Annotated in this window: 51 protein-coding genes (2 of these 51 cut by a window edge); 7 read left to right on the forward strand and 44 right to left on the reverse strand. The window is 40.4% G+C overall.

Annotated elements, in window-relative coordinates; genetic code table 11:
- On the reverse strand, window positions 1-461 hold the 5' portion of the coding sequence (locus tag LCM11_RS08065; protein ID WP_224893733.1) for a DUF1861 family protein. Its footprint begins 457 nt before the window's first position; the window shows 461 of its 918 coding nt (coding positions 1-461); the start codon lies at window positions 459-461; the stop codon falls past the left edge of the window.
- Entirely contained in the window at window positions 461-1,549 is a 1,089-nt protein-coding gene (locus LCM11_RS08070; protein ID WP_224893734.1) for a glycoside hydrolase family 130 protein, read from the reverse strand. The genes LCM11_RS08065 and LCM11_RS08070 overlap by 1 nt, the downstream gene beginning before the upstream one ends.
- A 284-nt stretch (window positions 1,550-1,833) precedes the next feature.
- Between LCM11_RS08070 and LCM11_RS08075 the strand changes: the two genes are divergently transcribed.
- Window positions 1,834-2,874, forward strand: coding sequence for a substrate-binding domain-containing protein (locus LCM11_RS08075; protein ID WP_224893735.1), 1,041 nt, complete (start codon window positions 1,834-1,836; stop codon window positions 2,872-2,874).
- A gap of 277 nt (window positions 2,875-3,151) precedes the next feature.
- Here LCM11_RS08075 and LCM11_RS08080 read toward each other — a convergent pair whose 3' ends face one another.
- The 4 genes from LCM11_RS08080 to LCM11_RS08095 form a co-directional block, all read right to left on the reverse strand.
- Window positions 3,152-4,240, reverse strand: coding sequence for an NAD(P)-binding protein (locus tag LCM11_RS08080; RefSeq protein WP_224893736.1), 1,089 nt, complete (start codon window positions 4,238-4,240; stop codon window positions 3,152-3,154).
- A 167-nt stretch (window positions 4,241-4,407) separates the two neighbouring features.
- The gene (locus LCM11_RS08085) at window positions 4,408-4,887 is read right to left on the reverse strand and encodes a hypothetical protein (protein WP_224893737.1); all 480 of its coding nucleotides are present in this window, start codon (window positions 4,885-4,887) and stop codon (window positions 4,408-4,410) included.
- A gap of 118 nt (window positions 4,888-5,005) precedes the next feature.
- Window positions 5,006-5,557, reverse strand: a complete 552-nt coding sequence (locus LCM11_RS08090; protein WP_224893738.1) for a GNAT family N-acetyltransferase — start codon at window positions 5,555-5,557, stop codon at window positions 5,006-5,008.
- A 685-nt stretch (window positions 5,558-6,242) separates the two neighbouring features.
- Complete coding sequence (locus LCM11_RS08095) at window positions 6,243-6,479, reverse strand: hypothetical protein (RefSeq protein ID WP_224893739.1); 237 nt, start codon at window positions 6,477-6,479, stop codon at window positions 6,243-6,245.
- Window positions 6,480-6,658: 179 nt separating this feature from the next.
- Here LCM11_RS08095 and LCM11_RS08100 point away from each other — a divergent pair, with 179 nt between their 5' ends.
- Complete coding sequence (locus tag LCM11_RS08100) at window positions 6,659-7,153, forward strand: GNAT family N-acetyltransferase (protein ID WP_224893740.1); 495 nt, start codon at window positions 6,659-6,661, stop codon at window positions 7,151-7,153.
- Window positions 7,154-7,225: 72 nt separating this feature from the next.
- Here the strand turns inward: LCM11_RS08100 and LCM11_RS08105 are convergent, their stop codons facing one another.
- The 8 genes from LCM11_RS08105 to LCM11_RS08140 form a co-directional block, all read right to left on the reverse strand.
- Entirely contained in the window at window positions 7,226-7,489 is a 264-nt protein-coding gene (locus tag LCM11_RS08105) for a hypothetical protein (RefSeq protein WP_224893741.1), read from the reverse strand.
- Between the two features lie 375 nt (window positions 7,490-7,864).
- Window positions 7,865-13,528, reverse strand: a complete 5,664-nt coding sequence (locus LCM11_RS08110) for a GH32 C-terminal domain-containing protein (RefSeq protein ID WP_224893833.1) — start codon at window positions 13,526-13,528, stop codon at window positions 7,865-7,867.
- A 106-nt stretch (window positions 13,529-13,634) separates the two neighbouring features.
- Entirely contained in the window at window positions 13,635-14,237 is a 603-nt protein-coding gene (locus LCM11_RS08115; RefSeq protein ID WP_224893742.1) for a YesL family protein, read from the reverse strand.
- Between the two features lie 12 nt (window positions 14,238-14,249).
- Window positions 14,250-15,725, reverse strand: coding sequence for a glycoside hydrolase family 32 protein (locus LCM11_RS08120; protein ID WP_224893743.1), 1,476 nt, complete (start codon window positions 15,723-15,725; stop codon window positions 14,250-14,252).
- A gap of 87 nt (window positions 15,726-15,812) precedes the next feature.
- Complete coding sequence (locus LCM11_RS08125; RefSeq protein ID WP_224893744.1) at window positions 15,813-16,667, reverse strand: carbohydrate ABC transporter permease; 855 nt, start codon at window positions 16,665-16,667, stop codon at window positions 15,813-15,815.
- A gap of 5 nt (window positions 16,668-16,672) precedes the next feature.
- A complete protein-coding gene (locus LCM11_RS08130) occupies window positions 16,673-17,656 on the reverse strand; it encodes a carbohydrate ABC transporter permease (RefSeq protein ID WP_224893745.1) in 984 nt (327 codons plus the stop codon).
- A gap of 94 nt (window positions 17,657-17,750) precedes the next feature.
- Window positions 17,751-19,103, reverse strand: coding sequence for an ABC transporter substrate-binding protein (locus tag LCM11_RS08135; RefSeq protein WP_224893746.1), 1,353 nt, complete (start codon window positions 19,101-19,103; stop codon window positions 17,751-17,753).
- 105 nt (window positions 19,104-19,208) lie between these two features.
- A complete protein-coding gene (locus LCM11_RS08140) occupies window positions 19,209-20,204 on the reverse strand; it encodes a LacI family DNA-binding transcriptional regulator (RefSeq protein WP_224893747.1) in 996 nt (331 codons plus the stop codon).
- A gap of 341 nt (window positions 20,205-20,545) precedes the next feature.
- On the opposite strand from LCM11_RS08140, the gene LCM11_RS08145 reads away from it, so the two are divergent.
- On the forward strand, window positions 20,546-21,061 hold the full coding sequence (locus LCM11_RS08145; protein WP_224893748.1) for a hypothetical protein: 516 nt from the start codon (window positions 20,546-20,548) through the stop codon (window positions 21,059-21,061).
- Between the two features lie 177 nt (window positions 21,062-21,238).
- Here the strand turns inward: LCM11_RS08145 and LCM11_RS08150 are convergent, their stop codons facing one another.
- The 6 genes from LCM11_RS08150 to LCM11_RS08175 all read right to left on the reverse strand — a co-directional run bounded on the left by LCM11_RS08150 (window position 21,239) and on the right by LCM11_RS08175 (window position 28,203).
- Window positions 21,239-21,820 carry a type 1 glutamine amidotransferase family protein gene (locus LCM11_RS08150; RefSeq protein WP_224893749.1) on the reverse strand — a complete coding sequence of 194 codons (582 nt, stop codon included), beginning with the start codon at window positions 21,818-21,820 and terminating at the stop codon, window positions 21,239-21,241.
- Between the two features lie 466 nt (window positions 21,821-22,286).
- Window positions 22,287-24,383, reverse strand: coding sequence for an FTR1 family protein (locus tag LCM11_RS08155; protein WP_224893750.1), 2,097 nt, complete (start codon window positions 24,381-24,383; stop codon window positions 22,287-22,289).
- A 303-nt stretch (window positions 24,384-24,686) separates the two neighbouring features.
- Window positions 24,687-25,967: a TRAP transporter large permease gene (locus LCM11_RS08160; protein WP_224893751.1), complete on the reverse strand. Its 1,281-nt coding sequence runs from the start codon at window positions 25,965-25,967 to the stop codon at window positions 24,687-24,689.
- Entirely contained in the window at window positions 25,964-26,458 is a 495-nt protein-coding gene (locus LCM11_RS08165; protein WP_224893752.1) for a TRAP transporter small permease, read from the reverse strand. Before LCM11_RS08165 ends, LCM11_RS08160 begins: the two co-directional genes overlap by 4 nt.
- Window positions 26,459-26,515: 57 nt before the next feature.
- Window positions 26,516-27,538, reverse strand: a complete 1,023-nt coding sequence (locus tag LCM11_RS08170) for a DctP family TRAP transporter solute-binding subunit (RefSeq protein WP_224893753.1) — start codon at window positions 27,536-27,538, stop codon at window positions 26,516-26,518.
- An 11-nt stretch (window positions 27,539-27,549) separates the two neighbouring features.
- Window positions 27,550-28,203: a GntR family transcriptional regulator gene (locus tag LCM11_RS08175; RefSeq protein WP_224893754.1), complete on the reverse strand. Its 654-nt coding sequence runs from the start codon at window positions 28,201-28,203 to the stop codon at window positions 27,550-27,552.
- A gap of 261 nt (window positions 28,204-28,464) precedes the next feature.
- Here LCM11_RS08175 and LCM11_RS08180 point away from each other — a divergent pair, with 261 nt between their 5' ends.
- Window positions 28,465-28,731, forward strand: a complete 267-nt coding sequence (locus LCM11_RS08180; protein ID WP_224893755.1) for a hypothetical protein — start codon at window positions 28,465-28,467, stop codon at window positions 28,729-28,731.
- Window positions 28,732-28,904: 173 nt separating this feature from the next.
- On the opposite strand, the gene LCM11_RS08185 is transcribed toward LCM11_RS08180, so the two are convergent.
- From LCM11_RS08185 to xylE, 3 genes are all read right to left on the reverse strand, one after another.
- On the reverse strand, window positions 28,905-29,357 hold the full coding sequence (locus LCM11_RS08185; protein ID WP_224893756.1) for an RDD family protein: 453 nt from the start codon (window positions 29,355-29,357) through the stop codon (window positions 28,905-28,907).
- A 363-nt stretch (window positions 29,358-29,720) separates the two neighbouring features.
- Window positions 29,721-31,049 (reverse strand): xylose isomerase, encoded by a 1,329-nt coding sequence (gene xylA, locus LCM11_RS08190; RefSeq protein WP_224893757.1) that lies wholly within the window; start codon window positions 31,047-31,049, stop codon window positions 29,721-29,723.
- A 128-nt stretch (window positions 31,050-31,177) separates the two neighbouring features.
- Window positions 31,178-32,596: a D-xylose transporter XylE gene (gene xylE / locus LCM11_RS08195; RefSeq protein WP_224893758.1), complete on the reverse strand. Its 1,419-nt coding sequence runs from the start codon at window positions 32,594-32,596 to the stop codon at window positions 31,178-31,180.
- 402 nt (window positions 32,597-32,998) lie between these two features.
- Between xylE and LCM11_RS08200 the strand changes: the two genes are divergently transcribed.
- Both LCM11_RS08200 and LCM11_RS08205 read left to right on the forward strand, forming a co-directional pair.
- The gene (locus LCM11_RS08200; protein WP_224893759.1) at window positions 32,999-33,259 is read left to right on the forward strand and encodes a helix-turn-helix domain-containing protein; all 261 of its coding nucleotides are present in this window, start codon (window positions 32,999-33,001) and stop codon (window positions 33,257-33,259) included.
- Between the two features lie 123 nt (window positions 33,260-33,382).
- Entirely contained in the window at window positions 33,383-33,568 is a 186-nt protein-coding gene (locus LCM11_RS08205) for a hypothetical protein (protein WP_224893760.1), read from the forward strand.
- A gap of 938 nt (window positions 33,569-34,506) precedes the next feature.
- Here LCM11_RS08205 and LCM11_RS08210 read toward each other — a convergent pair.
- Both LCM11_RS08210 and LCM11_RS08215 read right to left on the reverse strand, forming a co-directional pair.
- Window positions 34,507-34,893 (reverse strand): hypothetical protein, encoded by a 387-nt coding sequence (locus LCM11_RS08210; protein WP_224893761.1) that lies wholly within the window; start codon window positions 34,891-34,893, stop codon window positions 34,507-34,509.
- A 120-nt stretch (window positions 34,894-35,013) separates the two neighbouring features.
- A complete protein-coding gene (locus LCM11_RS08215) occupies window positions 35,014-35,454 on the reverse strand; it encodes a plasmid pRiA4b ORF-3 family protein (RefSeq protein WP_224893762.1) in 441 nt (146 codons plus the stop codon).
- Between the two features lie 261 nt (window positions 35,455-35,715).
- On the opposite strand from LCM11_RS08215, the gene LCM11_RS08220 reads away from it, so the two are divergent.
- Window positions 35,716-35,955, forward strand: coding sequence for a hypothetical protein (locus LCM11_RS08220; RefSeq protein WP_224893763.1), 240 nt, complete (start codon window positions 35,716-35,718; stop codon window positions 35,953-35,955).
- A 188-nt stretch (window positions 35,956-36,143) separates the two neighbouring features.
- Here the strand turns inward: LCM11_RS08220 and LCM11_RS08225 are convergent, their stop codons facing one another.
- From LCM11_RS08225 to LCM11_RS08315, 19 genes are all read right to left on the reverse strand, one after another.
- Window positions 36,144-36,728 (reverse strand): hypothetical protein, encoded by a 585-nt coding sequence (locus tag LCM11_RS08225; protein ID WP_224893764.1) that lies wholly within the window; start codon window positions 36,726-36,728, stop codon window positions 36,144-36,146.
- A 167-nt stretch (window positions 36,729-36,895) separates the two neighbouring features.
- A complete protein-coding gene (locus LCM11_RS08230; protein WP_224893765.1) occupies window positions 36,896-38,101 on the reverse strand; it encodes a hypothetical protein in 1,206 nt (401 codons plus the stop codon).
- Window positions 38,102-38,177: 76 nt separating this feature from the next.
- The gene (locus LCM11_RS08235) at window positions 38,178-39,326 is read right to left on the reverse strand and encodes a hypothetical protein (protein WP_224893766.1); all 1,149 of its coding nucleotides are present in this window, start codon (window positions 39,324-39,326) and stop codon (window positions 38,178-38,180) included.
- A gap of 404 nt (window positions 39,327-39,730) precedes the next feature.
- The gene (locus tag LCM11_RS08240; protein ID WP_224893767.1) at window positions 39,731-40,246 is read right to left on the reverse strand and encodes a hypothetical protein; all 516 of its coding nucleotides are present in this window, start codon (window positions 40,244-40,246) and stop codon (window positions 39,731-39,733) included.
- Between the two features lie 228 nt (window positions 40,247-40,474).
- Window positions 40,475-40,750, reverse strand: coding sequence for a hypothetical protein (locus LCM11_RS08245; RefSeq protein WP_224893768.1), 276 nt, complete (start codon window positions 40,748-40,750; stop codon window positions 40,475-40,477).
- 335 nt (window positions 40,751-41,085) lie between these two features.
- The gene (locus LCM11_RS08250) at window positions 41,086-42,090 is read right to left on the reverse strand and encodes an LPXTG cell wall anchor domain-containing protein (protein ID WP_224893769.1); all 1,005 of its coding nucleotides are present in this window, start codon (window positions 42,088-42,090) and stop codon (window positions 41,086-41,088) included.
- A gap of 457 nt (window positions 42,091-42,547) precedes the next feature.
- Entirely contained in the window at window positions 42,548-42,745 is a 198-nt protein-coding gene (locus LCM11_RS08255) for a hypothetical protein (RefSeq protein ID WP_224893770.1), read from the reverse strand.
- 104 nt (window positions 42,746-42,849) lie between these two features.
- On the reverse strand, window positions 42,850-43,329 hold the full coding sequence (locus LCM11_RS08260; RefSeq protein WP_224893771.1) for a hypothetical protein: 480 nt from the start codon (window positions 43,327-43,329) through the stop codon (window positions 42,850-42,852).
- Between the two features lie 173 nt (window positions 43,330-43,502).
- Window positions 43,503-45,506: an acyltransferase family protein gene (locus LCM11_RS08265; protein WP_224893772.1), complete on the reverse strand. Its 2,004-nt coding sequence runs from the start codon at window positions 45,504-45,506 to the stop codon at window positions 43,503-43,505.
- A 321-nt stretch (window positions 45,507-45,827) separates the two neighbouring features.
- Window positions 45,828-47,468 (reverse strand): amidohydrolase, encoded by a 1,641-nt coding sequence (locus tag LCM11_RS08270; protein ID WP_224893773.1) that lies wholly within the window; start codon window positions 47,466-47,468, stop codon window positions 45,828-45,830.
- Window positions 47,469-47,512: 44 nt separating this feature from the next.
- Window positions 47,513-48,940 carry a sodium:solute symporter family protein gene (locus LCM11_RS08275; RefSeq protein ID WP_224893774.1) on the reverse strand — a complete coding sequence of 476 codons (1,428 nt, stop codon included), beginning with the start codon at window positions 48,938-48,940 and terminating at the stop codon, window positions 47,513-47,515.
- A 366-nt stretch (window positions 48,941-49,306) separates the two neighbouring features.
- Window positions 49,307-50,029 (reverse strand): GntR family transcriptional regulator, encoded by a 723-nt coding sequence (locus LCM11_RS08280; protein WP_224893775.1) that lies wholly within the window; start codon window positions 50,027-50,029, stop codon window positions 49,307-49,309.
- Between the two features lie 187 nt (window positions 50,030-50,216).
- The gene (locus tag LCM11_RS08285) at window positions 50,217-51,248 is read right to left on the reverse strand and encodes a GDP-mannose 4,6-dehydratase (protein WP_224893776.1); all 1,032 of its coding nucleotides are present in this window, start codon (window positions 51,246-51,248) and stop codon (window positions 50,217-50,219) included.
- Complete coding sequence (locus LCM11_RS08290; protein WP_224893777.1) at window positions 51,223-52,596, reverse strand: UDP-glucose dehydrogenase family protein; 1,374 nt, start codon at window positions 52,594-52,596, stop codon at window positions 51,223-51,225. The genes LCM11_RS08285 and LCM11_RS08290 overlap by 26 nt, the downstream gene beginning before the upstream one ends.
- A 52-nt stretch (window positions 52,597-52,648) precedes the next feature.
- Window positions 52,649-53,695, reverse strand: coding sequence for a dTDP-glucose 4,6-dehydratase (gene rfbB, locus LCM11_RS08295; RefSeq protein ID WP_224893778.1), 1,047 nt, complete (start codon window positions 53,693-53,695; stop codon window positions 52,649-52,651).
- The gene (rfbA, locus tag LCM11_RS08300; RefSeq protein ID WP_224893779.1) at window positions 53,695-54,588 is read right to left on the reverse strand and encodes a glucose-1-phosphate thymidylyltransferase RfbA; all 894 of its coding nucleotides are present in this window, start codon (window positions 54,586-54,588) and stop codon (window positions 53,695-53,697) included. Before rfbA ends, rfbB begins: the two co-directional genes overlap by 1 nt.
- An 80-nt stretch (window positions 54,589-54,668) precedes the next feature.
- Complete coding sequence (locus LCM11_RS08305; protein WP_224893780.1) at window positions 54,669-55,943, reverse strand: lipopolysaccharide biosynthesis protein; 1,275 nt, start codon at window positions 55,941-55,943, stop codon at window positions 54,669-54,671.
- A gap of 33 nt (window positions 55,944-55,976) precedes the next feature.
- Window positions 55,977-57,110, reverse strand: a complete 1,134-nt coding sequence (gene rffA, locus LCM11_RS08310) for a dTDP-4-amino-4,6-dideoxygalactose transaminase (protein WP_224893781.1) — start codon at window positions 57,108-57,110, stop codon at window positions 55,977-55,979.
- 4 nt (window positions 57,111-57,114) lie between these two features.
- On the reverse strand, window positions 57,115-57,671 hold the 3' portion of the coding sequence (locus LCM11_RS08315; RefSeq protein WP_224893834.1) for a formyltransferase family protein. The gene runs 322 nt beyond the window's last position; the window shows 557 of its 879 coding nt (coding positions 323-879); its start codon lies off the right edge, out of view — the gene reads right to left on this strand; it ends in the stop codon at window positions 57,115-57,117.

Below are 57,671 nucleotides of genomic sequence, written 5' to 3' on the forward strand. Positions count from 1 at the left end.
AAAACTCCAATTTGATGGTCTTCTAATTGCAAGAGGCGAATGTCCTTCATGCCCTCTGGCCCTTCGGCAAAAAGCCGAAGATTGTTGATCGAATCTCCTTTATAGAAGACGGTTTTCCAAGTCAAAGCTCCTTCGTTAGTCGGATGGGGAGAAATCTTAACTCCACCGAACACGAGCTGGCCATGAATGTTACTAACAAAAGGATCTTGCAGGTTATAACTAGCGGTATTTTTACGCGGAGACCAAACATCATTTTCTCTAACAAAAAAGATTACATCGGAATCCTCCGTGAGGCGCCCTTCAACTCTCGCTGCAATCACCCATTCCCCTTCATCAAGAAAAGGGGCGGTAATGTTATATACATCACGTTCACCGACTCCAGTAAACAGAATCCTATCACTATCCAAAACTTTAGGGTGCTTTCTATACTCAGTTAACAGGTTAGAAACCGTATAAATCATTAAATCCCCCCACTCTCAGGAACTTTTTCATACGTCAATTCAGCTAACAGTTCTTTTAAACTTATTTCAGCGAGTGCCATCGATGTATCAGCCACTCCATAATAAATGCGGATTCTGTCATCCTGTAATGTTACTCCACAGGTGAAAACCACCTGATCAAAAAAGCCATTAACTTCATAGTCCGCTTTCGGTTCTAAAATTGGTTTATCGGTTTTTGCTAAAACTTTTGCTGGGTTATCAAGATCAAGTAGCACTGCCCCGAGACAGTAACGATCTTCAGTATCCGCCGCATGATAAATTTCAAGCCAACCTTTATCGGTTTTAAAAGGCACAGCTCCTCCCCCAATTCTCCCGCTGTCCCAGCTACCCTCCCGTAAACCAAGCAAGTGTTTGTGATTTCCCCAGTGAAGCAGGTTGTCTGATTCTGCGATCCAGATTTCTGGACGGCCAATCCCTTTAGGAACCGGACGATGCAAGGCGTAATATTTACCGTTTATCTGTTCCGGGAAAATAGCGACATCTTTATTTTCAGGATGGAGAATGAGTCCATGCCTTTCATAAGAATTAAAATCTTTTGTAGAAATTAATCCAACACCCACTCCCTTTTCGGATACAGCGCTGTATTGAATGTAATATGTATCTTCGATTTGAGTTACTCTTGGATCCTCGATCCCCCAAGCTTCTAACTCAGCTTCTGGATAGAGAAAAGGCTGTTCATCTACGGTGAAATTCTGTCCATCTTTACTTCTAGCCAATCGTATATAAGATAATGACGTTAAAAATGCCGTTTCTTCCTTTTGACGAAGACGAACCGTCCGTGGGTCCGAGAAATCGTACGCGGGGTTCTTTCGATCCAGTTCGATTAGCTTCAATGTATTTTCGTTATTAGAAAAATCAATAATAGGTGCTTTTACTATATTGTTATTTTGACTTAAGGGACGCTCAGCTACTCTAAGCAGCATGAGTGTCTCCCCTTTATACTCTGCTATCCCTGCGTTAAACACTCCGATAACTTCATGGCTCTCATGATAGGGTGAGACATCATCCGGTGTTATAATCGGGTTATCTTTAAACCTGTTAACTTCCATACCATTCAAGACCTCCTCATTAAATTGTTTTTTGTAAGCCCTTTCATAAGGATCAAAAAATAAAAAATACATGCTTTTGTCACATTACAAAAACTGAATTAATCCAAATAAGTAACCTTACAAACAATTATAACTTCATTCTATGTAAAGTCAATGTCATTTAAAGTTTTTTATGAAAAACTCATAAACATTGAATTAATCAAGTGATTTAAGTATATTAAAAGTAACGTTACAATTTATTGTTAATACAAGATATTTGAAATAGACAGAGAGGTTGACTAAATATGGCGAAGAAAGTGACCATGCAGGACATCGCAGATCATCTGAACATATCGAAGAATTCCGTGTCTCAGGCGCTGTCAGGTAAACCAGGCGTGAGTGAAGAAACGAGAAGTCTTGTCCATAAAGTAGCTAAAGAAAAAGGTTATCGATACAGTCGTTCTTCACAACCCTCACTACCCAATGAGCAGAAAACAGGTAACATTGCTTTAATTGCGTCTGAATTTGCTTTCTCTATGAAGAGTTTTTTCGGGGAAATATATTTAAGTGTAGAAGAAGAAGTAAACAATCGAAACAAAAACTTATTAATTCAATCCATCAACAAGCAATCCAAAGAGAAACTAAAACTTCCTTCTTTTATCGAAAATGGACAAGTGGACGGCATACTTATACTCTCTCACATTAGTAATGAGTATATTAACAAGGTGATCGACACAGGTATTCCCACTGTCTTAATTGATCACCATCACCCCAGCATTCAAGCAGATGCAATCCTGACGAACAACAGATTTGGCGCATACAACGCTATCAAGCATTTAATAGAATTAGGGCATGAGAAGATTGCATTTATTGGAGATGTGGAATACTCACCAAGTTATCAAGAGAGGTTAGAAGGTTATATGCTAGCATGCAAGGAATACGGAATCAAAACCAAGAAAGAATTTCTATTCACAGATGCACCCGAGAATGCCAATGTCATCAACCATTATATTTCTCAATTAGAACATCAACCTACAGCATGGTTCTGCGTCAATGATGGCCTCGGTTACCATGTCAACTCAGGACTGCAAATTTACGGTATTAAAGTCCCTGAGGAAGCTTCTGTATGTAGTTTTGATAACGGGCAATTAGCTCAGTTGTCGACACCAGGCATTACTTCCATGGATATTAATTTTAAAGCTTTCGGTCAAAGTGCCGTTAAAAAGTTATTTTGGAGAATGGAAAACAAAGACGAGCCATATCAGGAGATTTTGCTGCCGGCAAAGCTGGTCAAAAGAGAATCAACAGCTTGTAATAAATTTGGAGAGACTATACAGGAAAAATAACCCTTAAAACTACTGGCGAAAAGGCAGACTAACTTAAAAATACTATTGCCCCCTATAGTAATATACTTTACCGCTGAAGCCTATAATGATCGAGCATCTTCTAAGGCGCTTGAGAAGCTCACGCCACGATTATAAATGCGCTATAGAGGATACTGTGAATGTTGATAAGAAACATAATGAATTTGGCATAATAATTTGAGCCATTTTTTATACAAAAGAGCCTGACCTCCTATAATATGGAGTCAGGCTCTTTCATTCTTTAAAAGGAAAGTATTCGTTATTTCGACGTAAAAGGCTTCAACAAGTGGCTGAGCCCTTTCAAAACACTCAAGTTCGAGTCGGTGACCATTTTCCTCACCATCGAATTGTGAAGAGATTTAGTCACTAAATCCATTTGATGATTGCTCAGGCTTTCAATCGCTCTGCGGAGTACAAGGGAATCATCATAATCCTCATAGAGCGGTTTACATAGCTCTTCATAATCCCCAAGCCCGCATATGTCCTGAGCTGCGTAAATGCCGCTAAGAATAGACCCCGTCTGCCCAAATCCTAAGAATGGAGTTGTCGCTCCAAAACAGTTGCCAACAAAGAACGTGTTGCCGATTCGAGGATAATAACACTTTCCTACCATGTAATCGGTGATCGTAAATTCTTTTTCAATTATAATTTCCTGGTTTAAAGTACGGGAGGCTTGCTTCACCATTACGTTCCAAAACTCATTTCTTTTTTGTAACCACTCATCTTCATATTGCGGATAGACGATGACGAGAGTCGCTTCTGTTTCGGAGTGAGGCAGCAAGTAACCCATACCTTTTGGAGCAAAATCGTTATTGAACCAGGTATGTACCTCATTACGGACGAAGTCCCCTTTGACGATAGCACCGGCAAAAGCAGAAGCTAATGCTATGTCATATGTTTGAATTTGCTGTATATCCTGCGGATCGCCTGTGGATAATACCACATGGGTATATTCTTTTGAGAGGTCTTCATAAGTCGCATTGCTGTCATAATGGATTTTGCTATGAACCAGCTGTTGGGCTAATTGTTTCTCATAGGATTCCTCATATTCGCCCCGCATATTGATAAAACCGATATTTCCTTCTACATAGGCAGATTCGTTTTCGGAATGGACATATATTTTCTGTACATTATTGGTAGGCTTTAAGTCGATACCATATGTTTCCGAAAAGAATTTCACCGAGTCCTTGATGGGTGTGTGAAGAATAGGCGTTATTAATTGCGCAATGTCATAGCGAAAACCTATTTCATTTTGATGTTCAAAAATATCAGCAGAATGCCCATGTTTCTCTAATGTCACGGCACATGAAAGACCGGCAAGTCCTGCTCCGATAATCGCGATTTTCACAAGGCGCTCCCCCTTTTCTTTATAGTGTGCGTAAGGAGGCCCGTTTTATTCCTGCCGTCGTGTCCTGCCAGCCTGTTCCATTGGCATACTTAACGATAGCCACGCTTACTGTGCAGCTATCGCCCGATAGTTTAAGATTTAAATTCAAGGTCTATATTCATGAAAGTTTATTTAGAATCTACATGTAACGAAAATGCAAAACTGACCTTCCCATGCTCCCAATTAGCAAGAATCTCATAAATTACTTTACCATCTTCCTGTGGAATGACCACCTCTTCGTAACTACGTTTCACTTCATTTTTTTCGGGGTCCCATATTTTCACTTTATAACTCTTGGGTTCTTCATCGAAATAAAGATTAACTTTTGAATCGGGAGTAACTATAACGCTTTGTTGCTCCTTCACTAACACGGGGGGAGCTGCAGAAGCAGCATGCTTGCTGGTAGAGGTCCCATCTTTCTTCGTATAACTCCAATTATAAGTGCCACGCACCGGTTTAACGGTAGTATCACCCACCTCGATTCTTAAGTCAGGTGGTGTTTTAGAAGAAATTTCTGAAGAGTTTGTTGTGTTATCTTCTTCATTCAAGCACCCTGACAACACTAGAGGAATAATTAGAAGGAACGTGGAAATAAATATTCGACTCACTATTAACCTCCTTTTAGTAATGAGACGATTGTTCTAAGGAAAAGTTTTGATATTCAAAAGAGGCAATTGTATAGCAGAAGCCTCCAAATCGAGACATTTTCGCATGCAAAAGAAGGTATCAGCTTTGAATAAAATCCCACTCTCTTCGTAATATCCCCATTTTCACAGCATCAAAATAATGACCATTTACGTTCCTGGCTTCTCTAATTCTCGCCTCTTCTTTCATCCCTAACTTTTCAGCAACTTTAATCATTCTTCTATTTCCTGAACAAGTAGACATTCCCAGGCGATGTAATCTCGTATTTTGGAAAATATGATCAGTCCAAAGAGCATAGGCCTCACTGCCGTAGCCGCCATTCCAATAATTCTTATCATATATAACAATACCTGTCTCTAACCAATCCGTATTTTTATCTACCCAATAAGAACCAACATAGCCAATCGCTTTACCATTTACTAATATAACTAAAGAAGCAGGTAGACCAGGGTGAATTTCTTGTGCCCAATGACTTCTGTATTCCGCCTTCGATATTTTTTCTTCACTTATGTATGGTCCATTCCATTTTTTAGCTTCTTGTTCTTCATCCTCATATTTCCAGAAATATAACTCATCTATATCACGTTCTGCTGCTTCCTTTAAAAGAACTTGATTACCTTTAATTTGGACCAAATCATACCCTCCATGTGAACTTTTTCTCCTCAAATACTACCCCTATTTTAAACTTCGAGACATTATCAAAAGTCTACTACAATTAAAGATCATTTAGAATTGCGGGATTTCTTCTTTAGGGAAAATGGTACAAACCAATAACCTATAATCACTCCCGCTATTACAGTTCCTATTAAATGATTGCTGTATATACCATCATGGTTAATAAAGCTTAGTAATAGAGAGATTATAGACATTAATGCAGCCATGCCTATCGCGTATAACAACCGTTTTTTATAACTCATGCGTCCCCTCCGAACATTAGTTTTGAGACCCTCCCAGAAATAGTGCTCTATATTATTCCAATTCAAAGCATCTTGAACAGTACATAATCTGTTCGGTACCCCAGCTTTTTAAGAAAGACCATCCATTTAGCTTTTTCGGTGTAGTAATAATGGCTATCTTCTCATCTTTTTCCACTTCTCTTCTACAATTACTGCAAGTAAACTTATCGCCAATAATAATTGTTCACCCTCTTGTTAAAAATAATTTCACAGGAGAAACTATACAAATTGTAAATTAATCCTATTTAATAAAAAAGTGACTACTCGTATGGAGGGGCTATTTGAAAGGGTAACGTCAAAAGCTTGAAGCCATTTATAAGAATTATTCATTAGGTACTTATTAAATAAAAAGTCTATGGGGGTTATATGAATAATACAATACCAGATGTTATTAGAAGAATAATAGCAAGTCCTGTATTCACATAGCCTATAACACTTTCTCCTTCTTTAATCGAAATAAACTCATAAGTGATGACGATTAAAGCTAACAGAAATAAAAAAAGATCGGTGCTACTATTCCAATTAGCCACTTTAGTTGCTAAGTAGAATGCCATCAGGATAATTAACAAAATTCTTAAGGATTTTTTAGCTATTTTCAATGCAATCACCTACCGAATAGCTTATTGCAACCCCCGCTATTTTTTAATAAGAAATAAAGGTTAACGCGTTGAAGAGTAGTCCCCCATTAAAAACTTCTTTCTCATTTACAGTCCAAGTTTTGTTTGAATTTTCCCCAAAGTTTATAATGAATTTAAATCACAAAAATGGAGGGAGAATTATGGGGACCGAAACACTGCATTCATCCATATCGCTAGTTGAGTATAAGGATACATATAAGGATCAATTATCCGATTATTATATTCCCGAAGAACAATTATATTTCACAAGTCTACCATTGGACAAAATTTATAATCCAAGTGTGACGAAGAATTCTACTCATGTTTTAATACTGTATCATAATGAACCAGTAGGATATTTTGCACTGGAGGATGGAGAGAAAGTTAAGCGTTATAGTGATAACCCAAAAGCTAGAGTATTAACATCATTCTCGATTAACTCGAAGTTTCAAGGAAATGGGCTGGCTAAAGAAGGCTTGAGATTACTCCCCTCTTTTGTAAGAGAAGTTCTTCCAAACATTAATGAAGTCGTTCTTGGGGTTAATAAAAGAAATAATGCAGCCATAAACCTGTACTTAAAAACAGGATTTGTTGATCAAAACCACATTTATGAAGGAACTAAAGGCCCTCAACACGTTTTGCATTTAAATATCTAATGAGAAGGGAGCTTTATGCTCTCTTTTTTCATTATGCCTTTAATTTAAGAGAAGACAAATACACCTGCCCACCTAGTATTTAATATTTTCCATTTTATAAAGAGCAAAGACCACTGTAGAAAGACCAACTACAGAAAGTATAATTCCAGTTACTAAAATAATAAGGGTGTTTGTTTTAACTTTAGATTCATAAGTCGATGCAGCGTAATCAGATCCTGCCACCAGGGTATTTGTTAAGCTCGTCCCAAGATCATGGCTAAAGAAGATAAAGATAAGTCCAATAATTCCTAGTAAAGAACCTAACATGAGTAAACCTTTTAAGCTATTATCCCTCATAATCTCTCCCCTTATTGACCGATGAATCTGCAAGCACCCTAAGTTCTTTTGAATAATATATTCCCTTAGACCTACATAACAAACCACATTTGGATTAAATTTCCATTCATAATAAAATTTAAGGTTAAAAAAACCTATATATAGAACAAGAAACTTACCTATCCCTTTCATATAAATTTTTCACCAATAAAGCATATGCTCCTTTTGAACAAATGCCCCCCGTTTTAGAACTGAATACGTGACAGCCTCTTGTCCCGGTTTCTTTAACATTACGCACTGAGTCTCAGCCATATTTACAGGTGATAAAATGCACTTTACAAGATAATGCTTGCTCAAAAAAAGGTTCTGTCCCCGTCTGGAACAGAACCTTTTCCTTTAATTCAAGTATTTCTCAATAACACTGCGAACTTCTTTGCCTGTCGCATGTTTGTTCACTTTCTTCATCACATACCCCTGGACTTTTCCTGCGTCGGAAGGTTGTTGGGCTCCTGTTTCCTCAATCGCATGCTTCACATAAAAGTGAAGCTGGATTGAACTGAGCGTGTAATCTTTTTTCTTCAAGGTCAATTTCTTCTCAAGAAAGTCTATCATTTCGTTCTTGATGAAAGTCAATGTCTCTCCTTTCCCTTCTATACTTTCTTCTGCATCCTGATAAAGTTCAATCTTCTCATCAAGGTCTTTTCCAGTTTGCAGTTCCATCGCCTTCAGCTGCACGAGCAGTTTCTCCTCTTCACTCAAGGCGACGGGGACGTTGACGTCATCTACATTGATATGCCCCCATCCTCCTTCTGCTTTGTCTGTTATGCGAATCAAGAGGTTTTCTCCCACATACTCAGAAGCATCCCATTCGACACGACGGTATGTTTCCTGGTTTCTTCCTGTCGCTTGCTTCAGTACTTTCCCGTCCGAGGTACGGATCAGGGAGACAGATAGTTGATCGATGTTATGGCCACCGCCAATCAAAAAGTCAATCTTACCATTTCCGCCAAGTTCAAAAATCTGTGATTCTAAGATCCCTGTGGCTGCGTCGCCACCGCTTGAATCAAGGAATCCCCAAAGGTGGTGACGCTCAGGGTCTATCTGGTCTTCGGCCTGGTCAAACGGGCCGCCCCAGCCCCAATCGTCCTTCGCTGTGACATGCGCATCCGAGAAGGCATCTCCTTCTACGATGTTCCAGCTCGTTAAGTCACCGGTTTGGAAACTATGGTTTTCAAGCTCGCCATGTGGTGGGACCGTTTCAGTTTCTTTTTCATACACAGGGTCAGTCTCTCCGAAAGCTCCGTTCATTGTCCAGACATCCATGGACACAATCTCTGGGTCGCCTCCCTCACTCCAAAGCTCTATGCCAAGCGAATCATACCTTGTCGGATAGACGCGGGAAGTGATGCTCTTCTGTCCATTGGCATATGCTTCAACCATCGAACGATCCAAATAAAGATGCAGCTGCCAACGGTCGCCGTTCAATTTCAGTTCTCCCCCTTGGACGCCTTTACTCACATCCGGGTCCAAGCTGGATTGATTCCGGTCAATCGCAAACGTTTCCTCCGTGGAATCATAATATACGAGCGTTTCTTCTTCGCCATTTTCACTTTGACGTACTTTAATACCCACTTTATCCGCTTGTTTCGGATCGACGTCTAAGATGATTTCTAGCATGTCGCCTTCCACATCCTGAATCAACTCATTCGCTTCTTTCATTCCTTTGTTTTCAAAGGATACAAGTGACTCCTCTCTTAAAGATTCCAGTTCCTCTATTGGCTGCAATCCGAGATCGTTATTGTCTCTCAAGGAAAGTTCCAGAGGCAGTCCAGCATTGTGCGCCCAGCCTGCATCATAATGTTCTTGCTCGCTTCGTTTGTCTTGGGCAATGCTGAATAAAATCGGCGTTCCGTCTTCATCGACCATGCCGCTTGGCCCAGTGAAATGCTCGCCATAGTCGAACATTTTCGGTTCTTCATGATCTGGAACAAACTCTAAGTTTTCCTTATCCCACGTGCCCACCCAATAGAAGGTGTATTTGACATTATGCGGGCTGTATCCATCGAACCATGGGTTGATAAAGAACGCATATTTTTCTTCTCCGGATTCATCTTTTCCGAGCGGGAGAAAGACGGGTAGTTCCCATACATCACCCGTTTTTGGATAGGCTTCTGAATCTCCGGTAAAGAAAGGTTTCTCGTAGGTCCAGTTTTCCAAATCCTTCGAAGAATATAACAGCGCTGTTCCACCCACTTGATCAATTCCTGATCCCATCAGCTGATACCATGTGTCTCCATCTTTCCAAACGAATGGATCACGGAACTGTCCATACATCACTTCGCCCTCTTCTGCTGGAAGGTTTTCTTCCTGTACCGTTACGGGCTCATCAAGCATGCGCCATTCCTTCAATTCAGGATCGCTTGGGTCCTCACTAACGGCAAGCCCCGTCATTTGATTCGGGAATTTGCTGTCATCCCCTGCCGTGAAGAATAAGACCGGTTCCCCGTTCTCATCGAGCGTCGCACTGCCGGACCATACCCCGTCTGGAGCCACCGTGCCCGCGTCAGGTGCAAGGGCCGTAGGAAGCTCTTCCCAATGCACCATATCCTCACTAACCGCATGTCCCCAATGAATATGGTGCCAATACGGTCCTTGTGGGTTCTTTTGATAGAAAATGTGATATTTCCCCTTATAATAGATCGGTGCGTGCGGTTCGTTCATCCAATGTTCCGGAGGCATGAAATGATATTGTGGTCGATATTGGTCGCCGTCATAACGCGTGCGGTCCCAGTCCATGGATGGTTCAGGGAGCGATTGACCCTCAAAGCTCTCTACCATTGACTGATACTCTTGCTGAATCTCTTCCGCCGTCTTCGCCTCATTTGCTATTTTCACTTCATCCATCAAACCATTAAACATATTCGCCTCAAACACGCCATTAATTACTGCCGCCTGATTGTGTTTCCCAATTAGCAGGTCTTCACTGGACGTTGTTATCCTTCCATTTGGGGTTTCTGTCTGGCCGACGAGCTCTCCATTCAAGTAAAGTTTCATCGATTGGTCATTCCGATCGAAAGTAGCGGCCACATGGGACCACTGATCCTTTTCCAATCTTTGTTCAGGAGTAGTGGAAACCTCTTGCCACTCGCCGTTAATGCCTGCCTGGAAGGAAAGTTTCCCGTGACGGCCCATTCCTAAAATAAACCCTTCCCCTTTTGACTTATCATGCTGGTTAACGATCGCGGATATTTGATTAAGATCTCCCCACTCATACGCTCGTGGAGCTACCCATCCTTCTATCGTAACGGCATTTTCGGGCTGGACAAATTGTTCGTCCGCATGCGTCACCCACGTGGAATACCCATCAAATAACAAAGCATTCCCTACCAAACCAGGCTTCCACAACGGATCAGAGGATGCTTTATACTCCGCGTTATTAAACACGTACTGCACAGGGTCGAACTCTCCACTGACTTCCTCTTTCGTAACTTTTCCTTCTTGTTCATCAAATGACCAATGAGCAAGCGGACCGGTTTGCTTCACTTGGAAGTCGTCTACATTGATATGTCCCCATCCTTCTGTAGAGTTGTCTACAACTTTCAAATACACTTCTTCACCTACATACTTTGAAGCATCCCAAACGACTTTCGAATATTCTTCGGAGTCGTTCCATTCGGTATTGGTTGCCTTCAACAATTCTTTATTATCTTCCGCCCGTACAAGGGCTACATACAAGTCATCAGGGTCGTTTCCACCACCAATTAAATAAGAAATCGTCCCTGTTCCAGATAAAATAAACGAAGAGGAACGCAGGACTCCGGTTTGACCATCGCCACCTTCTTTAGCGCCCCAAAGATGGTAGTTACCTTCATGGTTAAACGGGCCTCCCCAGCCCCAATCCGTATCATTGGTTACCTCAGCCGGACTGAAAGCATCTCCCTCCATGACGGTCCACCCTGTTAAATCACCCGTTTCAAAGCCACCATTCTCAAGATCATCTCTAATCGGCTCTCCTTCTGAATACACCTGAAAATCATCGACGTTAATATGACCGAATCCATCATTATGGTAATCCACGACTTTCAAGTAAAGCGTCTCACCAAGGTAGGCACTGGCATCCCAGGAGACGCGCCGGTATTTCTCGTCATTTGCCCCTGTTGCTTTGAAGAGTTCTTTCCCGTCTGACGCTCGGACAAGAGCTACATACAAGCGCTCCTTATCCTGCCCACCTCCGATCAAGAATTCAACCTGCCCTTTTCCGCTTAATTGAAAAAGATCCGATTGAAGCGTTCCTGTCCGGAAATCGGAATCACTCACATTCTCGGAAAAACCCCAAAGATGGTACTTCCCTTCCTGTTCAAAAGGTTTGCCGTCCCAATACATTTCTGTTTGAGAAACGCCATGGGTGAAGGCACTTCCGCTCGCCGTCCATCCTGTTAAATCGCCGGTTTCGAAGTTCCCATTTTCCAAGGTATTCGGAACGTCTTCAGGTGTCGTCCTTTTCATAGGTTCCACGTTCGCCTTGTTCAAATCCGTAACCTTCAATTGACTAAGATACACCTCTCCTCCAGTACTGAACATTTCCAGCGTGGAAGGCGACTCGTCTCTGAATATCTGGTCGGTCAGAACAGTCGTCCCTTCATTCCCGAACACTTCTACAGACGACCGATCCAGAAGAATTCTCATTTGAACTTTCCCGTCCTCCACTTTCATCGGCGCTTCGTGGACGGCTGCAAACTCAGGTGAGAAGTCACTCTCCCCTGATGAAGTCCGGTCCACTGCGATCTTCTCCTCATCTGTGTGGTAAACAATCGTCGTCGATTGATCGTTTTCGTTCGTCAATGTAAACCCAAAAGAATCCGCAGAGGACTGAGTGATATCAAAAGATGCGGTTATTTCTAGCAAGTCATTAACAGAATCTCCGATCTTTTGACTTCCTTCTTTCACGACTTCATTTTTTCGCTCTACGGTTTCTCCTCTCAGCTGGTCAAATTCAGCTACAGGCTGTTGTTGGAGCTGGTAGGTTCCATCTTCTGTTGTACGAAGATTCAATTCCCGCGGAATGGACATCGCTCCTCGGAAGTCTTCCGTCGGTATGTCCTGCCCATACTGCCAATTATTCATCCAGCCAAGCATAATCGTCCGTTCTTCCTCTTTCGGCAGGTTATTCCACGTTACTCCAGCATACATATCTGCCCCATAATCTAAAGGAAGCGGCTTCATTTCTGTTGTAAAAGATTCACCATTAAAATCTCCCACCACATACTCCATACCAGAACCCCCGGCAGAAGAACCTTCACTTACACTCATCGTGAGCGCCCACTTCTTTTCATTTCCATCTCCATCAACGGACAGTTCTACAAGATCCGGGCACTCCCAAACCCCTTTCGCATCTGCCGGACGTTCGAATGTGTCAGTATGCTGCCAATCTTTCAGGTTATCAGATTGGTAGAATTCGATGCTCTGCCCCGCGGACACGACCATGTTCCATTGACCAGTTCCTTCATGCCAGAATACTTTTGGATCTCTAAAAACGTCCGAATCTTCGGGCATTTCCATGACTGGATTTCCTTCATACTTTGTCCAGGTTCGTCCTTTATCATTGCTGTATGCAAGGCTCTGGGTTTGGTGTCCGGCTTTTTCATGAGTGAAGACAGCGACCATAGGTGCTTGATCACCCGTTTGAAACCCTGCGGTATTCTGTTTATCTACGACTACGCTCCCTGACCAGATATATCCTTTTTCATCCGGATACAACGCGATAGGGAGTTCCTCCCAGTTGATTAAATCCTTACTGACCGCATGGCCCCAGTACATCGGCCCCCATTGATTTCCCGTTGGGTTATGCTGATAAAATAAGTGATATTCCCCGTCATAATAGACCAATCCATTCGGGTCATTCATCCAATTTTCAGCTGGTGAATAATGAAATTGTGACCGGTATGGATCAAGTGAAGTTCCTTGGCTCTCCTCTCCCCCCTGCTCAGCCATTGGATAAGACGGAAACAAAGTCAGAATTAACAGAGCAATCGTCAAAACGGTGGTGGACCGACGGATCACATGTCTCAATTAATCTTCCTCCTTTTAAAATTGTAAGCGCTACCAAAAAAGCGCACTAATTTTTTAATCACATGTAAAAAGAAAACCCGTCTGTTCTTGCATCCAGTCAGACGGGCTTGTGAGCTTCTTGTGGAAAAGGAAATAAAAGAACGGTTAACAGTAGAATGATATTGACGGAATACAACGGCAGGATGCCGGGTATGAATCGAATACACAAGAGAAGCAGAATAAATCCAGCCATAAAAGAAAGCAGTCGCCCAGGGTAAAGCAACAGAAGATGAAGGGCGTTTTTTAAAGCTTCTTTTGCCTTCATTCCATGACTGAGAGGGTTGAACGTTAAGATAGCCGTCATCAGCACCCCTCCCCCGAGAAACATGGTACCGCTGAAGAATAGATAGAACCATATTCCTGTGAACTGAAGACTTGTATAGATGTTGAGCCCTAAAAGAATCAGTACCACACACGTACTTAGGAACACTACATTCGCAGAAAGGAAGGAGCGTTTATAGATGTTCCAATAAAACGCTACCGGAGGAGGACGCCTATCTGCCATCCACTCTCTCAATAAGGCTACACAGGCGGCAGAAGCAGGAAAGATACCGAAAACCCCGCCACCCATTAGTGTAAAAGCGATCCACAATACATTTAAAATCGCAAGCCGCATCAACCAGTCACTGACAAGATAGATGAGGTTTCCCGTACCTTTCATCTTCATCCTCCTTTACGCGTTTGGATTCCAGATCGATCTCGTTTCGAAAATCGTCGATTCATGTACTTCTACCGTCCCGCGGACAGCTTCCATCTTTAACTTTGCTTCATGATTCGCTGCCGGTAAGTATAAATTCGTCATGCTTATTTCTCCATCCCCAAGAAAGAGTTCGACCGAGGAACGGTCACAGACGATCTTGAGATGGAAGGACGAAACATCACGATTCAAAGGCGCCTGAGAAGTGCAGACATATTCCTTTGAGAAATCAAACTCCGCCCTGTCCCTTTGAACGGATATCACCTTTTCTTCACGATCAATTTTAACCCTTAGACCTGCGTCCTGCTTTCCAAATAACCGAGCTTCAAACTCCCCTCCTTTTTCAACTTCTACATTTAATTCCCATATGAAAGGAGAAGAGGGCTGGGATAGCTCGATAGACTGCTGTTCTTTAAGGAAGCAACGCTTATGCTCGCTTCGTTTTTCTATCAATCTTGTAAGCTCTGAGATAGGCTTTTGGATCAGGCGTTCCTGACCTTCCACCATAGTTAACGTCAATTCCCTTGGGAGCGTCATTGCACTTCTCCATGGATCGGTTGGCACATCATTGGCGTATTGCCAATTGCTCATCCAGGCAAGAATCACCCTTCTCCCCGGAACATCAGAAAAGGACTGGGACGCATAAAAATCTTTCCCGTAGTCAAGCCAGCGCACCGTTTCCTTCGGCTGATGAGGAACAAAATGCTTGCCGTCAAAGGCCCCGATAAAATACTGTGTGCCAGATCCACCTGAAGGAGCGCCTGCATCAATCCCTATCGGCATCACCCATTTCTTTTCTCCGGATGTTTCATTCGTGAGAGGGAACAGATCAGGGCATTCCCAAACACCTTCTTGTGCGCCCCACCCTTCTCCGAATTCACTAGCATAGATCCACTGCTTCAAATCAGGCGAAGTGTAGAATTGAACTTTTCTCCCTGCAGCAAGCACCATTACCCACTTCTCTGTATCTTCATGCCAGAAAACTTTCGGATCACGGAAGTCCTTGATGCCAGGGTTTTGAATAACCGGATTTTTGTCATATTTCACCCATGTCCGTCCACGGTCTCTACTGTAGGCGATGCTCTGCCTTTGTAAATCTCCATCTGCGTGGGTAAAGACAGCAACAAGGCCTGGCTTTCCATCGAAAAAACCACTTGTATCCTTGTGGTCTACCACAGCACTCCCTGAAAAAATCATGCCAAGATCATCTGGAAAGAGGGCTACAGGAAGATGTTCCCACACGATTAGATCCTTACTGACTGCATGGCCCCAATGCATCGGACCCCACTGTTTACTATCTGGATGATATTGATAAAAGAGATGATATTCCCCTTCAAAGTACACCAGTCCATTGGGATCATTCATCCACATTTTTTCGGGGGTAAAATGGATGTGAGGACGATACCTCTCCTGATAATACCCATCCGTCATCAACATCTGGTTTTGAATCATAGATTATGGCACTCCTTCCAACAATATTGAAGCTCTCCTATCAGGCGAAGTTTCTCTTTTATCGCGTGACATTTAAGTGAAAATCAATTAGTTTTTTGAACCTGTGTGTGTTAACCCTTGTACGTAATATCTTTGCAGGAAAGCAAAAATCAACAGCATGGGCACAGTGGCAATCGTTAAAGCAGCCATCACTTGCCCCCACTTGATTGGTGGTTCGTTCATGAAATACTGCAGTCCAATCTGGATGGTACGCATACTCTCATCCGAAGCTACAACAAGCGGCCATAGGAAGTCATTCCAGTGGTTAATAAATAGCACAATCGCTACAGTAGCGAACACTGGTTTAGACAGCGGGACAATGATCCGGAAGAAGATTCCGATTTGAGAACACCCATCAATCTTGGCTGCTTCCTCCAATTCCTTAGGAAAGTCGAGAAAAAACTGGCGGAATAGAAAGATAGCAAACGCATTGGCGATAAACGGTACAATCAAACCCGTGTACGTATTCACCCACCCAAGGTCATACACCAGAACGTAGAGAGGTAAAAAGATACTTTCCGGCGGGATGATCAGGGTAGCGATAATGACGCCAAGCCAGAAACCAGCCAGTGGAAAGCGAAACCGTGCCAGGGCATAACCAGCCATTGAATTGACAATAAGCCCAAAGACAATGATGCCGGTTGTATAAATCAAGCTGTTTAAAATGTACTTCATAAGGTCTACACGTTGAAAAGCCGCGATATAATTGTGGAAGTATCCCCCTTCTACTTCACTGGGAGCCGGGGGCAGAAAGGCTTTCAGTGATTTCATATCCCTGAAAATCTGAAACTCATCTTTCAACGATGAAACAAGCATCCATACCAAGGGAAAGAGAAAGATAAATGTGAGTAAAATCAAAGATACATATAAGACGACTCTCTGAATCTTTTTCTTTCTTTTCATAGCTTTTACCCCCTCTCCTCACGAATGAGCACACGCTGAATAATGGTTATGGTAAGGACAATCAGTGTAAATACGACGGCCATGGCTGAGGCATAACCCACATCTCGATAGTTGAATCCTGTTTCATAGATGTGATAGACCAGAGACTTGGTAGACCCAAGCGGTCCTCCCTGTGTCATGATCATCGGCTGCACAAGTAGTTTAAAGGCAGCAATACTGATCGTAATAAAAATGAACAAGGCAATGTTTTTTAAACCTGGCAGCGTCACATGTAAAAACTTCTGCCAATTGCTTGCTCCGTCAATATCTGCCGCTTCATATAAATGGTTCGGAATGTTTTGAAGGCCTGCCAGGAAGATCATCATCTGGAAACCGGCTCCTTGCCAGACAGACATGACAATGATGGAATTCATGGCCTGATCAGGGCTTGTAAGAAATGGTTGTGGAGAAATCCCTATAAGTCCGAGCAGCTGGTTGATTAAACCTTCGTTTGGATTGTACATAAACGTCCAGAGAATCGAGACTACAACCAAAGACATGACGACAGGCGAGAAAAAGGCCGTTCGAAAAAATACGCGGAACTTTAATTTCTTATTAATGAGCAAGGCAAGTCCTAACGCGACCGCCAGCTGAACAGGAACGACGATGACAGAAAAGTAAACGGTATTCCAAAAGGCCTGGCGGAATTGAGCATCCTGCCATATATAAGTAAAATTCTCGAAGCCGATAAATGAAATATCATCCGGTTTTAAGATATAGAAATCTGTAAAGCTATAATAGAAAGCAGCTCCCATCGGATACAAAAGGAATACACCCAGAAGAATTAAGGCAGGGGCTAGAAAGAAGTAACCTGTCATCGCTTCTTGAAATGCCTGTGACCTTCTTCTTTTCTTCCTCTTTGGCGGCACCTTTTTGATCGGTGGTTCAGATGGATCCTTATAATGAACATGATCGGGCAGTTGTTTCGCAGAAGAACTATTCCCTTTCATATTTATTCACCCTCTCTTTCAAAGCCGTGTACGGCCAGTCTATAAAAATCAGAGGGAGCCTGCAGCAACTCACAGGCCCCGACCAACCCTCGTACTACTCTTCAAAGCGTTTCAATTCACGCTCGACACGCTGGACCTGCTGTTCCACCACACTCTCTACATCTTCTCCTAGAGCAGCGGCGTGGAAGGATTGAGCAAACGCATCGGTCAATACTGGATAAGCAGGTGTAGCCGGACGGGCATGGGCCGTTTCAAGGACTTGTTCCTTCATAACGCTCCATGGAAGCTCATTGAATTTCTCCATGTTGTCGAAGGCAGACTTCTGAGCTGGAGGCATACCTGTCGCTTTCGAGATTTTGACGGTAGCTTCTTCATTCGTCATCCACTTCATAAGCTCGACAGCTGCTTCAGGATTTTCTGTATTATTTGTGACAGCATAAGCCATGCTTCCGGATGGAGACACTTTTTCATCTTTGAAAGGGTACGGCATCATCCCCCAGTTCAAGCCTGCGTCTTCAGCTGAAACGGCAATCCATGGACCGCCTAAAGCAAGAGCTGCATTTCCTTCTTCAAACTGCATTTCACCAGGACTGTCTGTCACAACACCTTCAGCAAATAGTTCTTTCACATAGTTTAAAGCTTCAATGGTTTCAGGACTATTTAAATAGCCATCCACTTTTGTACCGTCCTCGGAAATCAACGCGCCTCCATTAGACCAGGCAAGCGGTGCTCCCATAAACGTCAGCCATTCACCAACACCGTAGTTCATAAACAAGTTCAGTCCATAACGGTCTTCGTTCGTCAGCTTCTTAGAGTTCTCCATCAATTCATCCCACGTCCAGGCTTCTTCGATAGAATCAGCCGGCTCAATCCCTGCTTCATCCAACAAGTCTTTGTTGTAATAAAGCATGACGGATGCTTCCATTGCTCCTAAGGAATATAATTTGTCGTTGTATGTGCCCTGTTGGATAATCGAATCTACATATTGGCTTTTCGTTTCTTCGTCAACATAATCATCAATCGGCTGAATCACTCCAGCTTCAGCAAAGCTCGAGACATAAGGGCCATCGACTGCCATCACATCCGGCAGGTTACCTGCTACAAGAGCAGCATTGATACTGTCACTGTAAGCACTTGCTCCGTCATCTATGATGACTTCTGCGTTCACATGAATGTCATCGTGCTCTTTGTTGAATGCATCAATCAATTCAATGTACGCGTTTGTCTCGTCTTCACCCGTTTGATGAATCCAGAAATCAAGCATGACATCTTCATCCCCTGTAGCTTCCACACTTGTTTCAACGGCCCCGGTCTCCACCGTGTCACTTGTTGCATTCTCCCCTGAACTGCCACTATCTTCTTCTGAATTAGCTGAACTGTCACTCGAACAAGCCGCAAGCATCAACATTACAAGAATTCCCGCCACCAAATACGATAGTTTTTTCATCCTCCGTACCTCCCATTTCATAATTGAACGCAAACAGCTACCCACTCACTCCATATAAACGTTTACGTAATCGTTTACTTTATGGTGAAAAAGAGAAGGCTCTCTTTAAAAAGAACCTCTCTGTACCAACTCTGAATCGAGCATGACTTCTGTGTATTTCTCTTCAGACCCATTTATTCTCTTAAGCAGCTGCTCAACGGCTACTTTCCCAATCTCAAACGCCGGCTGCCTGACGACAGATAAAGGAGGTGAAGTGATCTTCATCCAATCATAATCGTCATATCCTATGATGCCGATTTCCTCAGGAATCTTAACCTGACGTTCCTTAAGGTAAAAAACAGCTCCCATCGTCATAACATTATTTGCCACAAACAAAGCAGATACTTCTGCTTCATGAAGCTCTCTCGCTAATTGATAGCCTTGTTCAAATGTGGCAGGCCCTTCTTTAATAAACTCTTTCCTTACAGGAACCCCTTTTTCTTCCAGGGCTTGTTTATACCCTTTTAAGCGTTCATCACTAGTCGTAATTCCAAGGGTCCCTGTAATAAAGCCAATCCGATCGTATCCTTTGTTAAGGAGAGCCGTGACAGCTTCATAGGACCCTCGTAGGTTATCAGCTACAACGATATCCCCTTCGATACCACTCGGATGACGGTCAATATAAACAACGGGGTAGTCACCTTTTAATTCCTTCTTATAGGCTGAGTCTTTTCCGTTTACAGGCGCCATGACCAATCCGTCAATCAATTGCGTATTAAAAACACGAATTTGATCTTTCTCGGTTACTTCATCTTCATTGGAATTACTAAGTATTAAGTTATACCCGTTATCCTTCAACACCCTTTCAATTCCATTCGCAATGCTCATGAAAAAGAAATTGGATGTATCTTCTGCAACTAGCGGAACCAATAGTCCAATCGTATTCGATTTACGGCTTCGGAGACTCCTTGCGATTCGGTTTGGCTGGTAATTCAGATCCTCCATCGCGAGGTACACTTTCTGCTTGGTCTCCTCTGCTACAAATCTTGTCTCATTGATCACATGAGATACGGTTGCTGTAGAAACTTGGGCTTTTTTTGCAACATCTTTAATGGAAACCATGGTTAATCCTCATTTCTAAAACTCACTTAATCGTTTACGTAATCGATTACCTTAAATAAATCATACTCTTTGTAAACGCTTTCGTCAATGTAATTTTTAAAATATCCTGCTGCTTTTCGTCTTATCCAACAGAAATAATAACGGAAGACTTCACTTCGATTTTGTCTTGAACATCCTTCTTCTTAGTATATCAGAGTCACAGAGACCTCCAGGAATACGGCTTTCTATCCCGTTGTAAATCATCGGTCCTACTTCAATCTTTAGTGCAAATAGCCTCGTTTGAATTAGCATATTCTGGGAACACTTTCCTTGAATGCGAGTCTAATGAAGGAGGCGTTTCTATGAAAAAGTATTACCTGTTTAGCATCATCATTGCCCTCAGCTTTATTTTAGGAGCTTGCGGATCGTCTGACAGTGAAGACAGCTCTCAAAATAACTCTGATTCTGAGGAGCAGACAAGTGAACAGGACAGTGAAGCCACTAGTGGCAATGCGGATAGTTCTGAAGGGTCTTCCGAGGAAAATGGGAGCAGTGATGAAGAAATGGATAGCGATCTGTCATCTGGCATTGACACGGTCATTGGATCTGTTGAAGATTTGGATTCCAGCTTAAAAGACTCCGCTGAGGTAAACACATTAAATGAAAAAGGGAAAACCCTGGAAGAAGATTGGGACAGTATCGAAAAGAAAGTCGAGGAACAGTTCCCGGATCAATATGAGAAAATAGAGAAAAGCCTTTACCCCCTTATTAATGAAGCTAAAAAAGATGAACCTGATGTAGAAAAATTGAAAGAATTAGTGAAACCTACTATAGACAGCCTGGATGAATTGAAGCAGAGTGTTAGTTCTGAGGGCTAAATAATATCCGATGGATGCGAATCTCCAATAAAGACTGCCGCTTAAGGCAGTCTTTATTATGCTTCGATTCCATTACCTGGCTTTAGACTACTGCAAAGGTGTTAATAACTTCTTTCATATAAACGCTTTCGACATAAAGGACTTCTAACCCACGATTACTATATTTAGAGGTCCAAACTAACTTTTAATAAAGCCGTCTTTGAATAATGCATACCATTCTCTTAGTTCTTCACCTTCTAAAATATTTAACTTGCTTAGAATATCTCTTGAAAATTCTACAGCTCCACTTCCATTAGCTGTTATTAGACATCTATCACTAACAGACTGTGCATGTATATATTTCTTTTCACCTTCATAATCAGGTGCTTCTTCTTTGAGGTATGGCAAGGAATTACCCGTATGTTTATGTTTATTAAGAAATCCATGCTTCCCCAAAAAAGTGGTGGCGTCACAAATCGCTGCAACCGGAATGTCCTTTTCAAAACTGAACTCAAGAAGCTGCTTTATCTGTTGATTTTTTTCTTCTTTCCATCCAGTTCCCCCGGGAATAATCAGCATCTCAAATGTCGCCTCAAAAGAGAAGTCTTGTAAGCTATAATCCGGTAAAACAGTTAATCCTCCCATTGAAGTCTTGGGCTGGCTATCAATCGCAATGGTTTTAACTTGATAACCTGTTCCTGGTTTATTGATCTCTGCAGTCACATAACTTGCTTCCCAATCCGCAAAACCATCTGTAATAAAAACCAAAACATTTTTCAACCGTAGATCCTCCCTGCTCTCCTTGATTACTGATTAAGCAAAACCCTTACTTCCAATGAATTCAATTGATTTTCGAGCTATCTTTAAGTAAATTCTATACTACCGACCAGCGTATGTATATGTACATTTAGTCATAGTCTTGCTATAAAGGAAATTCCATTAGAAGAGAAGTTTCATCTACAATCACACTCTTTTTATTAATTCCGAATTTATTCCTATCAGTGACTTATCACCCTGCTTTTTGGAATTAAAGAAAATTAAACATCCATTAACACGACTTCTTGCAAATTCATAATTATATAGTTTTTTAAAAGGTAATCGACCATGTTAGTTTAAAAGCGACTGCTCTATTGAACAATCGCCCCCATTTACGTTTACACCGATAGGAGGGACTCTCCTGAATACAACTTCAAATAGAAAAGGGTGCCCTCGCACATTATGCGGGCACCCTCTAATCGTATACTTATTATTGAGCTATTTCTCTAGCAGACGCTGGCTCCGAAGCAGCATCATTCTTTTTCTTCGTACGAACCGTCTGCAGGACAATCAGTGCAAGCAGAACAGCTTGAGCAATCGTTGTTTCCCAGGTCGGATACATCCCTAAGAAATTAGCTTCCGGCAAACCAGCTGCAGTGTGCGCTGGAAGTTTATCTACGACTTGCAGGGCATGCAGACTTTCACCTGTGAATTTGAACGCCAGGTAGTAGATGAGCACGGTAATGCTAAGAAACAGCGCGCGCACGGGTACTTTCACACTAAAGTACATAATGGCTACCCCTAAGACCACAAGGATAAGGGATGCGACTCCAAGTCCTGTGAAGAAGCTTACCATGGAAATATCCGAAATGATTCCCATGTAGAAAATGATTGTCTCCGCTCCTTCACGAACAACGGTGATGAAGGCTACACCAGCCAAAGACCATAAACTTCCTTTGGCAATCGCCGATCCTACGGAATCACGGATGAACGAGTTCCAACTTTCAATATTGGATTTCTTATGCAGCCAGGCTCCTACCGTGAACATGAGGACAACGGCGATCAGCCCCGTAATCCCTTCCATGAACTCCCGGTTCTCGGCAGAAACCGCTGCCGACACAATGGTGGTGAGGATGAAGGCCAGACCGATACTAGCTGCGACACCAGCTCCAGCACCGCCCCAAACCCACTTTCTCTTATTCTCATTTCCACTTGATTTCAAGAAGGCCAATAGGGCAGACAGAACGAGAATGATTTCCAAACCTTCCCGCAATAAGATGATGGCTGCATCCCACATCGTATAGCTGGACTCTTCCGCAACAGAAGTCAGCTGATTTTGCATATCGGTCACAACTTCCTGTGCCTGTTCTGTTTTCGGAGGGTTGGAGGATAATAAACCAAGCGCTTCTGTCATCTGATTTTCAATCGATTCATACACCGCTACTGATCTTGTATTTACTTCACCTTCGATACTTGGCCATACCGATATGAATTCTTCCATCTCTGCAGCAGCTGATTCCGCTTCACCGGAATCGATCGCTGTCTGAACTTCACCGAGGATCGAAACTAAAGAAGAGATTCCTTTTTGTTCGGAACCGGCAGCCGCTTCCGACTCTTCTCCTTTTGCATAAGCCTGAATGGATGCAATCAATTTCTCCAGATTTTCTTCGGCTTTCTCAGCGTCGGATCCTGCATCGAGGGAAGCCTGAGCCAAGCCCATATTGGTTTCGATCGCTTCATACGCTTCTCCGTCCGCGTCACGAACTGAATCCTCTACGCCTTCCCAGCCTTCATGGAATTCCTCATACTCTTCCTTCGCCGATTCCCATTCGCCTGACTCAACGGACTCTTTTGCTCCTTCCAATTCATGGGCGTATCCTAGAAGGGCTTTAGCTCCAGGCGCCTGGGCGGAAGGAGCAGGTTCCTCTTCTGCTTTGGCATACCCCTCAATCGCTTCGATCAGGTTCTCCAGGTTCTTTTCCGCTTTCTCAACATCGGATCCTGCATCGAGAGAAGCCTGGGCTAACCCCATATTGGTTTCAATCGCTTCATACGCTTCTGCGTCCGTGTCACGAACTGAATCCTCTACGCCTTCCCAGCCTTCATGGAATTCCTCATACTCTTCCTTCGCCGATTCCCATTCGCCGGACTCAACGGATTCTTTCGCTTCTTCTAACTCATGGGCGTATCCTAGAAGTGCTTTAGCTCCAGGGGCATTTTGGGAATCGTCACTTTCCTCTGTCCCATAAGACTTCAGCGTTCCTTCCAAAGATTCCAATGCCTCGCTTAACTTCTCAGCATTCCCGCTTTGCGCCTGCGCTTCCGCTTTGGCCATCGCAGACTCAATCTTCTCATAAGCTTCTGGAGAAGACTCTTCGATTTGTTCTTCTACCTCTTCCCACTGCTCATGGAGTTCAGATAATTCTTGTTGTGCTTCGCTCGTTTTACCGGCCTCTGCATACGAGATTGCTTCTTCTACCGGAACAAGCAAACCTTGAACAGGCTGACTGGCCGTCGCACCAGTCACGTTAGGTGTAAGTATAAATAGTAGTAATACCAGGATGAAACTTGACAGACAGCGCTTCATATTCCCAACCCTTCCACTTTATAAATAATTGATAACCGTTTTCATTGATAACGATTATCATTATAAGTGAAGGGCTTTAGCTTGTCAAAGTGAAAATGGACACCTTCTTTTACTAGATCAAAAGTCTTATAAATACTTTTATGAAGAGAATTAAAATGAAATAGAGGAACGTTGCAGCCTATCCTTTCTAGTAAAATCCGATCCAAACCTTTATTAAACATACAAAACGGTTACGATAGGCTTATCTATCCACCTAAAAAAAGAAAAGGCCTTGCGAACAACGCAAGACCCCTCCTTTTCCTATTAATACATTTTCGTAAGCCACATCGACAATGCAGGCACATACGTAATGATCAGTAACGCCAGAATCATGGCCGCTAAAAACGGCAGCACACCGACGACAATCTTCTCGAATTTCACTTTTCCGACCGTTGAGGCGACGAACAGGTTGACCCCCACCGGCGGCGTGACAAAGCCAATCGCCAGGTTCGCAACTAAAATGACGCCGAAATGAACAGGATCGACACCGAACTCGGTCACAATCGGCAGCAGCACGGGCGTCAGGATAACGACGGCTGAGATCGTATCAATAAACATTCCGACAAAAAGAAGCAATAAATTAATCACAATCAGTATGATAATTGTATTCGTTGTCAGTCCGGTCAGATAATCGGATATTTGATCCGGGATTTGCACCATGGTCATAAAATGGGCGAAGGACACGGACAGCGCGATAATAATCATCGTGGTGGAATTGATGATGATCGTCTGCATGAACGAGTCATAGATCGTCTTCCAGGAGAGCTCCCTGTAGACAAACCCGCCGATAATCAAGGCGTACACGACCGATACGACGGCCGCTTCCGTCGGCGAGAACACCCCGCCATAAATCCCGCCTAGAATGATCACCGGAATAAACAGCGCCCACTTCGCATCATTCAACGCGCGCAGCACTTCTTTTCCAGAGGCTTTGGAGTTATCTTCCGGACGGTAGTTATTTTTAGCTGATATGATAAACGCGGTTACCATTAACAAAGCGCCAATCAATAGACCGGGAAGAATGCCGGCGATAAACATGTCCCCAACCGACACGTTCGCCGTTACACCGTAGATCACAAACGGAATACTCGGCGGGATGATAACCCCGATCGAACCCGCTGTCGCCGGTACACTGGCCGCAAACCCAGGCTTATAATTTTTCGCGATCATGGCGGGAATCATGAAGCCGCCAATCGCAGCAACGGTCGCCGGTCCGGATCCGGAGATCGCCGCGAAAAACATACATGCCACGATCGTCACCATCGATAAGCCTCCGGTCATCCAGCCGACCATCGAGGTTGCGAGCGTCAGAAGGCGTTTGGAAACGCCGCCTTTCCCCATCAGGATGCCGGCAAGCATGAAGAAGGGGATGGCTAATAGAGGGAATGAATCCAGTGAAGTAAACGCTTTTTGTACGACGAGATCAAGCGGAAGCGTGGTTCCGAAGTAAATCGCGGTTAAAGCTGAGACACCGAGAGAAATCGCAATCGGCACTCCAATCAATAGACAGACAAACAGGGTTCCAAATAAGAGGAGAATACTCATGTAGCGATCCCCTCACTTTTCGGCTTATCATAATTCCCTTTCCAGATCTGAATGAGCTGAATCGCTAAGCGGATCGTCATGCCAATCGACCCGATCGGTACGGCGGCCATCGGAATCCACATCGGAATCTGCATCGCCGGTGATTGCTGACCATAACCAAAGGTATCAAGGACGAGATTCGTTCCATATACCGCTAAAAATAAGACCAATAGGAACCATAGAATCACGCTTGCGGACTCCAGAATTTTTCTTACGACTCCGTGAAACAGGTTCACAAACGCATCGACCCGGATGTGCTCCCTCATTTTCACGGCGTAGCTTGCGCCGATCCACACCTGGAAGATGTGCAGGTAACGGGCGATTTCCTCCGTCCAGCTGGGAGCGGACTGAAAAATGTACCGTCCTACCACCTGACCGAAAATAAGGACGACCATCAGGGCAAGCGTACCCACCAGTATTCCTTTTTCTATATTTCCAAAAATCTTCGACATGTCGGTCCCACCCTGTTATGTAGTAAAGGAAGGCCGGAGCCTTCCCTCAAGTTATGCTTATTCAATTTCATTTTGAACTTTTTCGATAAGTTCCTTACCGATATCATCTTCGAATTCGTCATAAACCGACTGAACTTCTTCCTTGAAGGATTGGATCAGCTCTTCAGAAGGCTCGTTGACTTCCATACCTTCTGCTTTCAACTCTTCCAGGAACTCACTATCCTGCTTCTGAGCCAGTTCACGCTGCTCGGTCCGGTATTCTTCGGACGCTTCCACGACTAACTCCTGCAGGTCTTCCGGAAGCCCCTTGTAAAAGTCATTGTTCATCAAGAGAGCCGTCGGTGCATACACATGACCCGTCATCGTCAGATAGTCCTGCACTTCATAGAACTTATTCGTATAGAAAAGAGAAACCGGTGCTTCCATCGCGTCATACGTTCCCTGCTGCAGGGCTGTGTATAGCTCGCCAAATGCGAAAGGAGAAGCATTCATGCCGAGTGCGTTAAAGGTTGCCGTATGAACCGCGCTTTCCAATGTACGCATTTTCAGACCCTGGATATCCTCAAGCGACTCAACCGGACCTTTGTTATTGGACAGGTGACGGAATCCATTTTCCGCAAAAACGAGTCCCTTGATGTTTTGTTCGGATAAATCATCCAGCAGTCCCTGACCGATTTCACCATCCAGTACTTTGTACGCCTGCTCATAGTTTTCAAACAAGAACGGCAGGTCAAATACCATGAAATCTTCATTAAAGGAAGAAATCGAGGCAACAGCCGGAATCGTCATTTGAATATTGCCCTGCTGGACCGCTTCAATCGCTTCGCGGTCAGAAGGATAGAGTTCCCCGTTCGGGTGAAGTTCGACCTTCAGCTGGCCATCCGACTCTTCCTCGAGTTTCTTCTTAAACGATTCGGCTGCAATGTGAGACGACTGATCCTCTGAGACTAAGTGAGCAAGACTGATCGTGTACGTTTCTCCGCTCCCGTCCTCAGAACCGCTGTCACCTCCTGAGCTTGGACGTCCGCATGCGGCTAGTGTGAGTAGAGCTGCAAATAATATAAGAAAAACTTTCTTCATATGTACTCCTCCTAAGACTGATATTGAGTGATGCGTGTACTGACTTTCTCCATATGTAGATCGATCGCAGCGGAGGCCCGCTCGACATCTTGATCCTCTACCGCTTCCAGAATCGCTTCGTGTTCCTCGCAGGCTGCTTCTGCACTTTGAGACAGCGTGTTCGATAGGATGATAAAAGCGCGGTAATCCCCGGAATTCATTTGCAGGATCAGATCCCGTAACTTCTTATTCTCATTGTCCTCGGTCAGGAGCAAATGAAAATTCCGATCCAGTTCAACAAACGTTTCATAGTCTTCCTCTGTAATCGCTTTCTTCTGGTTCCATACATTCTCCCGCAGTTGTTCCATGGTAGCTTGAGATCGAATAGGGGTAATCGTGCGGAGGTTGTGCGTTTCAAGCAGCGTGCGGACTTCCATCAGATGCAGGGCTCCCTCCATCGTAAAGGTCGCCACCCTGGCCGGTTTCCCCTTCTGGAGGACGACCAGCCCATCCGCAGCGAGGCGGCGCAGTGCTTCACGCAGCGGCGTTCGACTCACACCGATCTGCTTCGATATTTTCTCTTCGGGCAATACTTCATTGGCACTGAATTCTCCAGAAACAATCGACTGACGCAGCAAGTCATACGTCTGGTCGGAAATGGACATCATCTTATTGACCCTTCTCATGAATCACTCCACCTATGTTTTTTCTGTATACAGTATACTGAAAATTGTATAAGAGTTTCATAACTTTGTAAACTGAATTTTAGAAAAATTACAAAAAGGAACACAAAAAAAGAAGCTTCCCCAACGAAATTCCTGCCACTATAAGAAAGTGCTGGAATCTTCATTTAGAACCTTCAATTTGTCCAATTTAATGTTATAATTTTCTGACTATTTGGATACACTATTTATACAAGAATCTATTAATAAAAGGAGCTGCTTCCTATGCAGATTGAAGCGAAATGTAAACGGAGTATCTTCAGCCAAAAGCCTATCCGCCTGAACGAAGCGAAAAATGAAGAAGCCTTACAGAAACTATTGGACGAACCTCACCACTGTTACTTTACAGAAGGTAAATATTACACGTTCACGGTACACCCTCAGGTGTGGGAAAGCACGAATAATTTCTCAGAGAATCAAATGTTTAATGTCGTCCGTGACTTTGACCGGGTCGCCGACCACTTTGAATTACAAACGCTGTCTAAACTATAATCGAGCGATAAATTATCGCTCGGTTTTTTGTTTGCTAGACTAGGATACTCTATAAAAAAAGCCCCCATTCTATCATTCTCCTTTTCAGACATCTACAACTCTAGTGGTTCTAATGAAAAACAAAGCTGCCCATAGAGAGGCAGCTTTGCAAGCGGGTTAACCCGGTGATTATACTAAAAGGAACCGTTCTTAAGATCAGATTTGTACTGTAACCCTTCCGCTTCTCCAGGGTCTGCTTCCGTCACATATGTGCCGGCAATGAAATCGTGAATCGCGCGGTTGTCCCTGCGCAAACCGACCATAAAGGCACTGACAATATAACCAATGCCAAGCGTCAGGGCATAAACAATGCCTGAAACAAACACACGCATAATCATCGTGCCAATCCCTACGTTTCTTCCATCTTTCTTCACGACACGGATGCCCATCAATCGCTTGCCTACCACATAGCCATACCAGAAGACAGGCACAATCATCATGTAAAGGGACTGGATAAGGTTAGGGACAAAACTGTCCATGTCCACTTGAAATAAGAAAATCGAAATAAGACCGATCGGTAAGAATACGATAAGTCCGTCTAATAAGGAAGCTCCAAATCTTTTTGAAAATCCAACTGTTTGATCCATAGTTTTCCCCTCTCTCTGATGCTGTCTCTCATTCTACTTGGGATAATATTCCTATGCAAGGCTTAGGAATAAACCTTACACCTGTCTTTTAATCGTCATAAAAGAGTGGTTCATCCAATTGATATGTCCACCAAAAGATTCAGTTGCTTCATTATCTCTATATTCTAATGATAATCTTCCAGCTTTAACCATTCCATTCCCCTTTTCACCTATAAGAAAAACACTTCCTATAAAGTAATAACTACTTCGGAAGTGTTTTTCAGTCTACGTTTATGAGGAGACTCTAAATGGTGAGAAGTTTATTTAGATCTTTCATTTGTGTATAAATATTTGGTAAATCTTAAATCCCATCAATCACATTAGTTATTTCTCTTCAGCATACATCGTTAACAAGTACTGATTGATTTTAGCTTTTAGTTTTTCAAGACCTCCAGATTGATTCTGAGTTCGCTCAAGACCTAACGCATGCTTTTCAAGTTGGTGGAAGTCGGTTTTACCTTCAACAATATCCTTCCCTATGCCTTCACGAAAACTGCTGTATCTTTCCTCCACATGTTTTTCAAGGACACCGTCATCCATTAATTTATGAGCCACTTTTAACCCGACGGCAAAGCTGTCCATCCCTGCGATGTGTGCATGGAATAAATCTTCCGGTGCAAAAGATCCACGCCGTACTTTTGCATCAAAGTTCAATCCGCCGCTTCCTAGTCCGCCATTTTTGATAATTTCATACATAGCTAGTGTTGTAGAGTAGAGATCTGTAGGAAACTCATCGGTATCCCAGCCTAACAATGGATGCCCCTGGTTGGCATCTACAGACCCTAACATATTATTGATTCTCGCATAATGAAGCTCATGTTCAAACGTGTGTCCAGCTAACGTTGCATGGTTTGCTTCAACGTTGAATTTGAAATGATCGGCCAAATCATACTTTTGTAAAAATGCATAGCCTGAAGCCACGTCAAAATCATACTGATGCGTGGTAGGTTCTTTCGGCTTCGGTTCAATGAGGAATTGAGCGTCAAAACCAATTTCTTTTGCGTAATCTACTCCCATGCGGAAGAATCGACCTAGATTATCAAGCTCAAGCTTCATATCTGTATTCAAAAGCGTTTCATAACCTTCACGGCCACCCCAGAATACATAGTTCTCGGAACCTAATTCCTTTCCGACTTCCAGACCTTTTTTCACTTTCGCTGCCGCATAGGCGAAGACATCCGCATGATTCGAAGAGGCTGCCCCGTGGACAAACCGAGGGTGAGTAAAGTTATTCACCGTATTCCAAAGGAGCTTCGTCTTACTGTCTTTCATATAATCTTTAATCATGGCGACGATTGTATCCAGGTTCTGATTTGACTCTCTTAAATTGCTCCCCTCTGGAGCTATGTCTACATCATGGAAACAGAAGTAAGGCACATTTAGTTTTTCAAAGAATTCGAAGGCTGCTTCCACTCTAGCTTTCGCTAAATCCATGCCATCATATTTATCCCAGGAGCGTATGGCCGTACCTGTACCGAATGGATCTGACAAATCTTCGGTGAATGTGTGCCAGTAAGCCACTCCGAACCGAAGGTATTCTTCCATTGTCCGTCCGCCTACTTTTTCTTCAGGGTTATAGAATTTGAAAGCGTATGGATTGGTTGATTGAGGGCCTTCATATTTTATGTTGTCTATATTATGGAAATAAGTCATTAAGATAACCTCCTGATAGAGTCATAAGTTTTTATAGGAAAAATCGTACATCTATTTTTAAAAACACTAGTCCTGTTCCATTAAGTCATGCCACTTCCCGGCACATAGTTGGTCAGCTTTATGATGAACTATTTGGAATGGGCCCTTGGCTGTTCCTCTTCTTGCTCACCTTTGTTTCTACGCAAACGCATCTCCAGCTGTTCCAACGATTTGCCCTTCGTTTCCGGAACAAATTTCCAGACAAACAAACCGGACAAGATACTCATCACACCATAAAAAGTGTATGTAAAGCCTCCGCTGAACTCCATCATCATAGGGTAAGTTGACGAAATGAAATAGTTTGCAGCCCACTGAGCAGCAACAGCAATGGCAACCGCTTGTCCGCGGATCTTATTTGGGAATATCTCTGAAATCAATACCCACACAATGGGACCCCACGACATCATAAAGGATGCTGTGTAAATAATGATAAATACAAGAGTAGCCATTCCAATCGCATTCCCATAAGCAAGTCCAGCAACGCCAAACATCCCGATGGTCATGCCAAGTGATCCGATCATCAATAGTGGTTTTCGTCCGAATTTATCAACCGTCATAATGGCAATGATCGTAAAGAGTACATTCACAAGTCCCATAATGATGGTCTGGAACATCGAAGCATCCCGTGCTGCACCCATACTTTCAAAAATTCTAGGAGCATAATACAATGCGACATTAATCCCGACAAATTGTTGGAATACGGAAAGTAAAATCCCTACCACAACGATTGGCACACCGAATGAAAACAGTTTCCCTTTTTTCGTATCAAACGAGTTGTTAATTTCATACAATGTCGCTTTTGCCATCGTTTTATCATAGATTTTATTCAAAATAGCAAATGCTTCATCATTTTTGTTTTGAGAAGCCAGGTAACGAGGCGTCTCAGGCACCGTAAATAATAGAAGGAGGAATAAGAGCGCTGGTATGGCTTCGGAGGCGAACATCATACGCCATCCGATCTCATTAACCCACTCTGTTGTCTGTCCTCTTGCAATCCCCCAGTTCACGAAATAAACGACTAGCATACCGAAAATAATAGCGAATTGATTCAATGATACTAACCTTCCGCGGATATGCGATGGCGCAATCTCCCCAATGTACATAGGAGAAACTGCAGAAGCCAGACCGACACCGATTCCCCCGATAATTCTATACACATTAAAGAGTAATAGAAGGCCATATGTTGGTTCTCCCACCGTAAAGAAAAGAGCCTCCGGATAGGCAGAACCCAGTGCAGAAAATAAGAAAAGAGCAGCAGCTAATATCAATGTGCGCTTACGACCGAAACGAGTAGCAAAATAACCGGATAGCAATCCCCCGATAATACATCCTATCAAAGCACTGGAAACGGTTAAGCCATGAGCTAGCGAACTTAAGTTTAAATTATTCGCAAAATAAGTCTGCAAGGAACCTTCAGCCCCAGATATGACCGCTGTATCATACCCGAATAATAACCCACCTAGTGTGGCAACTAACGTGATTAAAACAATATACAATTTCTTATTCATACCTTACAGAGTAGAACCAAACGACTACTCCTTCCTCCCATCTTTTAGAAATCGCTTTCAAAAGATATTGTATCAACGGTTACTTTGTTTGTCTAGTGAACAAACAAAGTATTTTCCAGTTTTTACTTCATTGTTAATCAATTAAGTGAGGCTGTTTACCTGGTATTTGGAGTATAAGAAGAATTGAATTGTACATTCCAACCTCAAAGTAACTCACTCATTATACGGAGTCAGAAGTTATAGCTATTTATCCCTCTTCTCTATTTGAATTCTATAAATTCTTTACACGAGCCCTGATTAATTGGAAGGTAATTTTAAAAAACACACCATTATTTACTTTATATGTAAAAATATCACTCTCAGTTTGTGGTAAGTTTCACCATTGCATACGAGAATTTTAGTATGAGAAAAGAACCTATTGAAGAAGCCATTGCCATATTTGGCACTCAAGTACGTAACACACGAACAGAACTGGGCATGACCCAGGAAGAGCTCGCTGATAAAGTCGAGCTGTCACCAAACTATATCGGTTATATTGAACGAGCAGAAAGGCATCCCGGCATCTATCAGATCATTGCGATCTCTTTTGCCCTGGGCGTCAGTCCTGCTGCCTTATTCAATGACGTAAACGTACCGGATGATTTGTATAAATCTCCGGAATAAGGATCTGGAAAGGAGTATAGAAGACATTCTGCATAGTAAGACTCAATGAAAAAAAGGCAGCGCAGCAATACCTACGATTTGCTGCGCTGCCTTACTACTATATTGGAAGGAAGAAATTATACAATGGATTATATTTTAACACGTACAGAACTGGAGAATGATGGGCACAGGAGTATACATATCCTCGACATCCGCAAGGCTCAACACCTCATCTACTACCCGGAAGAAATATCGCATCTGGAGCAAAGTTTAAGAACGTTTCTATTTACCAGATTGAAAGGGATAAATGAAGGTCAGTACGATGCTTAAATCTTACTTCAGCTCCTAATCCCTCAAATACCAGCCCGGGCTTCTTCCCCTTCTCTATTTTTAACCTCTATAACTTGATAGCTGCACGACTCTCCCGCTTTGCTTCTACCTTCTCTGCAAGCATATTAACCAATAGAATAGTTCTTTAAAAAGTACCCATTCCATTAAGCAAAACTATTCTGGCAACCAGCCATGAAAAAAAGGTCTCGCAGAATCTGCAGGACCTTTTTTCACGACAATCTTCGTACCGCGAGCGACACCCTGAATTGCCTACTAGTAAAAGTGATTATAAAATTGCCTGAATAGTTCTTTATCCTGACTGTATTCTTTCCCGTCATCCAGCCTGTTTTTCCTTCTATCTTTTGTATATTTGCTGCAAAAAAGGTTTGCTGGACCCCGTGGGCTATTTCGATAAGGGACAATACAAAGAGGATCAGAAAAATCAGCGACACACCAATCAGCCAGGGTCTTTTCGTCATGATGGTGTCATAATACAACCCTACATTTGATGCCCAGTCACACGTGATCGGCAGCAGGGGATCTGTCATTTAGTAGGTTATTTAGGTGTTTCTATTAGCGGTGAGAGGGGTTTTCTCGAACTATGTTTTGATCCTTATAGTTATCTTTTAGGTTTCTTTAGTTCTTAGTGGCTGAAACCCTTTCTTCATCAAATATGGTCCGTCTTCTAATTCCTCTAGTGGCTGTGAATACTACAAACCTGGTTGTACGAAATAAGGGGGGAGTCAGATTACTTTTTTTACAATTATAGGAATAGATAGTACTATATGACGAGCAAAAATTACCAAATTTTCCGAATAATCATAAAGGGATAAAGGAGTTCATATGTTTTCATTATCTTACATATTCAAGGAAATACTTAGACCACTCTATACCCTTTAACGGCTGTTGCTGTTAGAGGGGGCTTTTTTATGTCCTTTTTATAAATATGGTATGGATGTGTTAATTTTGTCTTTACTAATGTAATCATTTAGATAATCATAGATAGACTTATACGCTTCTTTTCTATAAACACTATGACGAATGTGTCGTGAATCTCTGTAGCTTTGTTCATCTTCTATCTCTACAAAGCGTACTATTACAACATCTTGTTCTAGTTTCCCGTTCATAAATTTATTTACTTGATAATCCGTTAATTGATATTTTGGTTTATTTTCACGAATATAGTTCTCAATATCCTTAAACAGTTGATCATGGTTTGTGTACCCTAGTTCCCAATCCCAATTAACTTGATGCCATCTGTCAGGTTTGACCCCATCCTTTTGATCCTTTTGACTTTGATCTACCAGTTGTACATAGTATTTCATAGAATCCCCTTTCCGTTTTTACAAATTTTAGTTCATTGTATATCAGATTACCCTACTATAGTGCCTCTAAATCTTATCTAATGGTTTGATCTGCCACCCTAACGGTTGGACGTTCCACTGTCACGCTCCTTCTATCATCTCTTTCACCTTGATCTGTATTCTCCACTCCTCACCATAGTCATAAAGATAAAGTATCGTATCGACTTGTTTTAACCCAGTTTCCCCAATGAGAATTTGATCGGCCGATTGTTCTGACGGTCCCTCTTCCGAACTGCTGAGGGAAGGTTCGGTCCAAGCTTTCCCGGTCATGAAAAAGCTATACAAATGGCCATCCCAAAACCCATAGGCTTGCTGAATGGCCACATGAAGATCTTCCATAGTGTCAACGCCAGAACATTGAATCTCAGCGCTCGCATCCCCTAGGGTGATTAGAAACGTGTAGGTTCCTTGAAACGGCTCTTCACCATTTCTCGGAAACATCGGCTGGAGATCATCCGTTTCAAACAAATCTTGAAAACGATCGATAAATCGATCATCCTCATCGCCCCGGGAGTAGGACAAACCATAATCTGCTGCGACGATATCCTCAACTAGAATCAGACTATTTCCGTCTTCCGGATAACGTCCAGGGTTGACGAGCCACTCGCCTTCACGCTTTCTTGCTCACACGTTCCAAACCGATATCGGACGAGTGAGAAAGAGTGCCTGCAAGAGCCTCCAGCCCACCTCCGTGGACTGGATGGATATACTCTGTTTGTACGATTCCATTTTTTCCAAAAGCGTGTAATTCCATAGACCAAAATAAGAGAGTACAGGTACCATATGACCGATATGAAAGAGAGAAATAGCAAACGTTCTTCCAGGCACATTGATTTCCTGCTGTTCGTAACGGGTGCCTCGGCTTTTTCTGTAGCTTCCTCTATTGCTTTAGACTCAGCTCTTCTTGTTCTTTTAGCTCTTCTTAAGCTTGTTGATCGTCTAGCTAATCTTGAACTTATTTGGATGCTTCGGTTGCTAAATTCTCTCCATTTACATTGGTATCAAATGCTCCAGTTTTTTTAGGTTGCTCGCCTGTTAGTTGGACAGTTCCCTCCTACATTTTTACTACTATCCAGTTCTAAAAACTCTCTCCAGAAAATAGTAATAGCAATCGCTCCTCACTTAACATTCCTTTATACTTATTATGTAATAGAATCTCTCTCAATACGATCAGCACTCTTTAATAAAAGCTGAATCCAATTCCTATAAGATTATTTATTCTGATTCATTAATGAAGTAATTAGATTGCTCCAATACAACCCACTTTTTTCAGCGTCTTCATATTGGTAGCTATTAAGTTCCGCTCCTTGTTTATTATTTAATAACATAATTCGTTTGTAAGGGTGTTGCGGAGTGTTGAAAGAAACCGTCAACATCATGCGATTAACCACCTTTCTCCCTGTCTTCTTACCTGTAAACCCACCAATTATGGCCCCTACACCTCCAGCTAATGCTCCACCCACAATGGCTCTTCCGGTAGCCGAGGAAAGAGAAGCTTCATACGCTTGTGTATCATCAATAGAAAATTCGACATTGATAATGTTTTCATATCCCCAAGAAGTCCAGCCACCTTCATCAATAACGTATAAGAGCTGTCTCTCCCCATCATTTAAGAGATAAGATCCATCTTCGAACTTTTGATACTCGTAATCGTTAATATTATTATCTTCCAGCAGTTGATGTAAAACATTCCCAGTGAGTTTACTAACTCTTATTCTGTCTCCCTCTTCAAAGACTACAACTAATACTCCTATAATTATTGGTCCAATAATTAAAATCATAATTAATGTTCCCATATAAAACAGCCTCCTTTATATTGTAAAATGTTATATCAATGACGTGTATGGATTCCCGAATTAACTTCTTCCTGCACAACTCCCCTTGATTTTCTATTAGATTATAGAACGTTTAATACACTTTATGGCTGTATTACACAGTGAGTACGCATAATAGTTAGGTACATTTAACCCCCATTCCATCTAGAACGTAAAGCATTATCGTGAAGATAAGTAAAATGAACTTCTTTGCATTCCTTCACTGCTCTTTTATTTCCTTCTGATTCCATAAGTTTCTTGCCTGCTTTAAATAACCCCCATGCCACACGACTGACGATCACTAATCCTGTAGGATCAGGAATAAGGGCATCCATAACTGTATCGGCCGCAAGATCTCCTAGTATGTCAGCTCCTATGCCGAGAGCTGAAAAAGCTAAGAACTCTCCCGCTGCAATAACTGTCATTCTTTGAAGCTCTTGCTGTGCTTGTCTTTTCGAGACGCCGCGCTTTATATTCCAATAATAATGCAATGCGGCAGCACTCATCGAAATAACAAAAAACGTACCGTTGATTCCCATAATGTCCATCATCGTTTGATCTAGTATGGAAGGATCAACTGTACTCAATAGAGTTTCAATCGAATGCTGAGACATAAATCCTATCGCTGATAAACCTGCGCCAATTGTTCCAAAAGCGATACTCGCTTTAATTAACTGGGATTTTTTCACCCTCCAGGGACGGGGATCCCGCTTCAGCCGGTACCATTCTGCTAGTACACCAATGGTTGACGAAAGGATCGCCCCTCCACCGATAGACATCGCTCCATGCTCTAAGGAAGATACCGTTATCGTCTGTTCGTTATGATTCAATGTCGCCTGGAATTTTTCATCAAGCGTAGAATCTAAAGTGAAGTACTCACTTTGTGTAGCGTGACGGGTGCTACCGCCGTGAAGGTACTCCAGATGCCCAATTTCTGTTGAAAACATCACATTATTTGGATCAGCAGCTAATTCTATATTTCCAGGATGATCACTAACAAGTTTCATATGATGCCCTTCCATGCCTTCAATAGGGATGGGATCTCCTTGTGACCAATTCCTTGTTGCGTTAATTTGCTCTTGATTAAAATAATCCACTTGTCCATTATCGTTAATAAAATGAAAGACTTCCTGAGGAGCATTCCGTTCTTCTTGAGCAAAAAAATGATACGCTTCCCACTCGCGCTCCACCCCTTCCCCTCTTGCATATTCCATAGAGTTGATACCACTACTATCAAATGAATCGAGGAGCAGTTGATAATCCTCTAGAGCCTTTTCTTCATAATCAAGGTACTCTAATTCTTTCGGCTCAACTAACAACTGGTCCGAGGCCCACTCACTGGATAAATAACTCAATGCGACTCCTTCAGAGGATAATAAAGAGGAGTAGAAGTAATGGTTGTTCCTCAACCTCCGATTGCTTAATGGCAATTTAACTCACCTCTTTTTTGGTGGTCTGGAGTACTTGTTTCGTAAACAATGGTTTGACTTCCGGCTTTATTTTTGCAAATGCTTCTGAGTAGACGGACTGATAGTAGGTTTGCGTAGGAACAGAAAGGTATTGCATATTCCACCCTCCAAGCAGACGAGTAAGTTCATACAATCGTTTACCTTGAGTGTAGTAATAGGAATTTGCCTGCAGTTTATTATAAGCTTGTTCAATAGATCGAATGGCTTCTTCATTGTATTGATCGATTTGCTCATCATCGATTTCTACTGGGCTGAATAATTTCATAGACTGCTTGGAAAGTTCATTGTAACGCTCTCGTAATTCTGGCTGGTTTTGGATCCACTGTCGATCTATCTGTTGATCTATACGTTCCAGTTCTTTAACCATCTCCGGATTTCTATGTTTCTTTTTACTCAATATATTAATGGTATTTTCCATGATCCCCATGTTCATTTTGACTTTCTCTTTATAGTTCTCATTTGTTTCTTTCATGAATTGGTACCCTTGTTCCAGTGTTTTCATATGTAAATCTTTCGCGAAATTATAGTCCTCTGAACGGCAGTTATCGAGGAACACCCGTGATACCCGGTTTAATCGTTCTATCACTTTTTTCTTAACCTTGGAATCCCTAGATTCCATAAATGGCTGAATAGCATCAAGATATTCATTTACAAACTCTTTGTAACTTGGGTATTTATTCAAGGCAGATTCAATTATATCCAGTTTTTCAGAGGATGAGCCTTGCTTGGATTGAATCAATTCAAGCCATTGATCTTGATCCTGAATTTCTTCCTTTAAATATGCATCTAATCTCTCTTTTAATTGAGCCATGTGCTTAGCATTTTTTTCCTCTGCCTTCTTTAGCCACTCAAGAACATTCTCTTTGTTAAAATCGATTAAATTTTCATATGTTTGCGCATGATGTGTCTGGATTTCCTGTAGAAGTTCTTTTTGATTATCAATGTTTTTCTCCATCAAATTACGTAAAAGCTCTTGTGAAGTTGTGTTAAAGTCTTCTTTTACCTTTTCGTATTTTTGTTTGTTATCCGATTTAATTGTATAAATCTGAAATACTATCCAGGCATTCACTAACAGTAAAATTGTCAATAAAACCAACCCTGCAATTATCATCTCGCCATCCTCCCACATTATATAGTTCAAACTTACTACATATATATCGGAACGCTACAATCATTAATTAAGTAAAATTCCTTATTTTTGAAAAAAAGTAATTATAATTGTTTAGAAATGAGATAAATTCATCCCACCCTCCCTCTCCATACACCAATAAGCAGGAGAGTGACCTTTCACTAAAGAAGACGAGAAAAGTGGCTGATTATATCCAAAGTTGATTCAGAAGATAATCCATAAATTCAAGCACAAAAAAAGCACCCCTTTAGAGGTGCTTTTCAGGAATCGCATAGTCATACTACATTTCATAAACATAGTTTTATATTTTCATTATTCATTCGTCCAACGAAAACTCCTAGGCTGCAGAACTCACATTAAAAATAGATTTAGTATTACCTCATTTTCTAATGATAAATCTGGACCTCAAGAACCGTATTAACCTGTTCTATTTGTTTCATTACATTTTCCAACTTATTGATGGTATTTTTAGCTTCCATGGAAAGATACCCCTCAACCCAAAGGGATTCCTCAGGGTCAAGTGCCTCTGAAAGATCGTCCACCTGGTCTATATATTGTCTCATGTTGAAAATACTCTGTTCCATGATCTTATAAGCTACAGAAAAATTCTCATAAATCATGGCTGGGTTATCCAAATACGTATGTCCATCTTCATCTTCAAAAACATCCGCCAGGCTGCTTTTCGTGAATAAGGTCTGTTCAAGTACATCCTGAATAGTTGCATCACTTATAGGAGGTTGATTGGGTGTATTTTTTAAAGCTTTAACATTTCCCTTTTTCAGGGAGGCCATGATAAATTCATGACTCATTTCGAAAATGGCATCATTGGTATCTTCAATCATGTTAAGTAGTTTTTTAGTTACTCTTACATAAGTTACTCGTCCTTCTTCTGGATACTCCATAAGTATATGAAAAACTCCTTAAATCATATTTTATTCCAACAGAGAAAAATCGAACGTTTGCTACATACTAACTGACTATGAATGCCCTAACTTTCACTTTATGATCAGGAGTATCGCAAGCGAAAGCAGAGTATTTTTAACTCCTGGCACTAGTCAGCATACATTCATTAAAGCTAGCCATCAGGTGGATTAGCCTTCCACTTTCTTTTATTCGTTACTGTATTGATTTTAAGCACTTCCTACCATCTCTCCTTCAAGATATACTGTTAATACTATGGCTCTTTCTTGGTCAGTTGTATCCACAACAAAAACTAATCCATTGTTCTTAATGTAAGTAACAACTCCTTTGCCTCTATCCTTATTAGGAGCAGAATAGAGAGTAACTCCTGACCAAATTTCCCGCCGAATAAATTTAACAGAGTCCCAATAAGACTCTGTCGTAACTCTTTGTCCAAACCGCTCTATCGCATGTTTTGAAACATTTACAATCTGAATTTTATTCAAATTGCCTCCTCCTATTTTCCTCCTTTCACAAAAGCGATACTCCCTAGAAAGATAATAGCATAATTTTCTAAAAATTGAAATAAAATGGTTCATTAATCCTATAAAAACAGAAATTCACATGAATATTTTAGCATGATCAAAACGTACGGAGGGGCAGCTCCGGAGTCGTGCTGGATATTGGATATTCCATTACTTGTATTACTCTAAAACCATTTGACCGGCATCATTACTTGATCATGCCCTTATGTATAGAGATCAATATAATGATTACGATTAACCCAGCCTAATTTTTATTGAATATAAAAGAAGCAGGCGTTAAAACGCCTGCCCTTTCATTATTGTGATTTTGTCTTACGAATGCCCAGGCCTACTGCTCCCAGGAGCGCTACACCCAAACCAGCTAACATTCCAAGCGGAAGGGAAGAAGAAGTGTCTGGCAGCTCGCCGCCTTCTTTTTCTTCTGCGCTTTCTTCATCTTGATCGGCTGCTTCATCGTTAGATGCTTCATCATTCGCAGCCTCTTCTTCTGTCATGTCACCGGAGTCTTCCTCAGAAGCATTCTCTTCTTCAGATTCAGCAGCTTCTTCTTGCTCACTGTCATCGCCGGACTGATCTTCCTGCTCTTCACTTTCAGAGCCTTCATCAGCGGAATCTTCCTGATTGTCGTTATTTTCTTCTTCAACAGGTTCTTCCTCTGTATCATTGTCGGAATCATCTTTCTCTTCTTCCGGTACTTCTGGGGCGTCAGCTACGAAGGATTCCGTTTCTCCATCACTGAATAACGTCATCGCAATCATGCCACCATCAGAGAAAGCGACAGAAAGGATGTCTAAATCTTCTGTCTGCCACGTGTAAACGGAAGATGTAGAGCTCATATCCTCAAATTGCGCTTTACTTGATGCACCTTTGGTACCTTCTGCGCCGATAATATCCACAGCATCTTCATAAGAGTCACCCTCTTCAATCTCATCAAATGCTGCTGCCAGGTCGGCATCAACGGTTTCAAAATCCATATCTCCAGACTCAGAGAACACGACGGATTCAACATTCTCACCGTCTATACCCGTACTCACGGTTAAGAAATCACCATCATCATCTGTCCAGGAAGCAGACTGAATACCTTCTATATTATCCTGTTGATCCGGTTCTCCCAGTTCATCAACGACCGAATCAAAAGCTGTATTCTCACTGCTTAATTGATCCGCATAGTCCTGTGTAAGGTCGAAGGATGTCTCAGCTTGTACCACATTTGTATTCATAACGTTAGGTGCTGCGAACGTCCCACCAAGTGCAAGTGACGCGGTTAGCGCGGTAGAAACAATTATTTTTTTACTGTTCATTCTTATCTCCTCCTAAAATGGATTTAACTAGATTTTTTGTTTTGGAAAACTATAGGACTATGATGCTGCGAATTTATTAAAATTATCTGCATCACACTTCCTGAGCCTAAAGACCATGTAATCGAAAATTAGGAAGTTTCACCTCATACAGAAGACGAACCACGAGCAGCCTTATGCTGATAGGTGTCTTCAGTGGAATGCTCTTTCCTATGTCTGCATGAATAAGACTCGTAACGTCCATGTTATAAGATCGTAATATTTATGTAAACCTATAATATACAATAATTACTATTTATGAAGTATAAAGAACCTAGTAAATAATACCCTACCCGAGCAAGGAGTTTATCTTATAAATATCTCCAATAATAGAAAAAGCATCCCAATCAGGAATGTTTGAAGTTCCTTCACTGCACTTTTAAAGATGCCAGTCGCCTCTACACGCACAAATTTAAAGGCGTCAATCTTCTAATCTATACCCTGCCTTTCTAAGTATGTTCTTCGCCTGATGATAATGATAATTTAGCTCCGCTCTTGTTTCCGCTTCTAACATCTTCCTCACGTGCATTCTGTATCTTTGTAGATCATCGTCAGGACCTTCTTTTCCTGACAGTCCAAAAGGAATTAAATCTCCCACCTCTGATTCTCCCCTATCCAAATTCACTTCTCCTTACAATATGAAAAGCATAAGAAAACGTGTGATCCTGGGCCTCCGGGGAGCATTGCTTTAACCTTCCCCCATCCTATTATGAAATTCTTTCATTATATATTTTCCGGTCTAATGTCTAGCTCAAAATTATTGATTACTTTCGATTTAATCACGTTTTCATTTTCATCTAATAGATGTACTTTTACAGCGCCATTTTTTATTAGATTCTCATAAAGTTCTCTATCTCTTTCACCAATAAGTGTTAATGTAACACTGAGAGGCATGGTAATGTGAGGTGGCACTTCGTGTAATTCTGTTCTAAATTTTCTTTGAGAGACGTCTAGTATGGACATAAGTTTTTCACTTTCTATAACAAACTCAGCGTAATAAGATTGAGATGGATTCGAGGAATTATTTTCAATGTAAGCATCAAGTGACAATGCAAGTCCATTGCCATCTTCTTCACCGCCCGGGGCTAACTGCACTTCACTTTGTTCCGTAATTTCCAGGGGGTCACCTAAGGTGTAGTAAAGATAACTAACTATGCCTATAAGAACCACTATCATCCAAAATGTGATTATTTTCGCCTTCAAATAAAAGCTCCTTTATAACAAATATGATTTCCTAATTTTAACATTACCAAATAGCGATCTAGCAAAAAACCCGTTTGGTTCATATTCGCACAAAAGGATTCACATGAATAATACGCACATCAAAAGAGCACCTCTCAAAAAAGAGGTGCTCTTCCCATAGCCATATAACCCGGCTACTCCTCATAAAAATGGTTCAACGCTTTCGTTACTTTCTCGCCCAAATAAGGCGCCAGCGTTTTCGCGTACGTTCTCGTTAGATGGTGACCATCCTGATAAACGAGTACATTGCCTATAATCGGCTTACATACATCTTCATTACAGAATTTATCCGTCAAATCAGCATAGTACACATTGTCTAAATTGAGCTGATCGACTTCATCTGATAAATCTTCCAGGTTATTCTCCGTTTTACATTCTTCAGCGTTTCGACCATTCTTATCAATACACGTCGGAATATCAAACTCAGCTCTCGGGTTGTCTTTCAGGGCGAACACGTTGATATCATGTTCATTCAGTTCTCTCCACTGATCCACATAACCCTCTGGTATTCCTTCCCACTCCGTCGCATCGGCAGGTGTATAAACTAAATCCGGCTGCTTCTCGATTAATTTATCCATCACGGTTTCATTCCACTCGCCACACGTCTTCTGGTCGAGTTTCGTGGTCAGTAAATAAGATTCGCTCGAGAACCTGCATGCACTCCGGGTGTAGTTCAATATTTTGATATCATTATTGTTGGCATAATTTTTCAATGGAGCTAACCAATGCGCACTATGAGATCCGCCCACTAAGGCAATAGTATATTCCGGATCCTCTACGTCTCCATATTCGCACATGATCACTTCTGACTCTTCCATCCCCTGGTGGCACCCATCACCGTAACTGATCGGCACTTCGTCCTTCGCTTGTAAGATGGTGGGCATAAACGGTTCATCAGTACTAAATTCTTTTCCTGGTTCCATCGCCTCGGCTCCGGGATAATCAGTGTTCGTTATTTCCACACTAGCAGATGCCGCCTGTGTATCTTTCACGTAGTACGTCCAGGAACCATTCAAAACCACCACAGGAATAGCGATTCCAAGTAAGATGAGAGCTAATTTTGGTTTGGATTGTATTTTTCTATTTCTGATTGGTTTCTCTACTAGATTCGTCGTTACATACGCAACGACTATGGCGAGTCCAATGATTAACAAGCCGTGAACGACCGATACGGTTTGGTTACCCGTGATGTTGTAATATAAGACAAGCATCGGCCAGTGCCATAGATAAAAACCATATGAAATCCCACCAAACTTCACGAGAGGTTTCGTACTAAGCAGATGATGGACGCCATACTTTCCACCACGGTTTCCCGCGACTAAAATGAAAACAGCGCACAATACCGGCCAGAGAGCCGCATAGCCAGGGAAGACTGTCCCTACCTGTAAGAGAAGCCCACATGTAATTAAACCAAGCAGCCCGATCCAGCCAGCTACTACACTCGTCCATTTATTTAACGAAATATGGGCGATGACCAGAGATAGAATACCGCCTGCAGCAAATTCCCATACTCTCGCAAACGTATCAAAATAAGCCCACGGTTGGTTCACTCCCGTTATATAAACGGAATAACCAATGGATACGATAAACATGCCGATCAATGTATAGAAAAATAGATTTCTAACATTCTTATTTAGCTTCCTGGCAATCCCTATTATGGTCAGCAGGACTAAGGTCCAGATGATATAAAACTGAAACTGGGTACTCATGGCCCAGAAGTGCTGCACGGGACTTGCCGCGTTATTCTGCGCCAGATAATTGACTGAATTACTCGCAAGCTGCCAATTCTCCACATAGATTAAGGAAGCCGCAACTTCTTTAATAATCGTTACCCACTGTGTTTGAGGTAAGAAATAAAAACTCGTAATAATGACAAATGCAAGTACCGCAAAGGCGATTGGAAATAATCTCTTCCCAAGTTTAAGAAGAAATCCAATACCGTCGACTTTACCTGTTCTTTCGTACATATTTAAAAGCGATGTTGTTATTAAAAATCCGGATACAACGAAGAACACATCCACTCCACCTGAAACATTCCCAAGCCAGATGTGATAGATCGCTACTAATAGGGCAGCTACCGCGCGTAACCCTTCTATCTCCGGCCTGAACTTCCTATTCGTCTTTTTAGATAGATTCATCTAAAGCCTCCGTTTTAAGTGAAATACCGACATATATTTTACCATGAAACGGAGGGAAGATGTTATATTAGTCATTATTTAATAATAAATCTGCTAAGACTTCTCTATTCACAATAACCATTATAAATTTAGTATTTGGTAATCTTATTGAACGATGAAAACTTTCAACAAGAAAGATATTATTCTATTCACTACCGTTCTATTATGTCTTTCATCTTTATCTTAACGAGACCTCATTTAACATCAATATTACTCCATAGTAGTATAAAGCTTAAAAAAAGAGTAACCCCAAATAAATTGGGGTTACTCTTTTTTTAAGCTTTATTTATTATACACTCTTTTACCACCAATATAAGTGGCCAAAACTTCTATTTCCTTTATTTCAATAGGATTACAGGAGGTAGGATCCTTGTCCAATACAGCAAAGTCCGCTAACTTTCCAACCTCTATTGAACCTACTTCTTGTTCCTCAAAGTTCAACCAAGCTCCATATATTGTCATAGCTTTTAGTGCAGTGGTAACATCAATCTTCTGCTCTTCCCCAAGAGTTCTTCCATCCGATGTGACACGATTGACTGCAGCCCATATTGAGAATAATGGTGAGATTGGAGTGATCGGACAGTCCGAATGCAATGTGAACTTAAAACCTCGCTCTTGGGCATCTTTTAATGGGTTTAAGCGATTGGCTCGCTCTTCTCCCAAAAATATTGACCTATGGCGTTCACCCCAATAATAAACATGGTTAATAAAAAAAGACGCCTCTACTCCTAAACCTTTCATCCGATTCAAATCTTCCCTGGTTGCTGTTTGTACATGCTCTATCCTGTGGCGATGGTCCGGCTTCGGAACCTTATCTAGAGCGTAGGAATAAGCATCCAGAATTGAACCTATCGCACGATCTCCATTTCCATGAGTAGCAATTCGAAACCCTCTTTTGTGTAAATCAAGTACTTCCTCATTAAATTCATTCTGAGCATGACTTAACTCTCCAGTTATATTTGGGTTACAGAAGTAAGGATCTCTCAATGCACCAGTTAAACCTTGTATAGAACCATCTTGGAATAGCTTTGCACTATCCAAACTTCCGTTATAATTAGTATCATTCCGCACCTTTTCATTCAACTGTTCAAAAGTAAGTCCTTCAAAAGGAGCACCTTGATATAATAAATGGTGCAAAATCATAAACCGCATACGCATAGGGTTTTTTTCTTTAGCTACAGCTTCTACATGAGCCTCATACTCAAGAAATCCCTTTACAAGACCAACCCCAGCATCGGTGTTAGTCGTAATACCCTGCTTAAGGTAATCGTTTGCTCCATTCTCAATTAAATTAACTAATTCCTCTTTAGTGTAATCAGGTATAACTTTATCAACAAGATCCATTGCTCCAAATTCATATAAAACGCCATCTAAACTGCCATCTTTGTTTCTACCAAAATGCCCACCTTGAGGATCTTCTACATTGTCACTAATACCAGCAATTCTTAATGCAACTGAATTAACTACAGCAAAGTGACTTGAGATGTGACGTATAAGTACAGGATGGTCCGGAGAAACAGAGTCTAGTTCCTTCCTTGTTGGGTGACGGTTTTCTTCCAATAACGTATCGTCATATCCCCAACCTATAATCCATTCTCCTTGTCTTTTACTCATTGATTCAGTATTTATGCGATCTAATATATCCCCAATATTTTTATTTAGAGGAGAACCACAATTAATTTGATCCAAGTATTGAGAGTACATCAGCAAATGATTATGTGTGTCAATAAAACCTGGGATCAAGGTTTTGCCTTGTAAATCGACAACTTCAGTCTTTGAGGTAATTACATCATTTGGTGGTTCTTTATCCTCCCAGATATATACTATCTTTCCTTTTAAAACAGCTACAGAACTTCTAATACTACCCTCACTATCAAGTGTTAAAATGTTTGCATTCTTAAAAACTAAATCTACTTTTTTCACTTAAATTTCCTTTCACTTAGAAGATTTATCCATATAGATATCGATTATACCCTATTCTTAGCTGAAAGTAGATCTTCCCAAAAAACTGCTCGAACTTGTTCACTGGCAGCATGTCTAGTTAATAAACTAATTATAATTAAACTAATAAGAGACGTTGTTAAGCCAAAAATTGTATGGTCTAAAGTAAGACCTAAATATGGATAAATTATTGTTGCGATTAAGGCCATGATCATACTGATTTGTACTCCTGTCTTTGTAACTCTTTTCCAAAACATTATAGCTAAGAAAGGAAAGACAAGCGTTGCAGCTGAGAGGCGAAGTGCCCATTGATACACGCTAACTATATCAGTCAGATTAAACGCCACAAGCAAACCTAAAATAGAGATTATTGCTACAGTTACCCTTGAAGCGATCATCATTTTCTTTTCCGATGCATCTACATTGAATAAACGTTTATATAAGTCAACAGTTAGGTTTGAACTTCCTTGAAGAATAAATGAGGTAGCCCCTGTCATCAATGCTGCTAGTAAGCCAACAAGCACAATACCACCTAAATATGGAGGTAATACCTCAGCTGTTACATATGAAAATAGTAGATCAGGATTCATATCTACAGGGACATAGTTACGAGCAATCACCCCGATGGAATAAGGTAAGACAGAAACAACACCTGCAATTAAAAACCCTGTAACCCCAGCTTTTCTTGCTACTTTTTCTGTTTTAGATGCAAAAATCCGCTGCCAAGTAGATTGCCATATTATATAAAACGGACCTACAGAAAGAGCAAATAAAAGTACTGCTACTAACCCATCTGGCCCTACTGGAGTGAGGTATTCCGAGGGGGTATTATTTACAACATCCTTAAATCCACCACTATAAAAAATACTAGCGATAAATAAAGCAATGATACCAACTATAATAATTACACTTTGAATCGCATCAGTAATAATTGTTGCAGGCAAGCCCCCTAAGATAGTAAACCCTAAAATTAATACAAAAGCTACTATTAGTCCTGTTGATACTTCCATCCCAAATGCAATTGTAAAAACTGTAGTCATCCCGACCATTTGTAAAGCTAAAGTTGGCACGGAATAAACAAAGGCAGATAGTACTGAAGGAATGACTCCCGTAGTTTTACCAAACCTCTCACTGAACAAGTCAGCAATCGTGTAAAGCTTTTGCCTCCTTAACGGTTTTGCAAAAACTATAATTAATAATATACTAAACACAACTGCTGGTAATGCGAATTGGAAAAAACCAGAGAGACCTACTGTAAACCCCATTCCTACCCAACCAATGAATACTGCTGCTCCGCAAAATGTACTAACAATTGTTCCTACGATTGACCAAAAGCCCATATTCCACCCAGCGATTAAATAATCCTGCGATGATTTCACCTTTAAGAAATAATAAATACCTAAACTAAACATAAAAAGAAAATAAACAACCATATAAGATAAATACCAAACCATGCATTAACCCCCAATTTTTAATAGTTCGACAAAATAGTGGCTATTTCTCTATTTTATTACAACTCTAGTCAATTCTAGGTTAAACAAAGATAGTAATCAATCTTATCAGGACGTCCGTACCAGTTTACTTTTGAAAGTCATTTTAGCAACAAATAATACTTGTACATTGCTATTTGATATTAAGGAAATTTACAAATTGAAATGTAAAGATTAATCTACTTTTTGTTTATATTATGGAAGAAATGTATAAGATAATAAGATTTTTTTGGCATTTTAATTAGCATGTTTGATTACTTCTCTATGTAAGGATGCTTAAATGATTTTCCGCTTATTTTCTGAATGGTCTACTTCCTCTTAATAATTGTTTTAATTATTCTTTCTTGACAGGTTTATTTTAAAGGAATACATATCAGCTCTGTAAAAGGCATGTTCTAATTCTACAAACTCACCATTAATATCCAACAGTTTTCTTTCAGTCTTTAACATACTAGTAGAGGCAGGAACATTTAATAATTTTGCATCATCAGTTGAAATCAATCCTGACCGAATTACTTGCTCTGCTTCAAACGTCTTTATTCCTAGCTCTTTTTCAAGTAGGTCATATAAAGTTTCATGGTTTAAATCAAATGAACTAATCTTATTCCCTATAACCAATGGATAATAATGATATTCAACGCCTATGGGGATATGGTTTGCAAAGCGCAATCTTTTAAAATGGTAAGCTTCCTCTAAACCTGTAAGAATTTGTAATCGCTCGTTTAGTTGCATAAATTCTGAATTAATTAACTTTGCGCCCGGCTCCATACCCATGCGCTCAATTGTCTCTGATGTACTACTTAAATTACCCAGCCAATCATCAATTGGCTTAAGGGATATAAAAGTTCCTTTTCCATGCCTTTTTTCTAATATCCCTTCTCTAACTAAAAGATTTATAGCTTCTCTTACTGTACTACGACTAACATTAAACTCCTCAATAAATTCTCGTTCACTAGGTATTTGTTGGTAATAAACTCCATTTAAAATGTTTTGTTCAATTATTTGCTTTAGTTGTATGTGAAGAGGAACGGAGTTTACGTAATTTAGCGGCATATTAATATCACCTCTTTAGCTAGACTTTTGTATTACATAATTTCATGGATAACGCCATCTTATTAGAGTTATTCCAGCTATAATAAAGTTCCTTTTAATCTATTCTAATTAAAAGAGTGCGCTACTTTTTCAATAAATTTAAAACTCCTTAAACTTAAATTTGTTTAAGGAGTTTTAATGAAAAAGCTTATCTTACCTGATAATAATCTACATACCAATCAGCAAACTTCTGCAAGCCCACCTGAATGGTAGTTTTTGGCTTAAACCCTACAGCTTCTTGTAGTTGATTAGTAGAAGCATAAGTAGCAGGTACATCTCCTGGTTTAATAGGTTCATATTCTTTCTTAAACTCTATATTTTTATCCAGTGCATTACTTAATGCTCTCTCTAACGATTCAATAAACGTCATTAACTTTTCCGGACTGTTATTACCGATATTGTAAACTTTATGCGGAGCACCTTGATCTCCATTTGGCTTATAGCTCAACAGTCGCTCAATACCAACTACAATATCATCGATATAAGTAAAATCACGATAAAGATCATTCTCAAAGTCACCATTGTTATAAACCTTAATTGGTTCCCCAGAGAAGTATCTATCTGTGAATCCGAAATAAGCCATATCTGGACGTCCCATCGGGCCATAAACTGTAAAGAATCTCAGGCCTGTGGCAGGTATATTGTAAAGATGACTATACGTATAAGCCATTAATTCATTAGACTTTTTAGTTGAAGCATATAAAGACACCGGGTGATCGACAAAATCCGTTTCTTCAAAAGGAACCTTTTTATTCGCTCCATACACAGAACTAGATGATGCATAAACTAAATGATCTACAGGGTTATGACGACAAGCTTCCAAAATATTATAGAAGCCTATGACATTGCTCTCCATATACGCATCTGGATTCTCGATAGAATACCGGACACCAGCCTGTGCTGCCAAATTAACAACAATATCGGGTTGATATTCTCTGAAGACTGAATCAATAGCTTCTTTGTCAGCTAAGTTTTTCTTAAGGAATGTAAAGCTGTCATGCGGTTTCAGTAAACCTAGACGTGTTTCTTTAAGTCCTACGTCATAATAATCATTCACATTATCAAGTCCTATTACCTTGCACCCTTCATTAAGAAGCTTCTTCGAGAGGTAATAACCGATAAAGCCAGCTGCGCCGGTTACTAGATAGGTTTTCTTAGTATCTAGTGGATTGTAGTTCATATGCTTCTCCTCTCCTAACTTCCACTCTCCCTGGTTCTCTACCAACCGAATGGTATTCTACTTTCGCTTTCTTCATTTCTTCAATATCATAGATATTCCGTCCATCATAGACTAAAGGCGTCCGCATCAAGCCACGGTATAATTCTGGAGTAACAGCTTTAACCTCTCCCCATTCTGTAAATACAAAACAAACATTAGCATTTTCTAATGCTTCTTCTACCTTATTAACATACGTAATCGACCCTTGACGGTTAGGACCTTCAGGATAAACTTTTGCAAAGTTATCTGCTCCTACTGGATCGTATGCATAGATATCCGCACCTTGATCCAAAAGTAAAGGTACATTATCAAGTGATGGAGATTCACGCAGGTCATCAGTTCCTGGCTTGAACGTTAACCCTAAGACCGCAACTTTAAGGCCATTGAATGTAATCAATCGATTACTTGCTTTTCTATAAAGGGAAGTTTTTTGATTTTTGTTTACATCAATCGCTGCCTTCACTGTCTTAAGTTCATAGCCATTCTGCTGAGCTAAGTAATCAAGAGCCTGTGTATCTTTCGGGAAGCATGATCCCCCAAAACCGATCCCCGCATTCAAGAACTTAGAACCAATTCGTTCATCATAACTCATACCTTCAGCCACGTCTTTGATATCTGCACCAACCAATTCACAAAGGTTGGCAATATCGTTCATATAAGAAATCTTCAATGCCAAAAAGTCATTGGAAGCATACTTAATCATTTCAGCCGACCTACGATTCACAGAAACTATTGGAAGATTGAAAGGCTCATAGATCTCTTTCAATATTTGCTCCGCCCACTCTGTCTCTGTACCAATAATAATTCTTTCCGCGTGAAGGGTGTCACGAACAGCAGATCCTTGAGCGAGAAACTCTGGGTTAGAAGCTACTTCCACATTCACATCGTTAACTAAGAAGTCTTGGATGAATTGTTCAACTTTATCATTAGTACCAACAGGTACTGTGGATTTCACCACTACTAGACAGTCTTTCTCTACAGATTCAGCTACTTGTCTAGCAACGGTTGCTATGTAAGACAAATCTGCAGATCCATCAGGTTTTTCTGGTGTTCCTACACCTAGGAACACCGCATCTGCATCTTTGTAAGCACTTTGGTAATCTGTGGTGTAATCGATTCTTCCTTTGGAGTAGTTTTTCTGCATGAGTTCTTCCAACCCTGCTTCATAAATTGGAGAAACTCCTGACTTCATTACTTCAACTTTTTCTTCATCAATGTCTACACAAATTACTTGATGGCCCATCTCTGCGAAGCACACGCCAGCGACTAAGCCAACGTATCCGGTTCCTGCTACTGCTATTTTATACATATAAAGTCTCCTCTCTCAATTTTAACCCGGCTTCACTACTCTTGATTTTTAACTAACAGTTATACATGTGGTCATAGTAATTAATGTAGTCACCTGATGTTATATCTTCCATCCACTCTTCATTTTCTAAGTACCATTTAATGGTTTTTTGAATTCCTTCTTCAAAAGAGTATTCAGGAGACCAACCTAACTCACTCATAATTTTAGTATTGTCAATCGCATATCTTCGATCATGGCCAAGCCGATCTTGAACATGTTTAATTAAACTCTCACTTTTATCTAACTTATTCAATATTAACCTTACAATTTCTATATTCTTTTTTTCGTTGTTTCCACCAATATTATAAATCTCCCCATTTTTCCCATAACGAAGCACGCAGTCAATTGCCCTACAGTGATCTTTAACATGTAACCAGTCACGAACCTGGCATCCATCTCCATAAACTGGTAGTGACTTCTCTTTTAAAGCATTATTAATCATTAAAGGAATTAATTTTTCTGGAAACTGTAGGGGCCCATAATTATTCGAGCAACGTGTTATATTAATTGGTAAACCATAAGTTTCATGGTATGCACGTACTATCATGTCTGAAGCAGCTTTGGAAGCAGAGTAAGGGCTATTTGGAGCCAAACCTGTTTCCTCGGTAAAATAACCTGTTTCTCCTAACGTCCCATAAACCTCATCAGTAGAAATTTGAATAAACTTAACTTCATCTTTAAATTTAATATCATATTTATTTTCTGACTCGCTCTTCCAATAATTCAATGCAGCATCTAATAAAGCTTGCGTACCAATTACATTTGTGTTTAAAAAAATTTCCGGGTCTGAAATACTTCTATCTACATGAGATTCTGCTGCAAAGTTTATAACTACTTGAATGTCGTATTTTTGAAAAACATTTTCAAGTAAAATGCGGTCCTCTATACTTCCTTTAATAAAAAAATATCTATCATTATTTTGAACATCTTGTAAGTTTTTTAAGTTCCCAGCGTATGTCAAAGAATCAATATTAATTATATTATGGTCGAAATTTTTGAGCATGTGTTTTACGAAATTTGATCCGATGAAGCCCGCTCCACCGGTTACTAAAATATTCATTAGGATTGTTTCACCTCATTTAAATAAGTTGAATCAGAAAGCTCTTTCAAATACCTTCCATATGCTGTCTTAATTAAAGGTTCAGCTAATTTACTTAGTTGTATATTATTGATATAACCTTTACGAAAAGCAATTTCTTCAATACATGCAATATATAAACCCTGTCGTTTTTGAATGGCTTCTACAAAGTTAGACGCTTCTAACAAAGACTCATGTGTGCCTGTATCTAACCATGCTATCCCACGTCCAGTTAATTCAACATTTAGTTCTCCTCTTTCGAGGTATTCATTTATAATTGAAGTAATTTCTTTTTCTCCTCTTTGTGACGGTTTTACTTTTTTAGCTATTTCTATTACATCATTATCAAAAAAATATAAACCTGGTACAGCAAAGGAAGATTTGGGGTTGCTGGGTTTTTCTTCAATTGATAAGGCTTTAGAATTATTGTCAACTTCTACAACTCCATAAGCTCGAGGATCTTTTACATAACAACCAAATATTGTTCCTCCACTTTTCATCTTTGCTACTTCCATAATTCGATTACCAAAATTAGAGCCATAAAAAATATTATCACCTAATACTAAAGCTACACTTGAATCACCAATAAATTCCTCTCCTAAAATAAAGGCTTCAGCAAGCCCGTTTGGCTTTTCTTGAACAGCATATGTAAACTCTACACCTATATCACTTCCATCTCCTAGCAGTTCCTTAAAAACGCTTATATCTCTAGGTGTGGATATTATTAATATTTCTCTTATTCCAGCTAACATTAATACTGATAACGGATAATATATCATAGGTTTATCGTACACTGGTAAAATTTGTTTAGAAACTGCTTTTGTTATGGGGTGGAGACGGGTCCCAGATCCGCCAGCTAATATAATACCTTTCATTTTTAACCTCCTAGTAAATATTAATTAAAAACTTAATTAAATGTCCATAATATTAACTTTTTTTAAGCTTTGATGTTCAATCACTCTTCCTTTGTCAATATTATCTGCACTATAATAAAAAGAGTTATATAGCTTATTGTATTGATAATAGAGTATAGAAGTATAGTTTCGAATGCAGAAAAGCTCTTTATATTAGCTATTAAAAAAACGAGTATAATAAAAACTAATCGAAAAGCATTCATTATTAAACCAATGTTTTGCCTTTCCAATATCTCTAAAATACGTCCCATAGGTAAGATTATAAAATGAGCATATGCTATCACTGATAGCAACCGCGCATATACCCCTGCTTCATACCAATTTTCACCAAAAACTAAACTGAACAACATAGGACCAAATAAAAAAAATATTATTAATGGGACTAAACCAATTAAAGCTAATTTTTTGGTTAATTTTAAAGATAATATTTTAATTTTCTTCGGATTGCTTTTCCCAATACTAGCAGCCTCAGAGTAAAAAACTTGAGAAACAGACATAGCAATCAGAGTAATAGGTAAATTTACAATTGAGTTAGCCAATCCATAATGACCTGACACTGTAGTTCCAAATAAAGCAGCTAAAACTAAAATCGGTGCTTGATTTCCAATTGTATAAACATAGTTACTAGGTGCTGAATATAAAGGAAATCTAACATACCTCTTTAATAACGTTTTCATTTCATATAATGAAAATGATTCTTTTAAATGATTTCTATTTTTTATTAATGGTAAAGAAAGTCGATACACTCCTCCACTTTGACCAATAACATGGGCAAAAATTAAACCAGCAGGCCCAAAACCTAATAATCCAAAAGAAATTTTACTAAAGTTAGATATCAAACTCCTAGTTATTTTAGTTCTTGTGACAGTTGTAAAATCTTTGATTCGCAAAGAAAAGTGCAAAATAATATTATATCCTCCCAGACACAAGACACCTAAAGGGATTAAATACAAATAGTTGGCTAATTCTTCGCTATTCAACAACTCTATGATTGCGTTGCCCCATATTAATAATATTAGTGACAGCATTAATAAAAATGAAGTTAATACTATGAAAGAAGCAAATATTAGATTATAGGCAGCTTTATTATCTTGTGCTAAAGGAATTGCTTTTTGATAATCTAAAGATGCCCCTATACTTAATAACATAAGAGTTGAAATATAAACAGTAAGTACACCGTATTCTTCAGGTGTATAAATCCTTGTAATGATAGGCGATAAAACTATAGACAGGATCTGCGCAAAAGCTGTTCCACTTGTAACTAACGCTATATTTCTTACAAACTTATTTTCAAAGAGCTTTTTAAACTTATTCAAATTCATTCTCCTAAACAAAACGGGAACTTATTACTAATTTTTATAAAAACTTTTTATAAGACTTACAACTTTTTCAATATCCTTCTTTTTAATCTCAAAAAATATAGGCAGTCTCAATAAGCGTTCGCTCTCACTAGTAGTATAAATATCATCACCTATAAATTCTCCGTACTTTTCGCCAGCTACAGAAGAATGAAGTGGGATATAGTGAAATGCTGTTTTTACATTATATTCATTTAAATAATTTATTAACCTCGACCTCTGTTCTATATCAATACATTTAATATAGAACATATGTGCATTGTGATTACAATCTTTGGGTATAGTAGGTAATTGAATAAATCCTTTATCCTCTAAATGTTTTAAACTACTATAGTACATGTTCCAAGTACTTAACCTATCACCATTGATTTTTTGAGCACTCTTCAGTTGAGGTAATAAATAGGCAGCATTAATTTCACTCGGTAAATAGGAACTGCCAATATCTACCCATGTATATTTATCAACTTGACCTCGTATAAATTTACTACGATTTGTACCTTTCTCTCGAATAATTTCTGCACGTTCTAAAAGCTTCTCATTTCGTATAAGCAGCGCTCCCCCTTCGCCCATAGAATAATTTTTTGTATCATGAAAGCTAAAACAACCTAAATCACCAATTGTACCTAGTGGTTTACCTTTATAGGTAGACATAACACCTTGAGCGGCATCTTCAATAACGTACAGATTATATTTGCTAGCTATATTCATAATCACGTCCATTTCGCAAGCAACGCCTGCGTAATGAACCGGAACAATAGCTTTTGTATTTGGGGTAATAGCATTCTCTATAAGATTTTCATCTATATTTAAGGTATCAGGTCGAATATCTACAAAAACTATCTTTGCTCCTCTAAGAGCAAAAGCATTGACTGTTGATACAAAAGTATAAGAGGGTGCTATAACTTCATCACCTGGTTTTATATTTATTAGAAGTGCAGCCATTTCAAGTGCATGTGTACAGGAAGTGGTTAAAAGGGATTTCGGAATTTTAAAATTATCTTCAAACCACTTCTGACACTTTTGAGTAATTGGGCCATCGCCACTAAGTTTCTTATTAGATTTAATTGCCTCTTGTATATAGTCAATCTCATTTCCTAACACAGGTGGTTGATTGAATGGTATCAATTTGTTATACTCCTTTAAATCTACTTTTGAATTTTTTTAATGGGAAGATACTTTTTTTCTTAGAGTCAACCGCTTTTGTTACTTTTAGCAGACCACTTCCACATACTACAATCGGAAAACCTTGTTCTATAAATACAACTTTGCCTACATCTCTATTTTCGATTATTCTATCTTGATAGATTTCTACTTCTTCTATTTTTATTAAATCTCCATTTAAATAAGACTTTGCGCCTTGAAAAGGAAAAGACAAAGCATCTACTGTCCTTTTTAATTTACATGCATCGTTTTCCCAATTAATAAAATAGTCTTCCTCATCCCTCCATAAACTGTACGTTGCCTCATTATGGTTTTGAGGAACGCTTCTTATATTGCCTTTATCTAATAATACTTTATAGATCGATATTACAACTTCTGAATATAAAATAGATATATTATTTATCGCTTCTTCAATTTTTAAAGGATATGTAATTGGCAAAGCTCTTTGCATTACTATATTTCCCTCATCATAATTCTCGGAAGCGTATAAAGCAGTTACACCAAGCTCTTTTTCCCCATTTATGA

This window comes from Halobacillus halophilus, from assembly GCF_020171985.1.
Classification (GTDB): Bacteria; Bacillota; Bacilli; order Bacillales; family Halobacillaceae; genus Halobacillus; species Halobacillus halophilus_A.

Bases quoted from the DNA above. Each gene is read 5' to 3' on its own strand.
- LCM11_RS08070 (WP_224893734.1), bottom strand. From the start codon at position 1,549: ATGGAAGTTAACAGGTTTAAAGATAACCCGATTATAACACCGGATGAT.
- LCM11_RS08075 (WP_224893735.1), top strand. From the start codon at position 1,834: ATGGCGAAGAAAGTGACCATGCAGGACATCGCAGATCATCTGAACATA.
- LCM11_RS08100 (WP_224893740.1), top strand. From the start codon at position 6,659: ATGGGGACCGAAACACTGCATTCATCCATATCGCTAGTTGAGTATAAG.
- LCM11_RS08105 (WP_224893741.1), bottom strand. From the start codon at position 7,489: ATGAGGGATAATAGCTTAAAAGGTTTACTCATGTTAGGTTCTTTACTA.
- LCM11_RS08115 (WP_224893742.1), bottom strand. From the start codon at position 14,237: ATGAAAGGTACGGGAAACCTCATCTATCTTGTCAGTGACTGGTTGATG.
- LCM11_RS08120 (WP_224893743.1), bottom strand. From the start codon at position 15,725: ATGATTCAAAACCAGATGTTGATGACGGATGGGTATTATCAGGAGAGG.
- LCM11_RS08125 (WP_224893744.1), bottom strand. From the start codon at position 16,667: ATGAAAAGAAAGAAAAAGATTCAGAGAGTCGTCTTATATGTATCTTTG.
- LCM11_RS08130 (WP_224893745.1), bottom strand. From the start codon at position 17,656: ATGAAAGGGAATAGTTCTTCTGCGAAACAACTGCCCGATCATGTTCAT.
- LCM11_RS08135 (WP_224893746.1), bottom strand. From the start codon at position 19,103: ATGAAAAAACTATCGTATTTGGTGGCGGGAATTCTTGTAATGTTGATG.
- LCM11_RS08140 (WP_224893747.1), bottom strand. From the start codon at position 20,204: ATGGTTTCCATTAAAGATGTTGCAAAAAAAGCCCAAGTTTCTACAGCA.
- LCM11_RS08145 (WP_224893748.1), top strand. From the start codon at position 20,546: ATGAAAAAGTATTACCTGTTTAGCATCATCATTGCCCTCAGCTTTATT.
- LCM11_RS08155 (WP_224893750.1), bottom strand. From the start codon at position 24,383: ATGAAGCGCTGTCTGTCAAGTTTCATCCTGGTATTACTACTATTTATA.
- LCM11_RS08160 (WP_224893751.1), bottom strand. From the start codon at position 25,967: ATGAGTATTCTCCTCTTATTTGGAACCCTGTTTGTCTGTCTATTGATT.
- LCM11_RS08165 (WP_224893752.1), bottom strand. From the start codon at position 26,458: ATGTCGAAGATTTTTGGAAATATAGAAAAAGGAATACTGGTGGGTACG.
- LCM11_RS08170 (WP_224893753.1), bottom strand. From the start codon at position 27,538: ATGAAGAAAGTTTTTCTTATATTATTTGCAGCTCTACTCACACTAGCC.
- LCM11_RS08175 (WP_224893754.1), bottom strand. From the start codon at position 28,203: ATGAGAAGGGTCAATAAGATGATGTCCATTTCCGACCAGACGTATGAC.
- LCM11_RS08180 (WP_224893755.1), top strand. From the start codon at position 28,465: ATGCAGATTGAAGCGAAATGTAAACGGAGTATCTTCAGCCAAAAGCCT.
- LCM11_RS08185 (WP_224893756.1), bottom strand. From the start codon at position 29,357: ATGGATCAAACAGTTGGATTTTCAAAAAGATTTGGAGCTTCCTTATTA.
- xylA (WP_224893757.1), bottom strand. From the start codon at position 31,049: ATGACTTATTTCCATAATATAGACAACATAAAATATGAAGGCCCTCAA.
- xylE (WP_224893758.1), bottom strand. From the start codon at position 32,596: ATGAATAAGAAATTGTATATTGTTTTAATCACGTTAGTTGCCACACTA.
- LCM11_RS08200 (WP_224893759.1), top strand. From the start codon at position 32,999: ATGAGAAAAGAACCTATTGAAGAAGCCATTGCCATATTTGGCACTCAA.
- LCM11_RS08205 (WP_224893760.1), top strand. From the start codon at position 33,383: ATGGATTATATTTTAACACGTACAGAACTGGAGAATGATGGGCACAGG.
- LCM11_RS08210 (WP_224893761.1), bottom strand. From the start codon at position 34,893: ATGAAATACTATGTACAACTGGTAGATCAAAGTCAAAAGGATCAAAAG.
- LCM11_RS08220 (WP_224893763.1), top strand. From the start codon at position 35,716: ATGACCGATATGAAAGAGAGAAATAGCAAACGTTCTTCCAGGCACATT.
- LCM11_RS08225 (WP_224893764.1), bottom strand. From the start codon at position 36,728: ATGGGAACATTAATTATGATTTTAATTATTGGACCAATAATTATAGGA.
- LCM11_RS08235 (WP_224893766.1), bottom strand. From the start codon at position 39,326: ATGATAATTGCAGGGTTGGTTTTATTGACAATTTTACTGTTAGTGAAT.
- LCM11_RS08240 (WP_224893767.1), bottom strand. From the start codon at position 40,246: ATGGAGTATCCAGAAGAAGGACGAGTAACTTATGTAAGAGTAACTAAA.
- LCM11_RS08250 (WP_224893769.1), bottom strand. From the start codon at position 42,090: ATGAACAGTAAAAAAATAATTGTTTCTACCGCGCTAACCGCGTCACTT.
- LCM11_RS08265 (WP_224893772.1), bottom strand. From the start codon at position 45,506: ATGAATCTATCTAAAAAGACGAATAGGAAGTTCAGGCCGGAGATAGAA.
- LCM11_RS08275 (WP_224893774.1), bottom strand. From the start codon at position 48,940: ATGGTTTGGTATTTATCTTATATGGTTGTTTATTTTCTTTTTATGTTT.
- LCM11_RS08280 (WP_224893775.1), bottom strand. From the start codon at position 50,029: ATGCCGCTAAATTACGTAAACTCCGTTCCTCTTCACATACAACTAAAG.
- LCM11_RS08285 (WP_224893776.1), bottom strand. From the start codon at position 51,248: ATGAACTACAATCCACTAGATACTAAGAAAACCTATCTAGTAACCGGC.
- LCM11_RS08290 (WP_224893777.1), bottom strand. From the start codon at position 52,596: ATGTATAAAATAGCAGTAGCAGGAACCGGATACGTTGGCTTAGTCGCT.
- rfbB (WP_224893778.1), bottom strand. From the start codon at position 53,695: ATGAATATTTTAGTAACCGGTGGAGCGGGCTTCATCGGATCAAATTTC.
- rfbA (WP_224893779.1), bottom strand. From the start codon at position 54,588: ATGAAAGGTATTATATTAGCTGGCGGATCTGGGACCCGTCTCCACCCC.